48 protein-coding genes, 1 pseudogene and 1 riboswitch (1 of these 50 running past the window's edge) are annotated in these 56,516 nt (G+C 69.3%); of the genes and pseudogenes, 21 read left to right on the forward strand and 28 right to left on the reverse strand.

All coding sequences use genetic code 11. From position 1 onward, the window contains the following. The 3 genes from PKA16_RS00915 to dnaA form a co-directional block, all read right to left on the reverse strand. On the reverse strand, positions 1-1,472 hold a 1,472-nt coding region (locus PKA16_RS00915; RefSeq protein WP_324399463.1), incomplete at its 3' end, for a DNA gyrase subunit B. Positions 1,473-1,557: 85 nt separating this feature from the next. Continuing rightward, positions 1,558-2,688, reverse strand: a complete 1,131-nt coding sequence (dnaN, locus tag PKA16_RS00920) for a DNA polymerase III subunit beta (protein WP_324399465.1) — start codon at positions 2,686-2,688, stop codon at positions 1,558-1,560. Between the two features lie 171 nt (positions 2,689-2,859). Continuing rightward, positions 2,860-4,263, reverse strand: coding sequence for a chromosomal replication initiator protein DnaA (dnaA, locus tag PKA16_RS00925; RefSeq protein WP_324399467.1), 1,404 nt, complete (start codon positions 4,261-4,263; stop codon positions 2,860-2,862). Positions 4,264-4,645: 382 nt separating this feature from the next. Between dnaA and rpmH the strand changes: the two genes are divergently transcribed. From rpmH to PKA16_RS00960, 7 genes are all read left to right on the forward strand, one after another. Then, entirely contained in the window at positions 4,646-4,780 is a 135-nt protein-coding gene (gene rpmH / locus PKA16_RS00930; protein ID WP_028820859.1) for a 50S ribosomal protein L34, read from the forward strand. Between the two features lie 65 nt (positions 4,781-4,845). After that, positions 4,846-5,214, forward strand: a complete 369-nt coding sequence (locus PKA16_RS00935) for a ribonuclease P protein component (protein ID WP_324399473.1) — start codon at positions 4,846-4,848, stop codon at positions 5,212-5,214. Continuing rightward, positions 5,211-5,498, forward strand: a complete 288-nt coding sequence (yidD, locus tag PKA16_RS00940) for a membrane protein insertion efficiency factor YidD (RefSeq protein WP_324399475.1) — start codon at positions 5,211-5,213, stop codon at positions 5,496-5,498. Before PKA16_RS00935 ends, yidD begins: the two co-directional genes overlap by 4 nt. Next, positions 5,495-7,183, forward strand: a complete 1,689-nt coding sequence (gene yidC, locus PKA16_RS00945; RefSeq protein WP_324399477.1) for a membrane protein insertase YidC — start codon at positions 5,495-5,497, stop codon at positions 7,181-7,183. The genes yidD and yidC overlap by 4 nt, the downstream gene beginning before the upstream one ends. Positions 7,184-7,280: 97 nt before the next feature. Then, on the forward strand, positions 7,281-8,867 hold the full coding sequence (locus PKA16_RS00950; RefSeq protein ID WP_324399479.1) for an ABC transporter substrate-binding protein: 1,587 nt from the start codon (positions 7,281-7,283) through the stop codon (positions 8,865-8,867). Between the two features lie 497 nt (positions 8,868-9,364). Beyond that, positions 9,365-10,786: a tRNA uridine-5-carboxymethylaminomethyl(34) synthesis GTPase MnmE gene (gene mnmE / locus PKA16_RS00955; protein WP_324399481.1), complete on the forward strand. Its 1,422-nt coding sequence runs from the start codon at positions 9,365-9,367 to the stop codon at positions 10,784-10,786. A gap of 103 nt (positions 10,787-10,889) precedes the next feature. Next, a complete protein-coding gene (locus PKA16_RS00960) occupies positions 10,890-11,351 on the forward strand; it encodes a hemerythrin domain-containing protein (protein ID WP_324399483.1) in 462 nt (153 codons plus the stop codon). Between the two features lie 32 nt (positions 11,352-11,383). Here the strand turns inward: PKA16_RS00960 and PKA16_RS00965 are convergent, their stop codons facing one another. Beyond that, the gene (locus PKA16_RS00965) at positions 11,384-12,247 is read right to left on the reverse strand and encodes a DMT family transporter (RefSeq protein ID WP_324399485.1); all 864 of its coding nucleotides are present in this window, start codon (positions 12,245-12,247) and stop codon (positions 11,384-11,386) included. Positions 12,248-12,252: 5 nt separating this feature from the next. Beyond that, on the reverse strand, positions 12,253-13,527 hold the full coding sequence (gene lplT, locus PKA16_RS00970) for a lysophospholipid transporter LplT (RefSeq protein ID WP_324399487.1): 1,275 nt from the start codon (positions 13,525-13,527) through the stop codon (positions 12,253-12,255). Between the two features lie 145 nt (positions 13,528-13,672). Here lplT and alr point away from each other — a divergent pair, with 145 nt between their 5' ends. Further along, complete coding sequence (gene alr, locus PKA16_RS00975; protein ID WP_324399489.1) at positions 13,673-14,767, forward strand: alanine racemase; 1,095 nt, start codon at positions 13,673-13,675, stop codon at positions 14,765-14,767. Continuing rightward, positions 14,764-15,594, forward strand: coding sequence for a hypothetical protein (locus PKA16_RS00980; RefSeq protein WP_324399491.1), 831 nt, complete (start codon positions 14,764-14,766; stop codon positions 15,592-15,594). Before alr ends, PKA16_RS00980 begins: the two co-directional genes overlap by 4 nt. Positions 15,595-15,599: 5 nt before the next feature. On the opposite strand, the gene PKA16_RS00985 is transcribed toward PKA16_RS00980, so the two are convergent. The 3 genes from PKA16_RS00985 to metH form a co-directional block, all read right to left on the reverse strand. Next, positions 15,600-16,358 carry a TSUP family transporter gene (locus PKA16_RS00985; RefSeq protein ID WP_324399493.1) on the reverse strand — a complete coding sequence of 253 codons (759 nt, stop codon included), beginning with the start codon at positions 16,356-16,358 and terminating at the stop codon, positions 15,600-15,602. Positions 16,359-16,850: 492 nt separating this feature from the next. Then, positions 16,851-18,200 (reverse strand): argininosuccinate synthase, encoded by a 1,350-nt coding sequence (gene argG, locus PKA16_RS00990; RefSeq protein WP_324399495.1) that lies wholly within the window; start codon positions 18,198-18,200, stop codon positions 16,851-16,853. Positions 18,201-18,679: 479 nt separating this feature from the next. Beyond that, entirely contained in the window at positions 18,680-21,400 is a 2,721-nt protein-coding gene (gene metH, locus PKA16_RS00995) for a methionine synthase (protein WP_324399763.1), read from the reverse strand. A 47-nt stretch (positions 21,401-21,447) separates the two neighbouring features. Continuing rightward, positions 21,448-21,539: riboswitch (S-adenosyl-L-homocysteine riboswitch) on the reverse strand. A 198-nt stretch (positions 21,540-21,737) separates the two neighbouring features. Here metH and PKA16_RS01000 point away from each other — a divergent pair. Further along, positions 21,738-22,643, forward strand: a complete 906-nt coding sequence (locus PKA16_RS01000; RefSeq protein WP_324399497.1) for a hypothetical protein — start codon at positions 21,738-21,740, stop codon at positions 22,641-22,643. A 283-nt stretch (positions 22,644-22,926) separates the two neighbouring features. Here the strand turns inward: PKA16_RS01000 and PKA16_RS01005 are convergent, their stop codons facing one another. From PKA16_RS01005 to PKA16_RS01015, 3 genes are all read right to left on the reverse strand, one after another. Further along, complete coding sequence (locus tag PKA16_RS01005) at positions 22,927-24,129, reverse strand: threonine ammonia-lyase (protein ID WP_324399499.1); 1,203 nt, start codon at positions 24,127-24,129, stop codon at positions 22,927-22,929. A 49-nt stretch (positions 24,130-24,178) separates the two neighbouring features. After that, positions 24,179-25,168: a serine/threonine transporter SstT gene (gene sstT / locus PKA16_RS01010; protein ID WP_324399501.1), complete on the reverse strand. Its 990-nt coding sequence runs from the start codon at positions 25,166-25,168 to the stop codon at positions 24,179-24,181. Positions 25,169-25,370: 202 nt separating this feature from the next. Beyond that, positions 25,371-25,817: a PACE efflux transporter gene (locus PKA16_RS01015; RefSeq protein WP_324399503.1), complete on the reverse strand. Its 447-nt coding sequence runs from the start codon at positions 25,815-25,817 to the stop codon at positions 25,371-25,373. A 158-nt stretch (positions 25,818-25,975) separates the two neighbouring features. Here PKA16_RS01015 and PKA16_RS01020 point away from each other — a divergent pair, with 158 nt between their 5' ends. After that, the gene (locus tag PKA16_RS01020) at positions 25,976-27,229 is read left to right on the forward strand and encodes a phospholipase A (protein ID WP_324399505.1); all 1,254 of its coding nucleotides are present in this window, start codon (positions 25,976-25,978) and stop codon (positions 27,227-27,229) included. A gap of 426 nt (positions 27,230-27,655) precedes the next feature. Further along, positions 27,656-28,534 (forward strand): DMT family transporter, encoded by an 879-nt coding sequence (locus tag PKA16_RS01025; RefSeq protein ID WP_324399507.1) that lies wholly within the window; start codon positions 27,656-27,658, stop codon positions 28,532-28,534. Positions 28,535-28,601: 67 nt separating this feature from the next. Here the strand turns inward: PKA16_RS01025 and PKA16_RS01030 are convergent. Further along, a pseudogene (locus PKA16_RS01030) lies at positions 28,602-28,763 on the reverse strand (homocysteine S-methyltransferase family protein); the annotation flags it as partial. 266 nt (positions 28,764-29,029) lie between these two features. Here PKA16_RS01030 and PKA16_RS01035 point away from each other — a divergent pair. Further along, the gene (locus PKA16_RS01035; RefSeq protein ID WP_324399509.1) at positions 29,030-30,751 is read left to right on the forward strand and encodes a serine protease; all 1,722 of its coding nucleotides are present in this window, start codon (positions 29,030-29,032) and stop codon (positions 30,749-30,751) included. On the opposite strand, the gene PKA16_RS01040 is transcribed toward PKA16_RS01035, so the two are convergent. The 3 genes from PKA16_RS01040 to PKA16_RS01050 all read right to left on the reverse strand — a co-directional run bounded on the left by PKA16_RS01040 (position 30,740) and on the right by PKA16_RS01050 (position 33,979). After that, the gene (locus tag PKA16_RS01040) at positions 30,740-31,573 is read right to left on the reverse strand and encodes a hypothetical protein (RefSeq protein WP_324399511.1); all 834 of its coding nucleotides are present in this window, start codon (positions 31,571-31,573) and stop codon (positions 30,740-30,742) included. The genes PKA16_RS01035 and PKA16_RS01040 overlap by 12 nt on opposite strands. Before the next feature lie 204 nt (positions 31,574-31,777). Then, on the reverse strand, positions 31,778-32,548 hold the full coding sequence (locus PKA16_RS01045; RefSeq protein ID WP_324399513.1) for a hypothetical protein: 771 nt from the start codon (positions 32,546-32,548) through the stop codon (positions 31,778-31,780). A 375-nt stretch (positions 32,549-32,923) separates the two neighbouring features. Beyond that, entirely contained in the window at positions 32,924-33,979 is a 1,056-nt protein-coding gene (locus tag PKA16_RS01050) for a homocysteine S-methyltransferase family protein (RefSeq protein WP_324399515.1), read from the reverse strand. Positions 33,980-34,092: 113 nt separating this feature from the next. Here PKA16_RS01050 and PKA16_RS01055 point away from each other — a divergent pair, with 113 nt between their 5' ends. After that, entirely contained in the window at positions 34,093-36,009 is a 1,917-nt protein-coding gene (locus tag PKA16_RS01055; protein WP_324399517.1) for a RecQ family ATP-dependent DNA helicase, read from the forward strand. 161 nt (positions 36,010-36,170) lie between these two features. Beyond that, the gene (locus PKA16_RS01060; RefSeq protein WP_324399519.1) at positions 36,171-37,409 is read left to right on the forward strand and encodes a restriction endonuclease; all 1,239 of its coding nucleotides are present in this window, start codon (positions 36,171-36,173) and stop codon (positions 37,407-37,409) included. Between the two features lie 254 nt (positions 37,410-37,663). Here PKA16_RS01060 and PKA16_RS01065 read toward each other — a convergent pair whose 3' ends face one another. Then, a complete protein-coding gene (locus tag PKA16_RS01065) occupies positions 37,664-40,000 on the reverse strand; it encodes an AAA family ATPase (protein WP_324399521.1) in 2,337 nt (778 codons plus the stop codon). 341 nt (positions 40,001-40,341) lie between these two features. Here PKA16_RS01065 and PKA16_RS01070 point away from each other — a divergent pair, with 341 nt between their 5' ends. The 3 genes from PKA16_RS01070 (at position 40,342) to PKA16_RS01080 (ending at position 43,052) form a co-directional block, all read left to right on the forward strand. Next, complete coding sequence (locus tag PKA16_RS01070; protein WP_324399523.1) at positions 40,342-40,767, forward strand: PaaI family thioesterase; 426 nt, start codon at positions 40,342-40,344, stop codon at positions 40,765-40,767. A 74-nt stretch (positions 40,768-40,841) separates the two neighbouring features. Beyond that, positions 40,842-40,979 (forward strand): hypothetical protein, encoded by a 138-nt coding sequence (locus PKA16_RS01075; RefSeq protein ID WP_324399525.1) that lies wholly within the window; start codon positions 40,842-40,844, stop codon positions 40,977-40,979. 189 nt (positions 40,980-41,168) lie between these two features. Then, positions 41,169-43,052, forward strand: a complete 1,884-nt coding sequence (locus PKA16_RS01080) for a phosphoenolpyruvate carboxykinase (GTP) (protein ID WP_324399527.1) — start codon at positions 41,169-41,171, stop codon at positions 43,050-43,052. A 266-nt stretch (positions 43,053-43,318) separates the two neighbouring features. Here PKA16_RS01080 and PKA16_RS01085 read toward each other — a convergent pair whose 3' ends face one another. Both PKA16_RS01085 and PKA16_RS01090 read right to left on the reverse strand, forming a co-directional pair. Then, a complete protein-coding gene (locus PKA16_RS01085) occupies positions 43,319-43,726 on the reverse strand; it encodes a hypothetical protein (protein WP_324399529.1) in 408 nt (135 codons plus the stop codon). 42 nt (positions 43,727-43,768) lie between these two features. Then, entirely contained in the window at positions 43,769-43,942 is a 174-nt protein-coding gene (locus PKA16_RS01090; protein ID WP_324399531.1) for a hypothetical protein, read from the reverse strand. Between the two features lie 305 nt (positions 43,943-44,247). On the opposite strand from PKA16_RS01090, the gene PKA16_RS01095 reads away from it, so the two are divergent. Then, positions 44,248-44,673 carry a universal stress protein gene (locus tag PKA16_RS01095; protein ID WP_324399533.1) on the forward strand — a complete coding sequence of 142 codons (426 nt, stop codon included), beginning with the start codon at positions 44,248-44,250 and terminating at the stop codon, positions 44,671-44,673. A 494-nt stretch (positions 44,674-45,167) separates the two neighbouring features. Here PKA16_RS01095 and PKA16_RS01100 read toward each other — a convergent pair whose 3' ends face one another. The 5 genes from PKA16_RS01100 to PKA16_RS01120 all read right to left on the reverse strand — a co-directional run bounded on the left by PKA16_RS01100 (position 45,168) and on the right by PKA16_RS01120 (position 50,854). Next, a complete protein-coding gene (locus PKA16_RS01100) occupies positions 45,168-45,950 on the reverse strand; it encodes a 5'-methylthioadenosine/adenosylhomocysteine nucleosidase (RefSeq protein ID WP_324399534.1) in 783 nt (260 codons plus the stop codon). 5 nt (positions 45,951-45,955) lie between these two features. Continuing rightward, positions 45,956-47,644: a long-chain-fatty-acid--CoA ligase gene (locus PKA16_RS01105; RefSeq protein WP_324399536.1), complete on the reverse strand. Its 1,689-nt coding sequence runs from the start codon at positions 47,642-47,644 to the stop codon at positions 45,956-45,958. 237 nt (positions 47,645-47,881) lie between these two features. Continuing rightward, the gene (locus PKA16_RS01110) at positions 47,882-49,315 is read right to left on the reverse strand and encodes an NAD(P)(+) transhydrogenase (Re/Si-specific) subunit beta (RefSeq protein WP_324399538.1); all 1,434 of its coding nucleotides are present in this window, start codon (positions 49,313-49,315) and stop codon (positions 47,882-47,884) included. Positions 49,316-49,332: 17 nt separating this feature from the next. Then, positions 49,333-49,647 carry an NAD(P) transhydrogenase subunit alpha gene (locus tag PKA16_RS01115; RefSeq protein WP_324399540.1) on the reverse strand — a complete coding sequence of 105 codons (315 nt, stop codon included), beginning with the start codon at positions 49,645-49,647 and terminating at the stop codon, positions 49,333-49,335. 43 nt (positions 49,648-49,690) lie between these two features. Further along, entirely contained in the window at positions 49,691-50,854 is a 1,164-nt protein-coding gene (locus PKA16_RS01120; protein ID WP_324399542.1) for a Re/Si-specific NAD(P)(+) transhydrogenase subunit alpha, read from the reverse strand. 149 nt (positions 50,855-51,003) lie between these two features. Between PKA16_RS01120 and PKA16_RS01125 the strand changes: the two genes are divergently transcribed. Both PKA16_RS01125 and PKA16_RS01130 read left to right on the forward strand, forming a co-directional pair. Further along, positions 51,004-51,501, forward strand: a complete 498-nt coding sequence (locus PKA16_RS01125; protein ID WP_324399544.1) for an NUDIX hydrolase — start codon at positions 51,004-51,006, stop codon at positions 51,499-51,501. 82 nt (positions 51,502-51,583) lie between these two features. Continuing rightward, positions 51,584-52,339 (forward strand): sulfite exporter TauE/SafE family protein, encoded by a 756-nt coding sequence (locus PKA16_RS01130; protein ID WP_324399546.1) that lies wholly within the window; start codon positions 51,584-51,586, stop codon positions 52,337-52,339. Positions 52,340-52,401: 62 nt separating this feature from the next. Here the strand turns inward: PKA16_RS01130 and PKA16_RS01135 are convergent, their stop codons facing one another. From PKA16_RS01135 to PKA16_RS01155, 5 genes are all read right to left on the reverse strand, one after another. Next, a complete protein-coding gene (locus PKA16_RS01135; protein ID WP_324399548.1) occupies positions 52,402-53,559 on the reverse strand; it encodes a D-alanyl-D-alanine carboxypeptidase family protein in 1,158 nt (385 codons plus the stop codon). 58 nt (positions 53,560-53,617) lie between these two features. Next, positions 53,618-54,256 carry an alpha/beta fold hydrolase gene (locus PKA16_RS01140; protein ID WP_324399550.1) on the reverse strand — a complete coding sequence of 213 codons (639 nt, stop codon included), beginning with the start codon at positions 54,254-54,256 and terminating at the stop codon, positions 53,618-53,620. A gap of 84 nt (positions 54,257-54,340) precedes the next feature. Continuing rightward, a complete protein-coding gene (locus PKA16_RS01145; RefSeq protein ID WP_324399552.1) occupies positions 54,341-54,685 on the reverse strand; it encodes a (2Fe-2S) ferredoxin domain-containing protein in 345 nt (114 codons plus the stop codon). Continuing rightward, positions 54,682-55,797, reverse strand: coding sequence for a VanZ family protein (locus PKA16_RS01150; RefSeq protein WP_324399554.1), 1,116 nt, complete (start codon positions 55,795-55,797; stop codon positions 54,682-54,684). Before PKA16_RS01150 ends, PKA16_RS01145 begins: the two co-directional genes overlap by 4 nt. Positions 55,798-56,107: 310 nt before the next feature. Next, positions 56,108-56,516, reverse strand: partial view of a CopD family protein gene (locus tag PKA16_RS01155; protein WP_324399556.1) — the 3' portion only. It continues 20 nt past the right edge of the window; the window shows 409 of its 429 coding nt (coding positions 21-429); its start codon lies beyond the right edge, outside the window; it ends in the stop codon at positions 56,108-56,110.

Raw genomic sequence — 56,516 nt, forward strand, 5'->3', positions numbered from 1 at the left:
AGGATCTTGCCGCGCAGCGGCAGGATGGCCTGGAACTTGCGGTCGCGCCCCTGCTTGGCGCTGCCGCCGGCGGAGTCGCCCTCGACGATGTAGATCTCGCACAGGGCCGGGTCCTTTTCCTGGCAGTCGGCGAGCTTGCCGGGCAGGCCGAAGCCGTCCAGCACGCCCTTGCGCCGCGTCATCTCGCGCGCCTTGCGCGCGGCCTCGCGCGCGCGCGCGGCCTCGACGATCTTGCCGCAGATGATTTTGGCGTCGTTGGGCCGCTCCTCCAGGAACTCGGTCAGGGTGCGGGCCACGATGTCCTCGACCGGCGCGCGCACCTCGCTGGAGACCAGCTTGTCCTTGGTCTGGCTGCTGAACTTGGGCTCGGGCACCTTGACGCTGAGCACGCACACCAGGCCTTCGCGCAGGTCGTCGCCCGACACGTCGACCTTGGCCTTCTTGGCCAGCTCGTTGTCGGCGATGTACTTGCTGATGACGCGCGTCATGGCCGCGCGCAGGCCCGTCAGGTGGGTGCCGCCGTCGCGCTGCGGGATGTTGTTGGTGAAGCAGATCACCTGCTCGTTGTAGCCGTCGTTCCACTGCATCGCGACCTCGACGCCGATCTCGGTGCCGGGCAGGCCGCCATAGCTCTCGGCCGGGCGCGTACCGCTGGCGTGGAAGGCGTTGGGGTGCAGCACCCTCTTGCTGCCGTTGATGAAGTCGACGAAGCCCTTGACGCCGCCGGCGCCCGAGAAGTCGTCTTCCTTGCCGGTGCGCTCGTCCACCAGGCGGATGCGCACGCCCTTGTTCAGGAAGGACAGCTCGCGCAGGCGCTTGGCCAGGATTTCATAGTGGAAGTCCTGGTTTTCCTGGAAGATCTCGGTGTCGGGCAGGAAGCGCACCTCGGTGCCGCGCTGCGTGGTGTCGCCGGTGATGCGCATCGGCGAGACTTCGACGCCGTTCACGGTCTCGATCAGGCGATCCTGCACCACGCCGCGGCTGAAGTTCAGCTCGTGCTTCTTGCCGTCGCGCCGCACCACCAGGCGCAGCGAGGACGACAGCGCGTTGACGCAGGACACGCCCACGCCGTGCAGGCCGCCCGAAACCTTGTAGCTGTTCTGGTTGAACTTGCCGCCGGCGTGCAGTTCGGTGAGGGCGATCTCGGCCGCCGAGCGCTTGGGCTCGTGCTTGTCGTCCATCTTCACGCCGGTGGGGATGCCGCGGCCGTTGTCGGTGACGCTGATGGAGTTGTCGGAGTGGATGGTGACGACGATGTCGTCGCAGTAGCCGGCCAGCGCCTCGTCGATCGAGTTGTCGACCACCTCGAACACCAGGTGGTGCAGGCCGGTGCCATCGCTGGTGTCGCCGATGTACATGCCGGGCCGCTTGCGCACCGCCTCCAGGCCTTCGAGGATCTGGATCGCCCCCTCGCCGTAGCCGCCGGGAGCCCCGGCGCGCGGCGTTTCGGGAGTCGGATTGGGTTCGGTCATCGATTCACTTTCCATCTATTGAAGCTCAAAACCCGCCGTCAGGGGCGGGTTTGATGCATGGCACGCTCCTGGAACAGGGGCGATGTCAGATGCGCATCGGCATCACCACGTACTTGAAGTCGGGGTTTTCCGGGAGCGTCACCAGGGCCGAGCTGTTGCTGTCCTGCAGCTCGATGCGCACCATGTCGGCCTGGCTCATGTTGGACAGCGCGTCGATCAGGTAGGTGACGTTGAAGCCGATCTCGATCGCGTCGCCCTCGTAATCGATGTCGAGCTCGTCGACGGCTTCTTCCTGCTCGCTGTTGCTCGAGGCGATCTGCAGCGTGCCGGGCTCGAAGTTCAGGCGCACGCCCTTGAACTTCTCGCTCGTCAGGATGGCGGTGCGCTGCAGGCTGGCCAGCAGCGGCGCGCGTCCCAGGGTGAGCTGGTTGCGGTGGTTCTTCGGGATCACGCGGTTGTAGTCGGGGAACTTGCCCTCCACCAGCTTGGTGACGAACTCGATGCCGCCGAAGCTGAACTTGGCCTGGTTGCTGGCGAACTGCAACTCGATCATCGGCGCCGCCTGCCCCTCCGGCGCAGCCGCGTCCGACAGCAGGCGCTGCAACTCGAGCACCGTCTTGCGCGGCAGGATCACCTCCTGCTTGGGCACCTCGATGTCCAGCGTCGCGCTGGCGAAGGCCAGGCGGTGGCCGTCGGTGGCGACCAGCGAGAGCTGCCGGCCCTCGGCCACGAACAGGATGCCGTTCAGGTAATAACGGATGTCGTGCACCGCCATGGCGAAGGCGACCTGGTCGAGCAGCTGCTTGAGCGTGCGCTCGGGTACCTGGAAGGCCGGCCCGAAGCTGGGGGCCTCCTGCACCAGCGGGAAGTCCTCGGCCGGCAGGGTCTGCAGCGTGAACTTGCTCTTGCCGCTCTTGAGCACCAGCTTGGACTGCTGCGACTCCAGGCTGACGGTCTGCGTCGGCGCGATGGTGCGCAGGATGTCGATCAGCTTGCGCGCGCCCACCGTGGTGGCAAAGCTGCCGCTGTCGCCGCCCAGTTCGGCGCTGGTGCGGATCTGGATTTCCAGGTCGCTGGTGGTGAACTGCAGCGTGCTGCCGTTCTTCCTCAGCAGCACGTTGGCCAGCACCGGCAGGGTGTGGCGCCGCTCGACGATGCCCGACACGGACTGAAGCGCAGCCAGCAGCTTGTCTTGGGTGGTCTTCAGGACGATCATGTCTTCCTCTTGGTCTTCTGGGCCGAATGAATGGGGCGGCGGCGCGCACCGCGGACACCCGTTCCGCGCGCGCGGTCAGGGCGTGGCAAATCGCCTATTGTCGCTGCTTTTTCCAGCCGGTCGCCAGGCTGGCGGGGGACGCGTGCCATCCGCCTGGATCCGGATCCGGGATCAACCCTTGAGCGTCTGCTCCAGCAGGTGCAGCTGCTGGTTCAGCTCGGTCAGCTGCTGGCGCTCGCCGGCGATCTTGCGCACCGCGTGCAGCACGGTGGTGTGGTCGCGCCCGCCGAACAGCTCGCCGATCTCGGGCAGGCTCTTCTGCGTCAGCTCCTTGGCCAGGTACATGGCGATCTGGCGCGGGCGGGCGATGCTGGCCGGGCGCTTCTTGCTGTACATGTCGGCGACCTTGATCTTGTAGTAGTCGGCCACCGTCTTCTGGATGCTCTCGACGCTGATCTGGCGGTTCTGGATGGAGAGCAGGTCGCGCAGCGCCTCGCGCGCCAGCTGGATCGAGATCTCGCGCTGGTTGAAGCGCGAATAGGCCAGGATCTTGCGCAGCGCGCCCTCCAGCTCGCGCACGTTGGAGCGCACGTTCTTGGCGACGAAGAAGGCCACCTCCTCGGGCATGGTGCTGCCCTCGGCCTGCGCCTTGTTGATCAGGATCGCGACGCGCATCTCCAGCTCGGGCGGCTCGATCGCCACCGTCAGGCCCGAGTCGAAGCGCGACACCAGGCGCTCGTGGATGTCGGTCAGGCCCTTGGGATAGGTGTCGCTGGTCATCACGATGTGCGACTTCTTGGCCAGCAGCGCCTCGAAGGCATTGAAGAATTCCTCCTGCGTGCGGTCCTTGTTGGCGAAGAACTGCACGTCGTCGATCAGCAGCAGGTCGAGCGAGTGGTAGCGCTCCTTGAATTCGTCGAAGGTCTTGCGCTGGTAGGCCTTGACCACATCCGAGACGAACTGCTCGGCGTGGATGTAGAGAACCCGCGCGTCCGGGTGGTCCGCCAGCAGCCGGTTGCCCACGGCGTGCATCAGGTGCGTCTTGCCCAGGCCGACGCCGCCGTAGATGAACAGCGGGTTGTAGAGCTGGCCCGGCGCGCTCGCCACGTGCAGCGCGGCGGCGCGCGCCATGCGATTGGCCGAGCCCTCGACCAGAGTGTCGAAGGACAGGGCGCTGTTCAGTCGGTTGCGTGGCATGGCCGTCGGGGATGCGACCCGGGTGGGTGCCGGCGGGACCGGCGCGGCGCTGGCCGGGGCGGGTTCTGGCGCCGACTCTGCGACCGCCAAGGGCGGCCTGAATCCAGTGCTGGAGGGAGTTTCCCTGGGTGCGAGCACTAACTCCAGATGGACCGGCTCGCCGTGGATCTGCTCCAGCACGCGGGCAATGCGGTTGGCGTACTGCGCGCGCACCCAGTCCAGCTTGAACCGGTTGGCCACCGCCAGCGTCAGTTGCCCGGCAGGGTCATCGGCGTGCGCCGTGAGCGGCTTGATCCAGGTGTTGAACTGCTGTTCGGGCAATTCGCGCGCCAGCGATTCAAGGCAATTCGACCACAGGTTGGGATGGACTTCGGGCATCGGGAGGAAGGGCTGCACGGCTGCGGGTGGAACCCGGCGCGCGCTGTGGATAAATGGCAACGCCAGCGGCCGCCCATTGTAGTGAACCGGGGAGTTGTCCACAAGCGCAATCGCACGCGCGCGGACGCGCGCCGGAGCGGCGGATCGCGCCCGCCCGGGCCGTCATCCGGCAGCTTCTTGGCGCGGACGCCGCGATTTGCGATAATCGGGAGTTTTCCTTCTTTGGGCTGGGCCACGGCCGCCACGCGAGGACGCCGGGATTGCCGGCGCCGGGGTCTGGGTATCAGGCCGCGAGGAGGCCGCGACGCCGCGGCGCGGCGCCGGTGGCACGCCGGACCCGAAAGACCCCCCTTGATCCAGATTCACCGACGGGACCACGACCATGAAACGTACCTACCAGCCTTCCAAGACGCGCCGTGCTCGCACGCACGGGTTTCTGGTGCGCATGAAGACGCGCGGCGGCCGCGCCGTCATCAACGCACGCCGCGCCAAGGGCCGCAAGCGCCTGGCCGCCTGAACCCCGCCTGCGCGCAGCCGATGGCCGGGTGCCGGTGGCGACGCCGTGATGCCGCTTTGAGCGCCATGCAGCGCTTGCGCACGCGCGCGCAGTTCCAGGCCCTGCTGGCCGAGCGGCCGGTGGCGCGCACCCCGCACTTTGCCTGGCACCGGTTGCAGGAACCGGTGCCGGCGGACGGGTCGACGGCGTCGCAGGGCCCCTGGCTGGGCGCGCTGGTGCCCAAGCGCTGGGCGCGGCGCGCGGTGACGCGCAACGCCATCCGACGGCAAGTGCATGCGCTGGGGGCAGCCCGGCTGGCGGCGCTGCCGGGCGCCCACCTGATTCGCCTGCGCGCCGCCTTCCCGGTCGACGCCTTCCCGAGCGCCAGCTCGCGCGCGCTGAAGCGCGCCGTGCGCGCCGAGCTGGAGCAGCTGCTGGCGCAGGCCCGGCCATGATGCAGCGCCTGCTGATCACCCTGGTGCGCGGCTACCGGCTGCTGCTGTCGCCGTGGCTGGGCTCGGCCTGCCGCTTCGAGCCGACCTGCTCGCGCTACGCACTGGAGGCGCTGGAGCGCCACGGCGCGGCGGCGGGCAGCTATCTCGCCGTGCGCCGCCTGGCGCGCTGCCACCCCTGGTGCGCGGGCGGCCTCGATCCGGTGCCTGACGCGGCGCCTGGCCTGTTCTCCCGGCTGCCTGGCGTGAACCGCGTGCCCGGCCGCTCCCCCTCCGATCCGACATGAACGACATCCGCCGCACCATCCTCTGGGTGATCTTCGCCTTTTCCCTGATCATGCTCTGGGATCAGTGGCAGGTGCACAACGGGCGCTCGGCCACCTTCTTTCCGCGCTCCACCCCGGTCGCGACCGCCGAGGCGCCGGCAGGCGGCCAGGCTGCCGGCGCGCCGGCCACGACGGCGCCCAGCATGCCGACCGCCACGGCGGCAACCAGCCCGCAGGCGGTGCCCGAAGGCGCGCTCACCATGCCGCGCGAACGCATCGAGGTGCGCACCGACGTGCTCAAGCTGGTGTTCGACACCGAGGGTGGCGCGGTGATCCGCAGCGAGTTCCTGAAGTACCCCGAGCAGGGCCAGTCGGACCAGCCGGTGGTGCTGCTCGACACCAGTCCCGAGCACGTCTACCAGGCGCAGTCGGGCCTGATCGGCGGCGCGTTCCCGAACCACAAGACGCCCATGACGTTCCAGGGCGAGCGCCAGTTGCCCGACGGGGCCGACCAGCTGGTGCTGCGCTTCGAATCGGCCGACGTGGGTGGGCTGCGCCTGGTCAAGACCTATACGCTGCACCGCGGCTCCTACGTGATGGACGTCGCGCACGAGGTGATCAACGCCAGCGGCGCGCCGCTGCAGCCCAAGCTCTACCTGCAGCTGGTGCGCGACGACAGCAGCGCGCCCGGCGCCACCAGCTTCTATTCCACCTTCACCGGACCGGCTTTCTATACCGAGGAGAAGCGCTACCAGAAGGTGGACTTCAAGGACATCGCCAAGGACAAGGCCGAATTCGTGCGCGAGGCGCCGGACGGCTACGTGGCGATGGTGCAGCACTACTTCGCCAGCGCCTGGCTGCTGGGCTCGGGCATCGAGCGCGAGAACTTCGCGCGCAAGGCGGGCGGCAACCTGTACGCGGCCGGCATGATCACGTCGGTGGCCAGCCTGGCCCCGGGCGCCAGCGCCACGGTGGCGACGCGCCTGTTCGTCGGCCCGCAGGAGGAGAAGATGCTCGAGGGCATCGCGCCCGGGCTGGAACTGGTCAAGGACTACGGCTGGTTCACCATCCTCGCCAAGCCGCTGTACTGGCTGCTCGACCAGCTCGAGCACGTGATCGGCAACTGGGGCTGGTCGATCGTGGCCCTGGTGGTGCTGCTCAAGCTCGCCTTCTACTGGCTGAATGCCAAGGCCTACGCCAGCATGGCCAAGATGAAGGCGCTGAATCCCAAGATCACCGCCATGCGCGAGCGGCTGAAGGACAAGCCGCAGCAGATGCAGCAGGAGATGATGCGCATGTACCGCGAGGAGAAGGTCAACCCGATGGGGGGCTGCCTGCCGATCGCGGTCCAGATCCCGGTCTTCATCGCGCTCTACTGGGTGCTGCTGTCCAGCGTCGAGATGCGCGGCGCGCCCTGGATCGGCTGGATCCACGACCTGTCGGCGCGCGACCCCTATTTCATCCTGCCGATCGCGATGACGCTGACGACGCTGCTGCAGACCTCGCTCAACCCGCTGCCGCCGGACCCGATGCAGGCCAAGATGATGTGGCTGATGCCGCTGGTGTTCAGCGTCATGTTCTTCTTCTTCCCGGCCGGCCTGGTGCTCTACTGGATCACCAACAACATCCTGTCGATCGCCCAGCAGTGGGTGATCAACACGCGCATGGGCGTGCCGCCCAAGTTCCACTTGCCGAAGTTCTCCTGAGCCCCGGGCCTGCACCGGCGCCGCGGGCCGCCTCGGGGCGGCCCGCCTGCTTGTGTACCATGGTCGTTCTCGATCCATCCACAACCGAAGGAGACCCATGAGACACACGCTGCCCAAGCTGGGACTGATCGCCGCCTGCGCGCTGGCCCTGCTGCAACCGGTGGGGGCGGCCACGCTGCGCGTGGCCGGCGCCAACGACATCCTGACCTTCGATCCGCACGCGCAGAACCACCAGACCACGCTGACCTACCAGCAGATGGTGTACGAGGCGTTGGTGCGCTACAACGACAAGTACGACGTCGAGCCGGCGCTGGCCACCAAGTGGACCTTCATCTCGCCGACCCAGTTGCGCTTCGAGCTGCGCCCGGGAGTCAAGTTTCACGATGGCGCGCCGCTGACGGCGGACGACGTGGTGTTCTCCATCACCCGCGCCATGACGCCGCCGTCCAACATGACGGCCTACGTGCAGAGCGTCAAGGAAGCGCAGAAGGTCGACGACCACACGGTCGACCTGATCCTCAAGGGCCCCAGCCCGACGGTGCTGCGCGAGCTGACCGACGCGCGCATCATGAACAAGGCCTGGGCCGAGAAGAACAAGACCACCACGGCGCAGAACTTCGGCGCCAAGGAGGAGAACTACGCCTCGCGCAACGCCAACGGCACCGGCCCCTTCATGCTGGTGGCCTGGCAGCCCGACACCAAGACCACGCTGAAGGCAAACCCGACCTGGTGGGACCAGCCCAAGGGCAACGTCGACGAGGTGGTGTTCACGCCCATCACCAGCGCCGCCACGCGTTCGGCGGCACTGATCTCGGGCCAGGTCGACGTGGTGGTCGACCCGCCGGTGCAGGACCTCGAGCGCATCAAGCGCGATCCCAACATCACGGTGGTCGAGGGGCCGGAGAACCGCACCATCTTCCTGGGCTTCGACCAGGCGCGCGACCAGCTGCTGTACGGCAGCGTGAAGGACAAGAACCCGCTGAAGGACAAGCGCGTGCGCCAGGCGCTCTACCAGGCGGTGGATCTCGACACCATCGAGCGCAACGTGATGCGTGGCCTGGGCAAGCCCACCGGCACCATGATCGCCGACATGGTCAACGGCTGGACGCCGGAGCTGGGCGCGCGGGCATCCAAGTACGATCCCGAGGCGGCGAAGAAGCTGCTGGCCGAGGCCGGCTACCCGAACGGCTTCGAGGTCCAGCTCGACTGCCCGAATGATCGCTACGTCAACGACGAGCAGATCTGCCAGGCCATCACCGCGATGTGGACCAAGGTCGGCGTCAAGACCAAGCTGCAGCTCAACCCGATGTCGATCCACGCGCTCAAGTATCCCAAGCGCGACACCAGCATCTTCATGCTGGGCTGGGGCGTGGCGACCTTCGACGCGCTGTACTCGCTCGACTCGCTGATCAGCACGCCCGACCCGAAGGGGGGCGCGGCCGGCAACTTCAACGCCGGCGCCTACAGCAACCCCAAGGTGGACGCGCTGATCCAGCAGATCAAGACCGAGATGGATGACGCCAAGCGCACGGCCATGATCCACGAGGCGCTGCAGATCGTGAAGGACGACTACGGCTTCCTGCCGCTGCACGACCAGATCCGGCCCTGGGCCATGCGCAAGGGCGTGAGCACGCCGCATCGCGCCGACGACCGCCTGCAGGCGATCTGGACGACCATCAAGTGACACCCCCTGTGTCGCTGCGCTCCATCCCCCTGTAAGGGGGACGCACAAGGCCTGACCAAGCAGGGCAATCGACCGCGCGCCGCAGTCTGCGCCGGCGCAGGACAAGGCGCGTGCCGCAGCCAATGCTGGAGGCCTTGGCAAGGCGCGCAACGCCGTCATGCGTCGGCTCAGGCTGCGGCCCTTCGGGTGAGTGCCTGGCCCGGCCGCCCTCGTCGTTGCCGTGCTCGCCGGGTGTTCAACCCGGCTGCGCCCGCCGCCTCGATGACAGCCGGGCCAAGCGCTCACGCGCAGCCGATTGCCCTGCTTGGTCAGGCTCGGCCCAGGGGAACCCTGGTCACGGGTGCACTGGCATGGCCTGCTCCGCGGCCTTTGGAAGGGGTGTCGTTTCATGCGATTCGATTCGAGTGACGCGTAGCGACATCGACAACTGATGCCGGCGTGACGGAGCCCGTCCGGGCCAGGCCGCGCTGGCATCTGGCCGGGCTACCATTGCGCGCATGCTGCGCCCGCCTGCCACACCCGCGCGCGACCCCATCGTCGCCATTGCCACCGCGCCCGGTCGCGGCGCGGTCGGCATCGTGCGCGTCTCCGGCGCCGACCTGGCGCCGCTGGCGCATGCGCTCACGGGGCGCCTGCCGACGCCCCGCCAGGCCCACTACGGGCCGTTCCTGGAGGCCGACGGCAGCGCCATCGACCATGGGCTGCTGCTGTATTTCCCGGCGCCGCGCTCCTACACCGGCGAGGACGTGCTGGAACTGCAGGCGCACGGTGGTCCGGTGGTGCTGCAACTGCTGCTGGCGCGCTGCCTGCAGGCCGCGGGCGAAATCGACCCTGAGCGCGGCACGCCGCGCCTGCCGCGCCTGCGCCTGGCGCGGCCGGGCGAATTCACCGAACGCGCCTTCCTGAACGACAAGCTCGACCTGGCGCAGGCCGAGGCGGTGATGGACCTGATCGACGCCAGCACGGAAGCCGCCGCGCGTTCGGCCAGTCGCTCGCTGGCCGGCGCCTTCTCGCGCGAGATCCACGCCCTGCGCGACGCCCTGGTGGAGCTGCGCATGCTGGTGGAGGCCACGCTCGACTTTCCGGAGGAAGAGATCGACGTGCTGGCCGCGCACGACGTGCGCGGGCGCCTGGCCCGCCTGCAGCAGCAGCTCCAGGCACTGTGCGCGCGGGCACGTCAGGGCGCGCTGCTGCGCGAGGGCATCCAGGTCGTGATCGCCGGCCAGCCCAATGCCGGCAAGAGCAGCCTGCTGAATGCCCTGGCCGGGGCCGAACTGGCCATCGTCACGCCGGTGGCCGGCACCACGCGCGACGTCGTGCGCCAGACCATCCAGATCGAGGGCGTGCCGCTGCACGTGATCGACACCGCCGGCCTGCGCGAGGCCGGCGACGAGGTCGAGCGCATCGGCATCGAGCGCGCCTGGAGCCACATCGAGGACGCCGACGCCGTGCTCTGGCTGCACGACCTGACGCGCCAGGACGCGGCCGGCTACGCCCGCGCCGAGGAAGCGATCGCGCGCAGCCTGGCCGAGCGCCTGCCCGCCGGCGTGCCGGTGCTGCACCTCTGGAACAAGCACGATCTGGCGCCCGATGCCGTGGTGCCGCCCGATGGCCTGGCGCTGTCGGCGCGCACCGGCGCCGGCCTGGAGGCCCTGCGCCAGCGCCTGCTCGATCTGGCGGGCTGGCAGGGCGGCAGCGGCGAAGGCCTGTTCATCGCGCGCGCGCGCCATCTGCAGGCGCTGGCGCGCGCGGGCGCGCACCTGCAGGACGCCGCCGCGCACCTGCACGCCGAGCCGGCGCTCGACCTGCTGGCCGAGGAACTGCGCCTGGCGCAGCACGCGCTGGGCGAGATCACCGGCGAGTTCAGCGCCGACGACCTGCTGGGCGTGATCTTCGCGCGCTTCTGCATCGGGAAGTAGAGGCCGCGATCGCCCTGCTCGCGACCGGCCTTTGCACTCCTGTGCTACGTTGCGGCCAGCGCCCCGCTGGGAGGGCGCACCTGTTCTGCCTGGAGCCTGCCGGATGACCGACGCCACCCCCGCGCAATTGCTGGAAGACCAACACCGCCGCATCGACCGCGGCATCAAGGGCATCTTCGACGGCAGCGGCGGACTGGCCGAGCTGGCCGAGGCGCTGGAGCTGCTGCGGCTGCACATCCACACCGAGGAGGCGGTGCTGTTTCCGCCGCTGGAGGCGGAGGGCCTGACCATGCCGGTGTTCGTGATGCAGCGCGAGCACGGCCTGATGTGGCCGCTGCTGGAGCAGCTCAGGGCGGCCTGCGCCGCCAGCAGCGCGCCCGAGTCGCTGCAGGACGATTGCCGCGAGCTGTTCAAGCAGTTGCAGATCCACAACCCGAAGGAAGAGCAGATCCTCTACACCGCGGCCGACCGGCTGGCCGAGGAGCAGGGCAGCGACGCGCTGGCACGCGCGTTGGCGGCCGACCAGGTGCCACCTGGCTGGGCCTGCGCGCGCGCGCCGAAGTAGGGGGCGCGCGCAGCGCCATCGGGGGTCGATCTCTACCCGCGCCGCACCGCCAGCGCCGCCGCCAGCACGATCAGCCCGCCGCCCAGCCACACCACCGGCGTCGGGTGTGCGGCGCCGAGCAGCGACGACGAGAGGGTGGCGATCAGCACCTCGGTCAGCATGATGAGGGCGGTCACGGCGGCGCGCAGGCGCGCGGCGCCGTATTGCAGCGCCAGGTTGCCCGCGACGAAGGCCGCCCCGACGCCCAGCACCCAGGGCAGCCAGGCCGGCTGCAGGCCGGGCCAGGGGCCGCCGGCGCCGCTGAAGGCCAGCGCCGTGGCCACCGTCAGGCCGCCCAGGAACATCGACAGCACGCGGCCTTCCTCGGGCGTGTCGCGCCAGCGGCGCACCAGGATGTTGGTGACGGCGAAGCAGAAGCCTCCCGCGAGCGCAAGGAAGTCCGCGAGTTCGCGCGGCAGCGGCCAGGCCGTGCCCGGACGATGCAGCACCAGCAGCACGCCGCCCAAGGCCAGCACCACGCGCAGCAGTGCCATCGGCGTAGGCCGCTCGTTCAGCAGGGGCCAGGCCAGGGCGATCGACCACACCGGCATCATGTAGAAGAGCAGGGTCACGCGCACCACGTCGCCCGCCGTGATGGCCCAGTTGAAGCACACGTTGGTCAGGCCAGCGGCCAGCGCCAGGCCCAGCAGATGCGGCTGGCGCGCGAGGTGGCGCAGGCTGCGCGGGCGCCACAGCAGCAGGCCGGCGAGCGCGGCCAGGTAGATCAGCGCCGTCGCCCACAGCGGGTGCAGGCCGAGCTGCTGCAGCGCCTTGAACGGCAGCCACACCAGGCCCCAGACCGTGGCGTTGAACAGCAGGGCCAGCGCCGGCAGCGCTGGGCGGGCGGACGTGTCCATGGAAGTCAGCGGTGCAGTCGGTCGCTGCGCGCGATTTCCAGCAGGCGTTCGAGGTCGCCGGCGTAGCGCCGGTGGTTGCTGCGGTGCCACAGGGCGATCAGCGCCATCACGGCGACCACCACCGCGCCGAACAGGACGATGGCGCCGAACGCCGGCAGGCCCGCGCCGGTGGCGCCGCTGTAGAGCGCCCCCAGGGCCAGGATGCAGCTCTGCTCGTTGAAGTTCTGCACCGCGATCGAGCGGCCGGCGCCCATCAGGTTGTAGCCGCGGTGCTGCAGCAGCGCATTCATCGGCACCACGATGTAGCCGCCCAGGGCACCCAGCAGGATCAGGAACGGCACGGCCACCCACAACTCGCGCACCAGCACCATCGCCATCACCAGTGCGCCCATCAGCAGGCCGAGCGGGATGACCGCGGTGGCGCGATCCAGGCGCACCCGCATCGAGGCCGCCACTGCCCCGGCGGCCGTGCCCAGCGCCACCACGCCCACCAGGTTGGCGGCGTCGGTGGTGCCATAGCCCAGCGCCACCGCGGCCCAGGCGAGCACGATGTAGCGCATGTTGCCGGATACGCCCCAGAACAGCGTGGTGGTGGCCAGCGCGATCTGGCCCAGCAGATCCCGCCACAGGCGCCGGTTGCAGCGCCAGAAGTCGGGCAGCAGCAGCCACATGGCGCGCCGCGGCAGGCGCCGCATCTTCACCCCGGTGCGCGGGATCCACAGGTTGATGATGGCGGCGATGCCGTACACCAGCGCGACCGCCGCGATCGCCGCTTCGGCGGGCGTGCGGATGCCCGGCACGCCCAGGGCCAGCAGGCCGGGCGCCAGGTCGGGCCCCACCAGCTGGCCACCCAGCAGCACGCCCAGGATGATCGAGGCGATGGTCAGGCCCTCGATCCAGCCGTTGGCCTTGACCAGCATCGACGGCGGCAGCAGTTCGGTCAGGATGCCGTACTTGGCGGGCGAATAGGCCGCGGCTCCGAGGCCGACGATGGCGTAGGCGAGCAGCGGGTGGCCCCCGAACAGCATCAGGGCGCAGCCGGCGATCTTGATCGCGTTGCTGAGAAACATGACCCAGCCCTTGGGTCGCGAGTCGGCGAAGGCGCCGACCCAGGGCGCCAGCACGACGTAGAACAGCGCGAACATCGGCACCAGGGCGGCGTGTTGCCACTCCGCCGTGCCGCCGGCACGCAGCAACTCCACCGCAGCGACGAACAGGGCGTTGTCGGCCAGCGAGCTGAAGAACTGCGCGGCCATGATGGTATAGAAGCCGCGCTTCATGGAGCGTGAGCCAACGACGACTGCCGTGATGCAACAAGATGAGCGAAGTCGCAGGCGTTATAGCACGCAGCCCAGGGGCCGCCGCGGGTGCGTTGCCCTGTAGGGATGCCAGAATGGGCGCTCCCTTGCTCCTGCCCGTCCTGCCATGCCGCGCCCCATCCAGGCCACCATCCACACGGCCGCGTTGCGCCACAACCTGGCGCGCCTGTGCGCAGCGGCACCGGGCGCGCGCCTCTGGGCCGTGGTCAAGGCCAACGCCTACGGCCATGGCATCGAGCGCGCCTACGAGGGCCTGCGCGGGGCCGACGGCTTCGCCCTGCTCGACCTGGCCGAGGCGGAGCGGGTGCGCGCCCTCGGCTGGCGCGGGCCGATCCTGCTGCTGGAAGGCGCGTTCGAGCCGCGCGACCTGGAGACCTGCTCGCGCCTTGCGCTGTGGCACACGGTGCATTGCGACGCACAGGTCGACTGGCTCGCGCTGCACAAGACGCACGTGCCGCACCATGTGTTCCTCAAGCTCAATTCCGGCATGAACCGGCTCGGCTTCGCACCCGCGCGCTACCGCGCGGTCCATGCCCGCCTGCAGGCATTGCCGCAGGTGGCCGAGATCACCCACATGACGCACTTCGCCGACGCCGATGGCGCGCGCGGCATCGCGGCGCAATGGGCGGTGTTCCAGCGGGTCACCGAGGGCCTGGCGGGCGAGCGCAGCGTCTGCAACAGCGCGGCCACCCTGCGCCACGGCCAGGATGCGAGCGTGCGCGCCGACTGGGTGCGCCCCGGCGTCGCCGCCTATGGTGGATCGCCCGACCATCCACTGCACAGCGCGGCCGACTGGGGGCTGCAGCCGGCCATGAGCCTGAATGCCGGCTTGATCGCGCTGGGCACGCTGGACGCCGGGCAGAGCATCGGCTATGGCTCCACCTTCACGGCGGAGCGTCCGCTGCGCTATGGCGTCGTCGCCTGTGGCTACGCCGATGGCTATCCGCGCCACGCCGGCACCGGCACGCCGGTGCTGGTGGACGGCGTGCGCACGCGCACGCTCGGACGCGTCAGCATGGACATGCTGGCGGTCGACCTCGAGGCGCTGCCGCAGGCGCGGCTCGGCAGCGAGGTCACGCTGTGGGGGCACTCCAGCAGCGGCGCCGTGCTGCCGATCGACGAGGTGGCGCAGGCCGCGGGCACCATCGGCTACGAGCTGATGTGCGCTCTGGCGCCGCGCGTGCCGGTGGTCGTGGCGTGAACGGCAGCACCGAGGCGCGCGCGGCTCGGCGCCGGCGCGCGGCCCGCCGTTCCAGCTTCCGCAGCGTGCGCGTGCTGGAGGGCGAACTGGTGCGCCAGTTGCGCTCGCGCCGCAGCCTGTGGCTGCACGGCTGGCTCATGGGCCTGCTCACCCTGCTCGCGACCTGGGCCGTATCCACCCTGCTGATGCGCTGGGGCGTGTCCTCGCTGGCGCTGCGCTACGCCCTGGCCCTGGGTGCCGGCTATCTCGTCTACCTGGGCCTGCTGCGCCTGTGGGCCGGCGTGCTGCTGCAGCCGGACGAGCGGCGCGACGCTGCCAATCCCGACATCGATCCGGGCTGGAGCGGTGGCGGCGAACCGGGATGCGCGGACGATCTCCTTGCGAGCGGCGGCGGGGGCGACTTCGGCGGCGGCGGTGCCAGCGGCGCCTTCGAGGCCCTGGCCGACGGCGCCACGCTGGGCGACGCCGCCTCGGGCACGCTCGACGTGGCCGCCAGCGCCGACGAGGGCGCGGTGGTGGTGATCCCGGTGCTGGCCGTATTCGGGCTGGTGCTGGCGGCGCTGCTCGGTGCCGGCTCGCTGCTGCTGCTCTACTTCGGCTCCGAGGCCCTGTTGGCGGTGGCGCTGGAAGTGGCTTTCTCGTGGACCGCGGCGCGCACCGTGGTGCGGGTCGAGCGCGAGGGCTGGCTGGCCGCCGCCCTGCGCCTGACCTGGAAGCCCCTGCTCGGCGCGCTGCTGGCCGCCGTCGTGCTGGGCGGCCTGCTCGACCTGCTGCTGCCGCAGGCGCATTCGCTGCCGGCCGCCATCGCTGCCTGGCGCGCGCGCTGAAGCGCTCAGCGCAGGAAGGCGTCCCAGCCGGTCTTCAGGATCAGCGCACCGACGACCACGATGAACACCCCGCGCACGAAGCCCGCGCCGTGCTTGAGTGCCAGGCGCGTGCCGACCAGGCTGCCCGCCACGTTGGCGACGGCCAGCACGGCGCCGACCTGCCACCACACGTGGCCCTTGGCGGCGAACAGGGCGATCGCGGCGACATTGGTCGCCACGTTCAGCAGCTTGGCGGCGGCCGAGGCGTTGAGGAAGTCGTAGCCCAGCAGGCGCACGAACAGGAAGATGTAGAAACTGCCGGTGCCGGGGCCGAAGAAGCCGTCGTACCAGCCGATCACGCCGCCGATGGCGCAGGCCAGCCAGATCTCGCGCCGGCCGGTGTGGCGTGGCGCATGCACGCGCCCGAGGTCCTTGCGCGCCAGCGTGTAGAGCAGCACCGCCAGCAGGATCAGCGGCAGCAGCTTGCGCAGGAAGTCGGGGTCGATCACGGTGACGACCCAGGCACCGAAGAACGAGCCGACCAGCGCCGCCAGTGCCGCGGGGCCGAGCACGCGCCAGCGCAGCTGCACGCGCCGTGCGTACTGCACCGTGGCGATGCTGGTGCCCCAGACCGAGGCGCTCTTGTTGGTGCCGAACAGGGTGGCCGGCGCGGCGGCAGGGTAGGTCGCGAACAGGGCAGGCACCAGGATCAGGCCGCCGCCGCCGACGATCGAGTCCACCAGCCCGGCCAGCAGCGAAGCCGCGGCGACGATCAGCAGGTCCATGCGCGTTGTTGTTGTCGTTGTTGGTCCAGGGTGTCACGCTGCCAGCCACTGGTGGCGAGCCGCCAAGAAGCCATCGGCCTTGTTGCGCGGCCCCGGCGTGGGTCCACCGTACCGGTGAACTGCGCCTTGTCGCCAACCCTTGCCGGCTTCCATGAGTGCCTGGCAGCGCAAGACATTGCGCCAGGCGCTATGCGGATGATAGCGAAGAGCGCGATGTCCCGGATGCGCCGGGCGTAGCGCCGTTCGATGCGACGGGCAATGAAAAGGGCGCCTGCAGCAGGCGCCCCGGAACCATGTCTTGCATGGATGCGGATGGTGCTTGTGCCATCCGGTCTGGTGTCTTGTTGTCGATCGCAGCTTGCAGTCGGTCTCCTCGGCCCCTTGTGCGCGTCCATCTGCGCGGCACCGATGGGTGAAATGTAACCGCACACCACGGGTACGCCCATCGGGATTTGCCCGCAGGTCGTGGTAACGGATTGTTCGCGCCGACCCCTACCGCGCGTCGTCCGACGCGTGCCCGAGCTGCGGCAGCATGGAGCCGGTGCCGAGCTCGAGCAGGCCGCTGCGGGCGTACATCGCCAGCTTGCCACGCGTGTCGGTGATGTCCAGGTTGCGCATGGTGAGCTGGCCAATGCGGTCCAGCGGGCTGAAGGGCGCGTCCTCCACCTTTTCCATCGACAGGCGCTCGGGCGCGTAGGTCAGGTTGGGCGATTCGGTGTTCAGGATCAAGTAGTCGTTGCCGCGGCGCAGTTCCAGCGTGACCTCGCCCGTGACGGCGCGCGCCACCCAGCGCTGGCTGGATTCGCGCAGCATGATGGCCTGCGAGTCGAACCAGCGCCCCTGGTAGAGCAGGCGCCCGAGCTTCAGGCCGTTCATGCGGTACTGCTCGATCGTGTCCTCGTTGTGGATCCCGGTGACCAGCCGCTCGTAGGCGATGTGCAGCAGCGCCATGCCCGGGGCCTCGTAGATGCCGCGGCTCTTGGCCTCGATGATGCGGTTCTCGATCTGGTCGCTCATGCCCAGGCCGTGGCGCCCGCCGATGCGGTTGGCCTCCAGCATGAGTTCCACCGGGTCGGTGAATTCCTGGCCGTTCAGCGCGACCGGCTGGCCCTCGTCAAAGCGCACGCGCACTTCCTCGGGCCGGATCTCGACCTCGGGCTTCCAGAAGGCGACGCCCATGATCGGATTCACGATGCGGATGCTGCTGTCGAGAAACTCCAGGTCCTTTGCCTCGTGCGTCGCCCCCAGCATGTTGGAATCGGTCGAATAGGCCTTCTCGGTTGACATCTTGTAGTCAAAACCGGCGTTCTGCATGAATTCCGACATTTCCTTGCGGCCGCCCAGCTCGTCGATGAAACGCTGGTCGAGCCAGGGCTTGTAGATCTTCAGCGCGGGGTTCGCCAGAAGCCCGTAGCGGTAAAAGCGCTCGATGTCATTGCCCTTGAACGTGCTGCCATCACCCCAGATGTTGACGTCATCTTCCCGCATCGCGTTCACCAGCATGGTGCCGGTGACGGCTCGCCCGATGGGCGTGGTGTTGAAGTAGATGGCGCCGGCGGTCTGGATGTGGAAGGCGCCGCATTGCAGTGCCGCGATGCCCTCGTGTGCGAGCTGTGCGCGGCAGTCGACCAGGCGCGCGTGCTCGGCGCCGTACTCCAGCGCCTTGCGCGGGATGGCGTCGTAATCGTCCTCGTCCGGCTGGCCCAGGTTGGCGGTGTAGGCGTAGGGGATGGCGCCGCGCTGGCGCATCCAGAGCAGTGCGGCGCTGGTGTCCAGGCCGCCGGAAAAGGCGATGCCGACCTTCTGGCCGGCGGGAAGGGATTGCAGGATGGTGTTGGACATGCGGGTCGCGCAGGCGCGCATGGAAATGAAACGCCCTATTGTCGGTGCTTTTGTGCGCACGCCGGAGGGCGGTGCATGGCGTGGCCTTGGCGCGCACGGGGAACTGCCGGGCGCAACGGGCCCGAAAGCACGCGAAGTGCACGGGAGAAGCCCGGATGGCGGACAGCACGATCCGCGCAGGCGCGGGAATCCGGGACCGCCCTGGGTCTGGAGCGTGTCGTTCGCGCCGGCCTTGCACCCAGCCGCCGATGACCATCCGGTGCGCGCCCGGCGCTGGCGGAAGATGGGGTGCGTGGCAGGCGGCGCATGCCGCAGCCGCGCTTTCGCGCTCGCGCTCGCGTGCGCGAAGTGGACCCTCCGGGCGCGGAACGCCACGGGAGGCGGGGAGCACCCCGCGAACCGAATGCGCTTCTTCCATCGGCTTCACGTGCGCGTGACGCAGGCGGGGCGCCGCGTGGCGCGGGCTCGCCCCGATCGGCTCACAGGCTCAGGTTGGGCGCCAGCGCGCGCTGCACTTCGGCCAGGGCCACGCCGCTGCGCGTGGCCAGGTCCTGGGCCTGGCTGTCGTCGATCGCGCCAACGCGAAAGTAGGTGCTGTCCGGGTGGCTGAAGTAGAAGGCGCAGACGCTGGCGCCGGGCGACATGGCAAAGCTGTCGGTGACTTCCATGCCGATCTCGCGCGCGCCCAGCAGCTCGAACAGCGGCGCCTTGACGCGGTGGTCCGGGCAGGCGGGGTAGCCCGGCGCCGGGCGGATGCCCTGGTACTGCTCGGCGATCAGTTCCTCGCGCGTGAAGGCCTCGTGCGGCACGTAGCCCCACAGGTCGGTGCGCACGCGCTGGTGCAGCCATTCGGCGCAGGCTTCGGCCAGGCGGTCCGACAAGGCCTCGAGGATGATGGCGCTGTAATCGTCGTGCGCGGCGACGAAGGCGGCGATCCGCTCCTTCGCGCCGATGCCGGCGGTGCAGGCAAAGGCGCCGATGTAGTCGGCGCGCACGGGCGTCCCGTCCGCGCCGCGCGGGGCGATGAAGTCGGCCAGGCAGCGGCTCGGTCGGAGCTTCCCCTCGGCGTCTTCCTGCCTTTCGGTCTGCTGGCGCAGGCCATGCCAGGTCAGCACCACGTCGCGGCGCGCTTCGTCGGCGTAGAATTCGATGTCGTCGTCGCGCACGGTGTTGGCGGGCCAGAAGCCGACCACGGCGTTGGCGGTGAGCCAGCGCTGCTCGATGATGTCCTTGAGCATCTTCTGCGCGTCCTGGTACACCCGGGTCGCCGCCTCGCCCACCACGGGGTCGCTCAGGATCGCCGGGTAGTGGCCGGCCAGGTCCCAGGTCTGGAAGAAGGGGGTCCAGTCCATCACGCGCGCGAGCTCGGCCAGGTCGATGTGCTCGAACACCCGCCGGCCGATGAACTTCGGCACCGGCGGCGTGTAGTGCGTCCAGTCGATGCGCGTCTTGTTGGCGCGCGCCTGCGCCAGCGTCCACATCGGCTGCTTCTTCTTGCGCGCGTGCAGCTCGCGCAGGTGCGCGTAGTCGGCGCGCGTCTCGGCGATGAAGCTCTCGCGCTGTTCGCCCAGCAGGCTTTGCGCCACCGGCACGCTGCGCGAGGCGTCGGGCACGTAGATCACCGGGCCGTCGTACTTCGGTTCGATCTTCACGGCCGTGTGCACGCGGCTGGTAGTCGCGCCGCCGATCAGCAGCGGGATCTGCCGCTCGCGGAACCACGGATCCTTCTGCATCTCGCTGGCCACGTGCTGCATCTCTTCCAGGCTGGGCGTGATCAGGCCGCTCACGCCCACCGCGTCGGCGTCGATTTCCTTGGCCTTGGCCAGCAGCTCGTGCGCCGGCACCATCACGCCCATGTTGGTGACCTCGAAGTTGTTGCACTGCAGCACCACGGTGACGATGTTCTTGCCGATGTCGTGCACGTCGCCCTTGACGGTGCAGACCACCAGCTTGCCGCGCGACCGGACTTCGCCGCCCGCAGCCAGCAGCGCCGCCTTCTCGGCCTCGATGTAGGGCAGCAGGTGCGCCACGGCCTGCTTCATCACGCGCGCGCTCTTCACCACCTGCGGCAGGAACATCTTGCCGGCGCCGAACAGGTCGCCGACCACGTTCATGCCCTCCATCAGCGGCCCCTCGATCACGCCGAGCGGCCGGCCCCCCTGGGCGATGATCTGCCGGTAGGCCTCCTCGGTGTCCTCGACCACGAAGTCGGTGATGCCATGCACCAGCGCGTGCGTGATGCGCTCCTGCACGCTGCCGCCGCGCCACTCCAGCCGCTTGCTGTCGTCGCGTGCCGCGCCCCTGGCGTTCTCGGCGATCTCCAGCAGGCGCTCGGTGGCGTCGGCGCGGCGGTTCAGCACCACGTCCTCGACGCGCTCGCGCAACTCGGGGTCGAGTTCGTCGTAGACGCCGATCTGCCCGGCGTTGACGATCGCCATGTCCAGCCCGGCCCGGATCGCGTGGTACAGGAACACCGTGTGAATGGCCTCGCGCACCGGGTCGTTGCCACGGAAGCTGAACGACACGTTGCTGACCCCGCCCGACACCTTGGCGCCCGGCAGGTTGGCCTTGATCCAGCGCGTCGCCTCGATGAAGTCGACGCCGTAGTTCGCGTGCTCCTCGATGCCGGTGCCGATCGGGAAGATGTTGGGGTCGAAGATGATGTCCTCGGGCGGGAAGCCCACTTCGTCCACCAGGATGCGGTAGGCGCGCTGGCAGATTTCGATGCGCCGCTCGAAGGTGTCGCCCTGGCCCTTTTCATCGAACGCCATCACCACGGCGGCGGCGCCGTAGCGCTTGAGCAGGCGCGCGTGGTGCTTGAACTCCTCCTCGCCCTCCTTCATCGAGATCGAGTTGACGATGCCCTTGCCCTGCAGGCAGCGCAGCCCGGCCTCGATCACGCTCCACTTGGAACTGTCGATCATCACCGGCACGCGCGCGATGTCGGGCTCGCTGGCGATCAGCTTGAGGAAGGTGACCATCGCGGCTTCGCCGTCCAGCATCGCCTCGTCCATGTTGACGTCGATGATCTGGGCGCCGTTCTCGACCTGCTGGCGCGCCACGGCCAGTGCCTCGCCGTACTGGCCGGCCAGGATCAGGCGCTTGAACGCGGCCGAGCCAGTGACGTTGGTGCGCTCGCCGATGTTGACGAACAGCGACCCCTCGCCAATCGTCAGCGGCTCCAGGCCGGCAAGGCGCATCGGGGGAATGGCGGTGGCGGGACTCATGCTCTCACCTGGGTACAGGAATCAGGTGAGCGCCGTTGACCAATGTCTGGATGGAGCCCCAAGCCTGACGCGCTGGTCACCGCACCAGCCCGCTGCAACGCTCCTTGGGGAATGGCGGGGATTGTAGGTCGTCGCGGCAAAAGACGTGCGGCGTGACGCCCATGCGCAGCACGCCGGCCTGGGCTTGCCGCCCTGTCCAGCGCTGCACACAATGGCAGCCGGAACATGCGGCACGCAATTGCGAGCGGGATGCTGGCATGCGACATGCGCGCGGCCACACATTCCCGCAGGAAATCAGGGAGGGTTCAGGATGGAATGGCTCCAGACGCTTGATCCCGGCGCGCTGCTGCAAACCGTTGTCGCCTGGGTGCGCGGCTTCGACCACGATCTGTATGTCATTGTGCTGGCGGTCGCGATCATCATGGGAGCGGTGTTCGCGCTGATGGCCGCGGGTGCGTTCTGGATCTCCCGACCGCTGCGGCACCAGCAACCGGTGGCCATGGCGAACCTGACGCCCGGCTACCATCTGGTGCAGGGCAAGGCCCGGGGCCCCATGCTGGAGTCGCCGTTTACGGGTCGGCCTTGCGTATGGTGGCGGATCCGCATCTGGGAAGCCGGCATCGAGTTCACCGAGCGGCGTGACAGTGATGGCGAGCGGGAAGTCCGTCAGGAGGCAGTCTGGCGCGAGCAGCGCCATGAGGTATCCGATCAGCCCATCCAGTGCGCGGAGGGCCTGCTCTGCTGCTCCGTTCAGCCCACGGGAATCTCGCTGGTGGTGCCGAGCGAGGTACGCGAATGGGAAGGCCCGGGCCCCGAACCCCAGGAACGCAATCCACCGATGCGCCGCGGGGAGCTGCTGTCACGGCGCAGCAGCAAGGTCCGCAACTACAGCATCCGCAACGGTGAACTGCACTGCGAGAACCCTTACCGCTATGCAGAGGAGATCATCGTGCCGGGCAGCGACCTGTTCGTGCTGGGCCAGGTCGATCGGGCCGACGGGACGCCAGTCGCGGCGAGCGAGGTGACGGTGGCGCCGTGGCGCATTGGTCTCGCGCCCGGCGGTTCACTGCTGCGTCAGCCCTGCATGCTGTCGGTGCTGCCCCCCTCGCAGGTCGAGGGCACCTTCAGCCGGGCAGCGCGGGGGGCAGCAATCGTCGCCATGATTTTTCTGATGCTCGGCGCGTTCACGATCTGGGCGCGCCTGGGCGGCAGCTGAGCGACGTCTCCTCAGGCCGCGACGCTCCTGCGGGCCGGGCATGCCCAGGGCGGTGTTGTCGTGTGGTGCCAGGTACCGGATCCGGGGTCAAGGGCTCCGGGGGCGGTCAGGGGCCGCGCGATCGGCCGCCTGCCGAGCCTTGGGCGCCCGCCAGGCCTGGCCGTGCAGTTCGCTGCGCCCGCGCGGGTTCGCGTCCCGGGACTTGTCCCACTGGCCAGGCGCCTCCCGCGCCGCGCATCCCATCGTCGGGCAGGGCATGCGCCGTCACGGCGACAGCGTTGCCTCAAGTCACCTGCCGAACCTCCAGGCCCGCCGCGCGCAGCCTGTCCAGCAGCTCCTGCACGTGTTCGTGGCCGCGCGTCTGCAGCACCATTTCGATCTCGACATTCTGCGCGGCCAGCAGGGTGAAGGCGCGCTGGTGGTGCACTTCGTCGACGTTGGCGCCGGCCTCGGCCACCAGGGCGGTGATGCGGGCCAGCGAACCCGGCACGTCGCGCGCGCTGACGACGATGCGGATGAGCCGCCCCGAGCGCACCAGGCCGCGACCGATGATCTGCGCCAGCAGTTGCGGGTCGATGTTGCCGCCCGACAGCACCATGCCGACCTTGCGGCCCGCGAAGCTTTCCTTGTAGCGCATCAGGGCCGCCAGCGCTGCGGCACCGGCGCCCTCGGCGAGCGTCTTCTCGATTTCCAGCAGCAGCACGATGGCCTGCTCGATGTCGCCCTCGTCGACCAGCAGCAGCTCGTCCACGCGCGCGCGAATCACCTCGGTGCACAGCGGCCCCGGTGCGCCGACGGCGATGCCCTCGGCAATCGTGCTGCCGCCCTGTGGGTGATGCGTGCCCTGCACCGCGTTCACCATTGCGGGGAAGCGCCAGGTCTGCACGCCGACGACACGCAGCTCGGGCTTGAGGGCCTTGGCGGCCGTCGCGATGCCGGCGATCAGGCCGCCGCCGCCCACCGGCACCACCAGCGTGTCGAGATTCGGCTGCGCCGCCAGCATCTCCAGCGCCAGCGTGCCCTGCCCCGCCATGATGGCGGGATCGTTGTAGGGGTGGACGAACACCAGGTTGTCGCGTTCGGCCAGTGCGCGGGCATGGCTGGAGGCTGCCTCGAGCGAGTCACCGTGCAGGATCACGCGCGCGCCGAAGCCGCGCGTGCGCGCCACCTTCACGCCCGGCGTGAAGCTGGGCATGACGATGGTGGCGGGGATGCCGAGCCGCTCGGCGTGGTAGGCCACGCCCTGGGCATGGTTGCCGGCGCTCATGGCGATGACGCCGCGCCGGCGTTCGTCCGCCGACAGTTGCACCAGCTTGTTGAAGGCGCCGCGCTCCTTGAAGGAGGCGGTGAACTGCAGGTTCTCCATCTTCAGGAAGAGCTGCGTGCCGGTGAGCTGCGACAGCGTGCGCGATTCGACGCAGGGCGTGGTCAGGATCTGTCCCTGCAGGCGCTCGGCGGCGGCACGGATGTCGTTCAGTTCAAGCATGGCGCGATGATAGTGAGGCAGGCGTTTCCGCGCGCGGCCAGGGCCGGGGTCAGGCGCCCGCCACCTCGGCGGCCGGCAGGCGGCGCATGGCGTCGCAGGCGGCGGCGGTGAACAGCACGTCGGTGGACGAGTTGAGCGCGGTTTCGGTCGAGTCCTGCAACACGCCGATGATGAAGCCCACGCCCACTACCTTCATGGCCACGTCGTTGGAGGTGCCGAACAGGCTCGCCGCCAGCGGGATCAGCAGCAGCGAGCCGCCGGCCACGCCCGAGGCGCCGCAGGCCGCGATCGAGGCCATGACGCTCAGCAGGAAGGCGGTCGGCAGGTCGACCGGAATCTGCAGGGCCTGCACCGCCGCCATGGTGAGCACGGTGATGGTGGCCGCCGCGCCCGCCATGTTGATGGTGGCGCCCAGCGGGAACGAGACCGAATAGGTGTCCTCGCGCAGGCCCAGCCGCTCGCACAGCGCCAGGTTCACCGGGATGTTGGCGGCCGAGCTGCGCGTGAAGAAGGCGGTGATCCCGCTCTCGCGCGGGCAGGTGAACACCAGCGGGAACGGGTTGCGGCGCATGATGAGAAACACGATCAGCGGATTTACCACCAGCGCGACGAACACCATGCAGCCCAGCAGCACGGCGATCAGGCGCGCATGTTCGGCCAGCGCCGACAGGCCGGTGCTGGCGATGGTCGCCGCCATGAGCCCGAACAGGCCGAGCGGCGCGGTGCGGATCACCGCATGCACCAGCTTCACCAGTCCGTCGGCCCGCTCGCTCAGCACCGCGCGCGTGCCCGCGCTGGCCCGCCGCAGACACAGTCCCAGGCACACGCCCCAGACCAGGATGCCGATGTCATTGGCGTTCAGCGGCGCCGACGCCGGGTTGTCGGCCGCGCTCAGCAGCAGCTTGCGCAGCACCTCCCCGATGTGGCCCGGCGGCGCCAGCACCAGGCCCGCCAGCAGGCCGATGGCGATCTGCAGCACCAGGCTGCCGCGCAGGAGCCAGCCCGGCACGCCGCCCCTGGGCGCGTCGATCCGTCGCATGCCGCGCTCCTTGTCCGTCCGCCAGCCGGTCAAGCGTGGCGCGGGTCCGGCGGCCGGTTCGCCGCGTGCCCGCGGCGGTGCTCCCGGCATGAAGCCCTCGCGCTGCACTGCGCCCGGAGAAGGTCCTGGGACCGCCCGGCGGCCGCACCGTGCCGAGGGGGCGCGACTCCGCACGGCGGGTTCCGCCGCGGAGGGCTCCGCTTCACGCCGCAGCGGCGGGCAGGCCGAACAGGCGGTCGAACATCCAGGTGAAGACGTAGGTGTAGACGAGGAAGAACAGCAGCAGGCCCAGGTCCATCAGCAGGGCCTGCCACAGGCTCACGCCCAGCCACCAGGCAAAGAACGGCACCAGCCAAAGCAGCAGCCCGCCCTCGAAGCCGATCGCGTGCGCCACGCGCCGGGCCGGGCTGCGCCCACGCACGCGCTGGCGCGCCTCCCAGTGCTCGAACAGGGCGTTGAACACCAGGTTCCAGGCGACCGCAATGGCCGAACTTCCGGCGGCCAGGCCGCCCGCGCTGGTCGCAGCTTCGCCCGCGACCATCAGCACTGCGGTGACGAAGGCGATTGCCAGCAGCTCGTACAGCGTGACGTAGCACACGCGCCGCCACGGGCCCTGGAACGAGAACAGCAAGGGGGACGGGCTCGCCATGGTGCAGCACTGTAACCAAGCCTCGCGCTGCGTCGGCGTCGGACACATCCGGATGCAGGCCAGTGGTGGCAAGCCCCACAATTCCGTTCGTGTTCCTTGTCCGTCGGTTGCCGCACCCCACGCCGCCCAGCGGCGCCCGCCTGGTTCGCTCTCATCCCATGCATCCTCTCCGCCGTCCCCGCCTGATCTCCCTGGCCGCGCTCGGCCTCGTCGCCCTGCCGATCCTGTCCGCCGCCCAGGCGGCCGATCCGGCGCGCCGGATCGAGCGCGAGGTCGAATCCACCACCGCCTGGCAGGCCTGCATGGCGCAGCCCGACGCGACACGCCTGGCCTGCTTCGACGACTGGGCGCGCCAGCAACAGGCACTGATCAGCGCGATCGAGGAGAAGGCGCGCTCGGTGGAGAACTCGCCCACGCGCAACGAAGCGGCGAGCGCGCAGGCTGCCGCCGTGCGCGGCGAGGTGGCGCAGGCGCTGGCCACGGCGCAGCCCGAGCCCGAGCAAGGCGGCACGCTCTCGGGCTCGGCCGGCATCGTCGGCGTCGGCCTCGAGCAGGGTTGCCGCGACCGGCAGTTCTCCGAGCTGTCGCGCTTCTGGGAGCTGGAGTCGGGCTCGAGCTGCCCGACCTTCGGCCTGCGCGCTTTCCGCCCGACCACGGCGTCGGTGGCGTTTGCCGACCACGTCAACCGCATGCCGACCTCGCCCAATCCGGCCAACAGCGCCACCACGCCGATCGAGTATGGCCAGCGCGAGATGCGGCTGTCGCTCTCGGTGCGCACCAAGCTGGCCTCCGGCCTGCTGACGCCGGCGGGCGGCACGCTGCGCGACTCGCTCTGGGCCGCCTACACCCAGCAGTCGAACTGGCAGGTGTTCAACAGCGGGCTGTCGCGACCGTTTCGCAACACCGACCACCTGCCCGAGCTGATCTACATCTACCCGACCACGCTCAAGTTGCCGGGCGGCTGGCTCTGGCGCTTTTCGGGCCTGGGGCTGGCACACCAGTCGAACGGGCAGAGCGATCCGCTGTCGCGCAGCTGGAACCGCGCTTACCTGATGGCCGGCTTTGAGCACGGCGACCGCCTCGACCTGCAGCTGCGGCTGTGGCAGCGCCTGCATGAGCGTCGCGACAAGGACAACAATCCCGACATCACGCGCTACCTGGGTCGCGGCGACCTGACGCTGGGCTGGAACATCGACGCGCGCAACAATCTGCGCGTCACCTACAGCGGCCTCGGCGGGCGCCGCGGCTCGGGCCGGGTCGAATGGACGCGTTCGATCGGCGACGGCTGGGGCAACAGCTTCTCCAGCCTGCGCCTCTACACCGCCCTGTTCCATGGCTACGGCGACAGCCTGCTCGACTACAACTTCCGCAGCACGGTGTTCTCGGTCGGCCTGAGCCTGGGGGATTTCTGACTCGGCACCTTGAACCGGGCCGGTGTTCGAATCATGAAAGCTGGCGCCGGCTGACCGCCGGGCGCCGCCGGCATGACGACACCCGATCCGCGTCCGGCCTGGGCGCGTCGAGGGCGGCGCGGCCATCGGGCCGGGCAGTCGGGAGCGAAACGGCGCCGTGAGAGCAGGCGCCCCTGCTGGATCGCCCCGCCGCCGCGCAGCGCGCGCTGGCGCCGCGGCTGGCTTGTGCTGGCCCAGCGCGGCAAACCGAAGCCACCGGGTTTCGTTGCGCATCAGGTGACGAAATGACCTCGATCCCTCATCCGCCGCCAGGCGCGTCATCGAGGCGCAGCGCGGTCATTTCGTCATTCGAGCGCGCGTCCGCACGGGTGTCGGCCCCATCGCCGGCCCACGTGGCTTCGCCGGCCTTGCCGTAAGCTCGCGCCGATGACCACCGTGACCCGGCGCCAGCTCATCGGCCTGGTGCTGCTGACCCTGATGTGGGGCCTGAACTGGCCGATCATGAAGCTGGCGCTGCGCGAGCTCGAGCCGCTGCATTTTCGCGCCCTCACCATGGGGCTGGGCGCGCTGGCGCTGGCGCTGTGGTTCGGCGCGCTCGGCCTGCGCCTGTGGCCGCGCGGCGTTGCCGAGTGGCGCGACGTGCTGGTGCTTGGCCTGCCCAACATCCTGGGCTGGCACGCGCTGTCGATCGTCGGCGTGGCGCACCTGCCGGCCGGGCGCGCCGCCATCCTGGGCTTCACCATGCCGGTGTGGACGGTGCTGCTGTCGGTGCTGTTCTATCGCGAACGCCTCACCGGCCGCCTGCTGCTGGCGGTCTGCGCCGTGCTGCTGGGCATCACCCTGCTGCTGTGGAACGAGCTCGCGCAACTGGCCGGCCGGCCCGCCGGCATCGCCTGGATGCAGGGCGCCGCCTTCTGCTGGGCCCTGGGCACGATCTGGATGCGCCGCGCCCGCCTGACGCTGCCGGCCGAGACCCTGGTGATCTGGATGATGCTGTGGTCGGCGCTGGCGATCCAGGGCCTGGCCGTCTGGCTCGAGCCGCCGCAGGCCTGGTCGTTCAGCCTGCCGGTCTGGGCCAGCCTGGTCTGGTCGGTGCTGATCAACTACGGCGCGGCGCAGGTGATCTGGTTTGCCCTGGCACGCCAGTTGCCCGCATCGACCAGCGCCATGAGCGTGATGGCCGTGCCGCTGGTGGGCGTGCTGAGCGCGCCGCTGATCGTCGGCGAATGGCCGAGCTGGCAGGACCTTGCGGCCATGCTGAGCGTGGTGGTGGCGATCGGCGCGGTGCTGCTGCGGCGCGATTGAATACTATGAATTAGAGAGCTGTTGGCGCTTGTGCAGTGAGCGCCAGAGACCGATTTGACCTTTAATTTCAGGCCGCTTCGCGATAAAACCCCGCCGCCTTGACGCCCCGTGGCGCCAGCGGCGCCACGCTTTGCGCGATGGCGCCAATGTGCGCGGGCGTGGTGCTGCAGCAGCCGCCGACGAAGTTGACCAGGCCCTCGGCGGCGAACTTGTGCAGCAGGCGGCTGGTCCCCTATGGCCTGATCTCGGTCGACAAGGCGCAGCGCTGGCCGGCGCCGCTCCAGTCATCATTGACCCTCTGGTGTCCTGCCCGATGGCTGGCGAGGTGCGGACGCCCGAACCAGTCGAAATTGATTACGGGTGGGGCAGCGCGCCTACAGGTCAGCAAGGCCATTCCACTGTGTCAGCATGCTGGGTTCCGAGGTAACTTGCCGCGCTTGCCGAGCGATCACGGCACCCCTATCATGCGTCTCTGTCGGCGACTGGAAGTTCCTCATGCACTTGCGCGTTTTCCTGTTTGGGCTTGCGCTCGGTGTCCTGACCATGCAATCTGGTCTTGCGCAGAATCAGGGCGTCGATCCGGCGCGGCTGGTCGTAATGATTGAAGGGCGCACGCCGTCGGGAGCCGCCGTAAAGGGCGCGGGACTCGTCGTCGGCCGGCTGCGTACCGGCGAGCCGCTGGTCGTGACGGCGAAGCACGTGACACACACCGATACGGTTGGCGTCAACAAGCTCGAACTGCGGTTCTTCGATTCCCCCGATGTCTTGGCTCCTGGCCGTGTCTTGCCAAATAACTTCGGCAAGGATCTCGATCTTGCCGTCATTGCGGTAGACCCGCGACAGCCACATGATGAACTCGACCTCGCAACCAAAATTCCCGTCGGTCGCCTTGATGACCCCGTCAGACTCGAAGAGCGGGTGGCCTTGATCGGGCAGACTGCAGGTGGCAAGTGGAGCACGACGTCGCGCAACCAGATGGTCACCGCAGACCAGGGAAACAGCGTTCGCATCAACTCGCCCGAGGCGGGCCCAGGCGTATCCGGCGGCGTAGCTGTGGACGCCAGCGACCGCATCATCGGCATTGCACTGAACGATGATCGCTATGTGATCACGGTGCTGAAGCTGTCCGTCATCGCGACCCAGTTGCGCAGCGCGGGTTTGCCGTTTTCGATCACGCATGGCGAGACAAGGATTGCTTCACCGCAGGACTTCGAGGCCGGACTGCGGGCCGCGCTGAGGTCAAGAGATGATCAGGCCGTCACACGATTCGCGCCGGACAAATCGGCCGTGGCGATCGTCGGCATGCTCCTGGACGAGCCCGAGACGTTGAAGGCGTTTTCGTCGAATCTCCGAAGCGACGTCGCCCTGGCTTGGCTGGACAAACTGGTCGCGAGCGGTTTCGATCCGAACCGCTTGGTCACTGTTGACGGCCGTCAGCGCCCACTGCTGCGTGCCGCTATCGGCCAGAACAACAGCGCCCTTGCGGTGGCGCTGCTGAACGCGGGAGCGACGCCCTACATGTACGACGAGCTGTGGGGCCAAGAATTCAGCATGCCGTATTTTCTGTTCCCACTGGGGGCACTGAGTCGGATCTCGGTTTCCGAGGCAGAGAAAAAGGCGCTCGTGACGGGCATGGTGCGTGCAGGTCTCACCACGACGGAGCTCGTTCCTCCCGGCACCTACAAGGCCAGCGAGCAGATGCAGGAGGTGCACGAGATGCAGCGCGAGTTGGCGTCACGATTCGGGCTATCCATACCCAGCCAGAACGGCCTCGACAGAAGTGCCAGGGCGACGCCGTGCGCGCCCGTGCGCTCGACCGACTACGACTGGTGCAAGCTGATCGCCAACCTTCCCTCTCGACTCGTGATCAAATCGGCGGGGTGGTACATGCAGTTTCAGGAGGCCACGATCGTGAAGCCGCTAGCCGTGAACGACGATCATCTGTACGTGATGACGTTTTCCGTGGCAGGTGACAACGCCCCGACCGGCTACGGCCTGATGCGCGTCTCCAAGGATGCGGACGAACTGGTGTGGTACCGCTTCATGGGATCCGGCTTCGGTCTCGGCCACTGCGAGGAATTGCGTGGCGTTGCTAACTGGAAGCCGGACGGCGGTTATCGCCAATGCTGGCGGCGCCAGGTCATGCAGCGCGTTCCGTCGCGGGGCGTCTACACCGTGCAGGGCTACCGAAACGTAGAGTACGAATCAATCCGGTGAACGAGGGCGGGAGCCGAGTCCAGCGAGCACCCCGAACCAGGCCAGCGCCAGCCCGGTCATCGTTCCCAGTGTTGGTCCCAGCCAAGGTTGCGCCGCCAGTCCATCGAACAGGCTCGGATGAATGGATGAGACGGCAGCGCCGGACCCGAACTTCACGTCACGCGCGGTGCCAAAGATGCGCAGCGCGAGCGCATCACCGTCGATCTCTAGCGCCGTGAGTTCCGCGTCAAGCCCCTCAAAGCGCAGGAAATCTCCATGGCCGAGGGTCTGGGAGCCCACCGGCCGGTTCATGTAGATGAACTGAACAGTGCCCCCCTTGATGCGGCTAACCGCATAGGACGCATTCACGACAGGTACCTGGGCCGTCAGACCCACGCCGGCGATGCGTAGCGGAACCGTTGAATCCGCCATTAATTCTGGCTCAAAGAATCGATACTTCGGCACCCCAGAGGCGAATCCCGGACGGGTACCGACTGCATCCGCTGGACCAACGAGCACCATCGTCGACGGTTTATCCGGTGGCGCTTCGATCTCGAGATCCAGAAATTGCCTGCGCAACCGATCGGTGGAGAGTTGAATTTCAAGTCGTGATCGATCTGGCACGGCGAGTTCGGCGAGTTCCACGACATCGCCCGCAGGCGCATCGACCGCTTCGGTCACATGCTCCTCCTCGCCGGCGCTCGGAGAAAGCACGTCATTCGACGACGCCTTCTGCCTCGCCGACTGTTCCCACGACACCTTGCGCGCCAGCAGGCCGCGGATGCGGCCGGTGTCCCCATTGGCCCCGATACGGACCTCGAAGCCCGTCGTCCTGACGGTCATCGAGAACTGGACTCCAGGGCAGGGTACAAAGGCGGCCGAGGAAGCCAGAACAACCCCCACCCCCAGCAGCGCCACAATCTCGACGGCACGGCGAGAGTCGAGAAGAAAGCCAGGCGCCGGTGGCGCCGCTCCGCTGTAGCGGAGGCTGCGAAGCCGCTTGCGCAGGCGGCGCGGTGTGGGTGATGGCGATCGCACGCGCACGCCCTATCGGGCCGACGAAAGGAGCGTGGCGGCGACCGCGTCGACTTGTCCCAGGCCACGACCCCGCGCGGTAACCCGCAGCGTCAGCTGAGGTGCTTGAGCGAAAAAGTCAGCCAACGGAATCACCGCAGGCCTCCAAGCGGGCCAGTTGCGGTCCTGAAGCACGTCTTTGCTGAGCAGAACGGCGCCGTTCGAAGCCCTGATCTCGACGCGCATCATCGTCAGATCTTCGGTCGCTTGCAGCGTGATGAAAGGTTGATCGGGACGACTACCGCCAGGGATCGAAAACGACACCGGAGCGAGGACGGGCTCCATGGTTTCGCAACGTTCCAGGCAGACTCGCGCCGCGATCTCGTCCGGTTCAAGCTTGATTGCCGGATGGTTCACCAGATCGAAGGCGTAGTAGTAGTCCTTCTCCGGCAGATTCTTGTCGAAACGGTAGTACTGTCGGCGCCGAAGTGACTCGATGGTCAACCTCTTCAGCCCCGGTGCTTCGACATGAATGCCGATCCCATTGGCATTTGTGCTTTGAATCCTGTTGGCCTGAAAGCCGATGATGCGAAGTCCCGTCGTCGCGACCGGTTGCCGGTACAGACCATCACAATGATCGCCGCGATCACGATAGGCCAGGGCCATCGGGTGCTCAATCGGCTGCAATCGTGTGTCGCATTCTGCGGCGCCAACGATGCCCGGCATCGTGCACGACAAGGACAACAACAAGATGCCCGTGAATCGCGGTGGTGTCTTGCGAAATCGGCAGTAGATTTGTCTCATGATGCAGCGTCGCCGGTTGACGAAGATCGCCTCACGCTGCTCCGGATCGCGGATCGGCGTGGTATGGCTTATTCGAGACTCGACGCAGTATCGTTTACCGGCGGACGGCTTTCAAGTGGGGCGTCGCGTGGAGGCAGTCGCGCACGAAAAAATGGTCCCGCCGCATCGCGGGCGGGTTACAGGCGGGCGCATCAACATCGACCGGCGCGTCAACCACTCATGCCGAACAAGACTCCCGCGTCGTTGATTCTCGGGTGAATGAACGTGTTTTCTCAAGAGAGCCGGGCGCCAACTGGTATCTGAGAGGCCCCCAAGAAGACGCTTCGTAAGTCGTTAGTTTCTTGGGGCGTACTTGGCGCCGCGAACGGGGCCTGGTCAGGCTTCGGCCGCCGCTTTGCGATAAAACCCCGCCGCCTTGACGCCCCGTGGCGCCAGCGGCCCGACGCTGCGCGCGATGGCACCGATGTGCTCCGGCGTCGTGCCGCAGCAGCCGCCGACGATGTTGACCAGGCCTTCGGCGGCAAAGCCGTGCAGCAGGCGGCTGGTGACCTCGGGCGTTTCGTCGAAGCCAGTGTCGCTCATCGGGTTGGGCAGGCCGGCGTTGGGGTAGCAGCTGATGAAGGTGTCGGGGGCCACCTTGGCCAACTCCTGGATGTAGGGGCGCATCAGCGCCGCGCCCAGGGCGCAGTTCAGGCCGACGGCCAGCGGCTGGGCGTGGCGCACGCTGTACCAGAAGGCGGTCACGGTCTGGCCCGACAGCACGCGGCCCGAGGCGTCGGTGACCGTGCCGCTGATGATGATCGGCAGACGCTCGCCGCTGGCCTCGAAGAACTCGTCGATGGCGAACAGCGCGGCCTTGGCGTTCAGGGTGTCGAAGATGGTTTCCACCAGCAGCAGGTCGGCGCCGCCCTCGACCAGGCCCTCGACTTGCTCCAGGTAGGCCGCGCGCAGTTGCTCGAAGTCGACGTTACGCGCGCCCGGGTCGTTGACGTCGGGGCTGATGCTGGCGGTCTTGGGCGTCGGGCCCAGGGCGCCGGCGACGAAGCGCGGCCGCTCGGGCGTGCTGAACTTGTCGCAGGCGGCGCGCGCCAGGCGCGCGGCGGCCACGTTCATCTCGCGCGCCAAATCCTGCATGCCGTAGTCGGCCTGGGCGATGGAGGTGGCGCCGAAGGTATTGGTTTCGACGATGTCGGCGCCGGCGGCCAGGTACTTTTCGTGGATGTCGCCGATCAGCCCGGGTTGGGTCAGGTTGAGCAGCTCGTTGTTGCCCTTGACGTCGCGCCCGAAATCCTGGAAGCGCGTGCCGCGAAACTGAGCTTCCGACAGCTTGAGCTGCTGGATCATGGTGCCCATGGCGCCGTCCAGGATGACCAGGCGCTGGCGCAGGATCTCGGGCAGTTCGCGGGCACGGGTGTAGGCGGGCAGGGGCATGCGACCGAGTGTAGTGTTTCACGCCATCGGGTACCTGTCGGTCGCCCCGTGGCGTTCGGGGACAATGGTCGCTTTTGTCACCGTCTTCCGTGTCTGGTCCCCCCGCTCCGCCCGTGCAACCCTTGGCCATCCTGCGCGAGGTCTTCGGCTACGAGGCCTTCCGTGGCCAGCAGGCCGCCATCATCGACCGGGTGAGCGCTGGTGGCGACGCCCTGGTGCTGATGCCCACCGGCGGCGGCAAGAGCCTGTGCTACCAGGTTCCGGCCATCGTGCGCCAGCGCCAGGGCCGCGGCGTGACGCTGGTGATCTCGCCGCTGATCGCGCTCATGCACGACCAGGTGGGCGCGCTGCGCGAGCTCGGCGTGGCGGCCGCGTTTCTCAATTCCACACAGGACTGGGAGCAGGCCGAGGACATCGAGCAGCGTCTGCTGGCCGGCCAGCTCACGCTGCTGTATGCCGCGCCCGAGCGCGTCACCACGCCGCACTTCCTGGGCCTGCTGGACACGCTCGCGGCGCATGGCCAGCTCGGCCTGTTCGCCATCGACGAGGCGCATTGCGTGAGCCAGTGGGGGCACGACTTCCGGCCCGAATATCGCCAGCTCACGATCCTGCACGAGCGCTGGCCCCAGGTCCCGCGCATCGCCCTCACGGCGACGGCCGATGCCGTCACGCGCGCCGACATCGTGGAGCGCCTGCAGCTTCAGGACGCGCGGCCCTTCGTCAGCAGCTTCGATCGGCCCAACATCCGCTACGGCCTGGTCGAGAAGAAGGACGCCACGCGCCAGCTGCTGCAGTTCATCGAGCAGCAGCACATGGGCGAGGCCGGCATCGTCTATTGCCAGTCGCGCCGGCGCGTGGAGGAACTCGCGACGACGCTGCGTGGTCACGGCATCGAGGCCCTGCCCTACCACGCCGGCCTGCCGGCCGATGAACGCCAGCGCAACCAGGACCGTTTCCTGCGCGAGGACGGCGTCGTGATGTGCGCCACCATCGCCTTCGGCATGGGCATCGACAAGCCCGACGTGCGTTTTGTCGCCCATGTCGACCTGCCCAAGAACATCGAGGGCTACTACCAGGAAACGGGCCGCGCCGGACGCGATGGCGCACCGGCCGACGCCTGGATGGCCTACGGCCTGCAGGACGTGGTGAACCAGCGCCGCATGATCGACGACAGCCCGGCCGAGGAGGCGTTCAAGCAGGTCATGCGCGGCAAGCTCGATGCCCTGCTGGCGCTGGCCGAGGCCACCGACTGCCGGCGCGCGCGCCTGCTGGCCTACTTCGGCGAGACCATGGTGTCGCGGCCCCGTCCCGCCACCGATGCGGCGGCGGACGCCGCTGGCACGCCGCCGCGCCTGGCACCCTATTGCGGCAACTGCGACAACTGCCTGCAGCCGCCCGAGACCTGGGACGCCACCGACTGTGCGCGCAAGCTGCTGTCGACCGTGTTTCGCGTGCGCGAGATGAGCGGCATCGGCTTTGGCGCCGGCCACGTCATCGACATCCTGCGTGGCAAGGCAACCGACAAGGTGCGGCAGTTCGGCCACGAGGGCCTGAGCACCTTCGGCCTGGGGCGCGACTACAGCGAGGTGCAGCTGCGCGGCGTGCTGCGCCAGTTGATCGCGCAGGACGCCCTGGGCGTCGATGCCGAGGCCTACAACACCTTGCGCCTGCAGCCGGCCGCGCGACCCATCCTGCGCGGCGAGCAGCCGGTGCATCTGCGCGCCGGCCGCGCCGCCACGCCGGCGGCGCGGCGCCCGCGCAAGCCGCGCGCGACTGCCGCGCCAGCGGCCGACGGCCTGGATGCCGCCGCGCAGCAGCGCCTGCAGGCGCTGCGCGTCTGGCGCACCGAGGTGGCGCGGACACAGGACCTGCCACCCTACGTCATCTTCCACGATGCCGTGCTGGCGGCGATCGCCCGGCAGGCACCGCGGACCCCGGAGGAACTGCTGGCCATCAGCGGCATCGGCGCCGCCAAGCTGGAGAGGTACGGCGACGAGGTACTGCGCCTGCTGCGCCAGGACGCCGGGTGACGTCGCGCGGCGCGCAGCGACCGTGACATATGCCGCGGCCCACCCCAGGCGGCGCGCACGGATCGGCGCGGCGCGCGCGATGGCGTGAAAAGCGCCACAGACAGGCAGCCATCCCGACGCCGACAATGGCTTCGGGCACTCACTGCCCCAGGGGATGAGACATGAGAACCAACAAGTTCGTGATCCAGGTGCCGGGCCGCAAGGCCGGGCTGATGGTGCTGGCGCTCGCCGGCGTGCCCGCGCGCGCCGCCGCCGACGCCACGCCCGCCGCGTCGCTGCTGCCCTTGCTGCTGCTGCTCGTGCCGCTGCTGCTGGCCGTGGCCTTCGCGCTGCGGGCCTGGTTCCCGCGGCTGTGGGGCACGTCTTCGGGCGGTGGACAGGCGCGGACCATAGACTGGCCCCGGATGGCCCGCCTGTCGGGCCAGTTCTTCGAGGCACACGGCCTCGCCGGTTTCGATCCGCAAGCGCCGTGGGAGCCAGCACGCGACCTCGTGTTGCACCGCGATCGCCATGCCTGCGTGGTGCGGGCCCGGCTGTGGCGTGCGCGTCAGGTGGATGCCGCGGCCGTGCAGCAACTGGTGCGTGACGTGGCCGGCGCCGGCGCCAGCCGGGGCATCCTGCTGTGTGCCCACGACGTCTTCACCCCCGCGGCGCGGCAACTCGCACGCCAGCAGGGCATCCTGCTGCTGGACGCGACGCACATGCCGACCCGGGCGACCCCGCGCACTGCGCCGGCCCAGGCTCCGGTCCGCCCGTCGGCGCCGGGTGAATCGGCGGGCTCCGCCCCGGCCGCACCGGCCACGGCACCGCTGCTGCGCTCGGCTCATGCAGTTCGCGGCCGCCGTCAATTCCAGCCCACCGAACCCCTGGAGACCCAGTCCGGTGATCTGTCGGCTCTGGCACCGGCGGAACAGCACACCCTGGTGCTGCCGCGCAAGGCGCCCCTGCTGGCCGATCCCCCGCTGACTGCGGCCCGCCGGCAGTTCCAGCCCACCGAGCCGCTGGAGACCCAGCCTGGCGATCTGCCGACTCTGGCACCGGCGGAACAACCCACCCTGGTGCTGCCGCGCCGGGCGCCCCTGCTGGCCGATCCGTCGTTGACTGCGGCCCGCCGGCAGTTCCAGCCTACCGAGCCGCTGGAGACCCAGCCCGGCGATCTGCCGACTCTGGCACCGGCGGAGCAACCCACCCTGGTGCTGCCGCGTCGGGCGCACCGGGTGGCCGATCGGCCGCACGCCGTGGCGCCGCGTGAGTTCCAGGGCGCCCGGCCGCAGCGGGACGAGACGGCCGCCGTGCCGAACCCGTGCACGTCGTCCCGGCGTGGCGAACGGCCGATCCCATCGCGCCGTGACTTCCTGCCGACCGCGCCAATGCCGGTCAGCGGCCTGGCCGCGCTGTAGCAGCGAGCATCCTCCCGGCATCCCTGAGCTGGCCGCCCGTGGATGCGCGTGCCCGAGCGGCTGCGCAGCCATCCGTGCAGGGCCGGGGCCTGCGCGGCCGGTGGCACGCGGTGCCAGGGTGGCGCCGGTGCGGCTGTGCCGGCTCGCAACACGACCCATGAGGCCAGCGGGCTCGGCGTGCCGCACGACGCCGGGCCGCGGCTTCACCCATCACGCGCCAGTCGAGCGCGAGCACGAACCGGGGGGATCTCCCGTCACCCGAAGAATCCGATCGAGCGTTGCTCGCGCACCTCGGGCTTGATGCGATGTTCGGCTTCGAGCTGCTCCAGGAACTCCTCCGCCGTGAACTCGGCAGCCAGAATGTCGGCCTGTCGCTTGACGGCGGCGAAATCGCCCGGGCAAAGCTGATCCAGTCGCGCCAGGCGCCGGCGCGCGTCGTCGCTGAGCTGCGCGGCCTTGCCGCCCAGCGCCTCGGCGGCGAACATCTGCTCGCGCTGCGTGCCCGTCAGCGGCTTGAAGCGGATCTTGAAGGCAAAGCGCCGCAGCGCCGCCTGGTCGATGCGCTCCATCAGGTTGGTGGTGCAGATGAACACGCCGTCGTGGCGCTCCATCTGCTGCAGCATCTCGTTCACCTCGGTGACCTCGTAGCTGCGCTGGGCGCCGCGCCGGTCCAGCAGGAAGCTGTCGGCCTCGTCGAGCAGTAGCACGGCCTTCTCTTCGCTCGCCTGCCGGAACATGGCGGCCATGTTCTGCTCGGTCTCGCCGACGAACTTGCTCACCAGGTCGCTTGCCTGGCGCACGATCAGTGGTTTCTCCATCTGCTCGGCGATGTATTCGGCCAGCGCCGTCTTGCCGGTGCCCGGCGCCCCGTGGAAGCACAGCGTGCCGTGGCCGCGCGCCTGCAGCGCCGCCACGATGCGCGGAACCTCGAACCGGCTCTCGGTGTTCAGCATGGCCAGGTCGTAGGTGGTGACGGGGCGCCGCCCCCTGCGCGCGGCGCCGCCGTCGCTGCGCCCAAGCGCCGCGTCGGCGTTCTTCAGTTGCCGTTCGATCAGCGCCTCGAAGGCCGCGCCGCCCCGTGTGTCCTCCACGTGCGCCAGTTCGGCAAAGCGCACGGCGGTGCGGATCTGCGCCGGCGTCAGGCCCTGGCGCTCGGTCAGGCGCGCCACCAGCGCATCGCTCACCGCCACCCCGTCCAGGGCGCGGCGCACCAGTTGCTCGCGCGCGCCCGGCGGCGGTGACTTCAGCTCCAGGTGGTAGGCAAAGCGGCGCCGGAATGCCGGGTCGATCTGCTCGATGCGATTGGTGACCCAGATCGTCGGCACCGGGTTGCTCTCCAGCACCTGGTTGACCCAGGCCTTGCCGCTCACGCTGTGGCCGGCGGCACCGGCAAAGGCCTGCTGCTCGGCACGCGCCATCAGGCCGGCGGCATCCACGCTGATGGGCGGAAACACGTCTTCCACCTCGTCGAACAGCAGCGCCGCCTCGTGCGAGCCCTTCAGGAATACCTGGGCGATCTGCATCGAGCGGTAGCGGTCGCGCCCCGACAGGCTGTTGCCGTCGCGGTCGGCGTACTCGACCTCGAACAGCGCGAGCCCGGCCTCGCGCGCCACCACCTTGGCCAGCTCGGTCTTGCCGGTGCCGGGCGGGCCGTAAAGCAGCACGTTCACGCCCAGGGCCTGCGTCCGCTGCGCCTTGCGCAGCAGACCCACCAGCACCTGCACCTCGTCGCCGACGAAGGCGAAATCGCCGGCTTTCAGGGTACTCTTGCTGGCCGGGCGCGTGAACACCGCCATCAGTTCGGCGCGGTTGCGGTATTCGCGCATCAGCACTGGCGGCAGCTTCTCGCTCACCTTCATCAGGTCGGCGAGATCCGTGATGCTGTGCTCGGAGATCAGGTTCTCCACCAGGCCGATGCGCTCCAGCCGGCTGCCGGCGCGCAGCGCCTCGCCGACCTCGGTGGCGCTGACGCCGGCCAACTCGGCGATCGCCGCATAGGCCTCGGGCGCGTTGCTGACCTTGAACTCCACCAGCAGGCTGCGCAGCTCGCGCTGGTAGCGCGCCAGCGTGCCGTAGAGCAGCAGGGCGCGCTCGGCCTGGTTGAGCTGAAGCAGTTTGGCCAGGGCGTCGATGTTCTTCTCGACCAGGGTCGACTGCTTCTTCAGCGCATGGCGCAGCCATTGGCCCGTGGCCGTCAGCAGGGCCAGCACGTCCTTGGGCGCGTCCTTCGCGTATTCGTCCAGGTAGAAGAACAGCGTGCCTTCCTCGTAGGGGCCGCGCCAGGTGCCGTGGCGCTCCAGGAATTCGGCATCGCCCAGCCGCTCGTGGCCGCGCCACAGTTCGTTGTCGCGGCAGCGGCGCGACAGGAATTCGCGCAGCCGCAGCAGCACCGCGCGCGGCCACACCAGGTGGCGGCCGGACAGCGCCATCAGGCCGTTGACGTCGCGCCGCACGTTGAAGCTGCTGCCGCGCTGGGCCGCCAGGGTGAGCACGAAGTGCGAGCACATCAGGTCCAGCACCGGGGCGCGCTCCAGCCCGGGCGAAGGCAGCAGGCTTGCCTTGTCCGGCGACTGAGTCGTGCGTCTTGTCATGCCAGTCTCCCGCCAGCGCCACGGGCCCCGTCAGGGTGCGCGCCGATGTTCACGATAACGCAAGCACCGCGCTGCGGGAAGTCCCTTGCGGGCGCATCCGCAGCACCAATGTGGCTTGCAGTACACATGCCTGTGTGCGCCAGCCAGGCCTGCAAGTTCCCGTGCCGGCTCGAAGCCGGTCGCCCGCGCGCCAAGGTACGCTAAGGTGCCCGACTCGACAATGCAGCCAGGAGTCAACGCATGGATGGTCTGAACACACGGTGGAGTCCACGGCAGGAGGCCCTCGGGGCCAGTCTGCCCCAGGTGCCGGGGGCGCCGGCCATCGACGCACGGGGCGAGCCGTGAACGCGCCCGCGGCGGAGATCGGGGTCGACGCCCTGCAGGCTGCGCTGGGCGAGTTGTTCGCGCCCTGGGTGCAGGCGCTGTCCTTGCGTGCCGAGTCGGCCGCGCGCGGCCGGGTGCGGCTGCACCTGCCGGTGACGCCCGCCCTGGTGCGCGCGGGCGGAGTCCTGTGCGGCCAGGCCATGATGGCGGCCGCCGACACTGCCATGGTGCTGGCGCTGATGACGCATTTCGGCGCGTTCCGTCCCTGCACCACGGTGCAGCTTTCAACCAGCTTCCTGCGCCCGCTGGCCGGGCAGGATGCCTGGGTCGACGCCGTGGTGCTGCGCGCCGGCAAGACGCTGGCGTTTGGCGAGATCGAGTTGATCGGCGCCCGGGACGGCCGCAGCGCGTGCCGGGCCAGCACCACCTATGCCCTGCTGTGAGCGCGCGGTGCCGGGGCGACCCGGTAGAATCGGTCCAGCATGCCCCCATCCAACTCCATTCCGAGGTGCCCCCCATGACCGCGCCCACCCACGAGGAAGACCACCCCATCGATCCGGTCGAGGCCGTGACCAGCAAGATTCCGCTGGCGATTCCGCTGGCCGGTGCCATCGTCATGTTCCTGCTCGCCTTGGCCGCGGTCACCATGGCCTGAGCGCAGCGCGCCGGTCGCCGACACGGCGCCGGCCTGTTCTCGCGGCCGCGCGCATTCGCACGGCCCGCCCGCGTTCCCGTTCTCCCGACGAGGTTGCATTGCCCTGACGCCGGCCGGCGTTCGGGCCAAGTCCTCTTTCCCAAGGCGGCGAGCCTTCGGAAAGATGATTTGCAAACCTGGAGCCCTTCGATGAATGCACCCCTGCCTGCGGGACAGATCACTGATCTGAGCGTCCCCGACCACGTCCAGAACGCCAAGCTGATCGAGTGGGTCGGCCAGATGGTGGCGCTGTGCCAGCCCGACCGGGTGCACTGGTGCGACGGCAGCCCGCAGGAGTACGACCAGCTCTGCGAACAGCTGGTGCAGGCCGGCACCTTCAGGCGCCTGAATCCGGCCCTGCGCCCCAACTCCTACCTCGCCTGGTCCGACCCTTCGGACGTCGCACGCGTCGAGGACCGCACCTTCATCTGCAGCGAACACAGGGACGACGCCGGGCCCACCAACAACTGGATGGCCCCGGGCGAGATGCGCGCCACCCTGCAGCCGCTGTTTGCCGGCTGCATGCGCGGGCGCACCATGTACGTGATCCCGTTTTCCATGGGCCCGCTGGGCAGCCCGATCGCCCACATCGGTGTCGAGCTGTCGGACAGCGCCTACGTTGCCGTCAACATGAAGCTGATGACGCGCATGGGCCGCGGCGCGCTCGACGTGCTCGGCGCGGACGGCGCGTTCGTGCCCTGCGTGCACAGCGTTGGCGCGCCGCTGGCGCCGGGCCAGAAGGATGAGACCAGCTGGCCCTGCAACCCCGACGTCAAGTACATCGTCCACTATCCCGAGACGCGCGAAATCTGGAGCTACGGCTCGGGTTACGGTGGCAACGCCCTGCTCGGCAAGAAGTGCTTCGCGCTGCGCATCGCGTCCACCATGGGGCGCGACCAGGGCTGGCTCGCCGAGCACATGCTGATCCTGGGCGTGCAGAACCCCGAGGGCAGGAAGTACCACGTCGCCGCCGCCTTCCCCAGCGCCTGCGGCAAGACCAACTTCTCGATGCTGGTGCCGCCCGCCGGCTTCGAGGGCTGGAAGGTGACGACGATCGGCGACGACATCGCCTGGATCAAGCCGCAGGCCGACGGCAGCCTGCGCGCCATCAACCCGGAGGCCGGCTACTTCGGCGTCGCTCCCGGCACCAACCTGCACACCAACCCCAACTGCATGCACAGCCTGGAGCGCGACGTGATCTTCACCAACGTCGCGCTCACCGACGATGGCGATGTCTGGTGGGAAGGCATGGAGAAGGACCACGGCGGCGCACTGCCGGCGCACCTGATCGACTGGAAGGGCCAGGACTGGACCCCCGCGGACGGCCAGGCCGGCCGCAAGGCGGCGCATCCGAACGCCCGCTTCACGGTGGCCGCCACCAACAACCCGGTGCTGGATCCGGCCTGGGACGACCCCGACGGCGTGCCGATCGACGCCTTCATCTTCGGCGGCCGGCGCTCGACCACGGTGCCGCTGGTGACCGAGGCGCGCAACTGGACCGAGGGCGTCTACATGGCCGCCACCATGGGCAGCGAGACCACCGCCGCCGCCTTTGGCGCGCAGGGCGTGGTGCGGCGGGATCCGTTCGCCATGCTGCCGTTTGCCGGCTACCACATGGGCGACTACTTCAACCACTGGCTGAAGCTCGGCGAGCGCCTGCAGGCCCGGGGCGCGCAGCTGCCGCGCATCTACTGCGTCAACTGGTTCCGCAAGGACGCCGAGGGCAAGTTCGTCTGGCCCGGCTATGGCGAGAACATGCGCGTGCTCAAGTGGATCATCGACCGCGCCGAAGGCCAGGCGGGCGGCGAATCGACGCTGTTCGGCATTGCGCCGCGCTACGAGGAGCTCAACTGGCAGGGGCTGGCGTTCAGCCCGGCACAGTTCGCCATCGTCACCCGGCTGGAGCGTGCGCACTGGGAGGCCGAGTTCAAGCTGCACGACGAGCTGTTCGCGCGTCTCGCCGATCGGCTGCCCGCGGCGCTGGCCGAGACACGCACGGCGCTCGCGCAGCGGCTCGATGACGTGCAGGACTGACGGACGGGGGGCTGATCGCGCTGCGCATTCGAAAGGATGACGGATGCCGCGGGTCGGCTGCGGCATGGCGAATGCGGGCTGCGTCACCGAAGCGCAGCAAGGCCATCTGTCATCTGCGATGCCGTGAGCGCGGGCGGCGGGTGTACCGTGGCCCGGCGGCCGGCGGCTTCCGAATCGGCGACGAAAAAGCCGTCGCGTTGGCGACGGCTTTCATGCTGGACGGCACGCCGGCGGGGGCGTGCGTCGACCGGGACGCTGGCGCCGGCTTACTTCCACTCCGCCAGGTCGCGGGCGACCTGAAGGTCGCGCAGCACGCGCGGGTCGATGGCGGCCAGCGCACGGATCTCGGCCTCGACGCGTTGCTGTGCCCGACGCTCGCGCCAGGCCGACCAGCGCGCGCGCAGCGTGCGGCCCAGTGATTGCTCGTCGGCGACGACGCGGTAGTGGGCATGGCCGAGGCTGAGCCAGGGGTCGCCCAGCGGCTGGGGCGCGGCCGTGGCGGCGGCCGCCGGCGTCGCCTGGGCGGCCCAGTGTTCGATGCGCAGGCTGTCGTCGGATGCGGTGCGCGTCGCGCGCGTGGCACGCTCGCGCGGTGCCCAGTGATCGGCTCGCGCGGTATCGATGCGGGGCGTGCGCGCCGCGCCGGGCGCCAGGGGCAGGGTCAGGGTGGACATGGGAGACTTCCTTTCGTCGATGTTGATACGGTGGGTGCCAGTTCAGCGCACCACGCCCAGGTAGGCGAGCGCGGCACCGCGCAGTTCGGCCGCACACCGGGGGTCGCGGCCGGCGCAGGCGTCGGCGCGCTCCAGCAACTCGCCAGCCAGGCTGGCCTGGCTCAAGCGGGCGTCGAGACCGGCCCGGCAGAGGCGGATGAATGACTGGATCAACACGTTCAACATGGTGTGCGCCGCACGGGTTGCGATTGGCGTCCTCAATGGGTGGCTTGTGACCAATGGGCGAAGTATAGCAGGTCACTAGGGTTAACCCTAGGAAAACCCTAGAGGATCGGGTCTATTGCGCGGCACGACTGCGCGGGTCGATCGGCATCGTGCCGCTGTCGGAGTGCAGGTTCTCTGCATTGCGGGGCGCAAGCGCGCGCGCCGATGGCCGATAATTCTTGATGGAAGTCAGGTCAGCCCCGGCGGAGTGGCGTTAGAGTCTGCTTCATCTTCTGAAAATCGATTGGAGAGGCCGCATGAAGATCCTGCTTGCCGTGGACGGTAGTTCCTACACGAAGAAGATGCTGGCCTATCTGGCTGCGCATCCGGAGTTCCTGGTGGACGCGACGTCCATCACGGCGTTCACGGTGCAGCCGGCGCTGCCGCCGCGCGCCCGAGCGGCGCTGGGCAAGACCCAGGCCGACGCGTTCCACGCCGAAGAGGCTGCCAAGGTGCTGGACCCGGTGATCCGCTTCCTGAAGCGCAAGGGCTTCAACAAGCCGGCTGCGGGCTGGAAGGTCGGCCAGGCGGGCGAAACCATCGCCAAGTTCGCCGAGACCGGCAAGTTCGACCTGATCATCATGGGCTCGCATGGCAACAGTGCCCTGCGCAACCTGGTGATGGGCTCGGTGGCCACCAAGGTGCTGGCCAACTGCAAGGTTCCGGTGCTGCTGGTGCGCTGACCAGGCTTGGGCGCATCGCGCACGCTCGCCCTGAGCGCCGAGTTCCGCCCGCCCTGTGTTGCAGCGGCTGGCCGTGGCCCGCGCTGCGGCCGTGTCTTGCGCCTTGACCGAAGGGGTTTGACGGCCGGCCCTTCCGGCCCCGCGGGATGCCTGCGCCCCGGAAGCCGCGGTTGAACCCGAATCCGGCAATGGGATGCGCCCGTCAGTGCCGTGGTGGGCGTGTCAGGCAAGAGCGCGCGCCGCGGCTCCGAGGGAGCCTGCGCGGCTTCCCTGGCGCGCATACCTTCGAGCCCATGCGCCTGGCTGGCAAGGCGTGCCCGCGGGGTGACCCTCTGGCCCCTTCATGCTCGTTCCCGCGGAAGCATTGGGATTCGGGATGGACCGCACCCCGGTCTCTCGGGATTTGCTTCGCGTGAGCACCCGGCCGAGCGATCCCGTCCAGATGCACACCTCCCGCGCACTCGCAGCCCCGTCGGGGCAGCCTGTCGGTCCCGTCAGGCTGGCGTCGGTGCGTCGTCCGCCAGCACCTGCTGGAGGTAGGCTTCCAGCATGGCGGCGCTGTAGCGGCTCGCCACCTGCGCCGCGAAGCGGCTGAAGTCGACGTGCGCCGAATCGTCGGCGCGATCGGATACGGTGCGCAACGCGGCAAAGCGCACGCCATAGTCGAGGCACACCTGGGCCATGGCGGCGCCCTCCATCTCGACCGCCAGCGCCTGCGGCAACTCCTGGCGCAGCGCCGTGCTTTCGCCGGCCGTGGCGACGAAGCGGTCGCCACTGACCACCAGGCCGGTGTGCACGCGCGGTCGCGCCAGTGCAAAGTCACGCACGGCGTCGGGTCCGAGCGTGCGTTCGGGCCGGGCCAGCACGTGGCGCGCCGCGTGCGCGAGCCGGGCCGCCAGCGCGGGGTCGGCGGGAAAGCGCGAACGTCCGTAGAGCGGCACCTCGTGGCGCGGAAACAGCGGCGAAGCGTCGATGTCGTGCTGCAGGAAGGCATCGGCCACCACCACGTCACCCACGGCCACGCCTTCGCCCAGGCCGCCGGCGGTGCCGGTGAAGACGATCTGCTCGACGCCGAAGCGCTCGATCAGCACGGTGGCCGTGGTGGCCGCGGCCACCTTGCCGACGCGCGAGAGCACGGTGACCAGTTCCTGGCCGTGCCAGTGACCGCGCCGGAACTCGCGCCCGGCGATGGTCTGCACCTGGTCATCCGGCAGCAGCGCCAGCACCGCCGCCAGCTCCTCGTGCAGGGCGCTGACGATGCCGATGCGGCGTGGCATGGGGGTCACCCGGCTCGTGCCCCTTCGTCGCGCAGCGCGCGGCGCAGCACCTTGCCGACCGGCGTCTTGGGCAATTCGTTGCGAAATTCGATGTGATGCGGCTGCTTGTAGCCGGTCAGCCGCTCCTTGCACCAGGCCCGCACGGCGGCCTCGGTCACGCTTTCGTCCTTGCGCACCACCACCAGCTTGACGCTCTCGCCGGACTTCTCGTCGGGCACGCCGACGGCGGCGACCTCGAGCACGCCCGGCATGGCCGCGACGGTGTCCTCGATCTCGTTCGGGTAGACGTTGAAGCCGCTCACCAGGATCATGTCCTTCTTGCGATCGATGATCCGGGTGTAGCCGCGCTCATCCATGATGCCGACGTCGCCGGACTTGAAGTAGCCGTCCGGCGTCATGACCCTGGCCGTCTCGTCGGGACGCTGCCAGTAGCCCGCCATCACCTGCGGCCCCCTGATCGCGATCTCGCCCGGCTGGCCCAGCGGCACCTCGGCGCCGTTGTCGTCCAGGATCTTGATCCAGGTGCTGGGCAGCGGCAGGCCGATGGTGCCGCTGAACTCCTTCGAGGTCACCGGGTTGCAGGTCGCGGATGGGCTGGTCTCGGACAGCCCGTAGCCCTCGACGATGGGGCAGCCGGTCTTCTCCAGCCAGAGCTTGGCGACGGCGCCCTGGACCGCCATGCCGCCGCCGACCGAGACGCGCAGGTTGCTCCAGTCGACGGTGCCGAAATCGGGGTGGTGCGCCAGCCCGTTGAACAGCGTGTTGACCGCCGGGAAGGTGTGGATGGTCTCCTTCGACAGGTCCTTCAGCGTGGCCTTCAGGTCGCGCGGATTCGGGATCAGGACCAGCTTGCCGCCCGTGCGCATGCTGAGCATCATGCTGACGGTGAAGGCGAAGATGTGGTAGAGGGGCAGCGCGCACGCGGCGGTGGACTGCTCGCCCGCCGGGATGGTCTTCATCACCGGCTCGTTCCAGGCCTCGGACTGCAGCACGTTGGCGATCAGGTTGCGGTGCAGCAGCATGGCGCCCTTGGCCACGCCCGTGGTGCCGCCGGTGTACTGCAGCACCGCGATGTCGTCCGGACCGACGCTGGCCGGCGTGAAGGCGGCGCCGCGGCCCCGGTTCACGGCGTCGTTGTAGCGCACGGCACCGGGCAGGTGGAACGCCGGCACCAGCTTCTTGACCTTGCGCACGACGTAGTTGACGAGCGCCCCCTTGAGCAGGCCGAGGCGGTCGCCCATGGCCGTCAGCACGACATGCTGGACGGGCGTGTTGGCGATGCACTTCTGCAGCGTGGCCGCGAAGTTCTCGATGATGATGATGGCCCGGGCGCCCGAATCCTGCAGCTGGTGCTGCAGCTCGTGCGCGGTGTAGAGCGGGTTGACATTGACCACCACGAAGCCGGCGCGCAGCACCGCCGCGACGGCGGCCGGGTATTGCGGCATGTTCGGCATCATCAGCGCCACGCGGTCGCCGCGCGCCAGCCCCAGGCCCTGCAGGTAGGCCGCCAGCGCCCGGCTCTGCGCATCGGTGTCGGCGTAGCTGATGCTCTGCCCCATGAAGCGGTAGGCCGTGCGGTCGGCGTACTTCCGGAAGGCCTCGTCCATCAGCGCCACCAGCGACGGGTACTGCGACGCGTCGATGTCGGCCGGCACGCCTTCGGGGTAGCTGGAGAGCCAGATGCGCTCGGTCATGTCGAAAATCCTCCTTGGATGCGGCCAATGCGGCCTTGCAACCTATTGTCACCGCGACGACGCACCGCGACCTCGGAACTCGTCAAACAGCCCCGCCGGGAGCGACGCGCAGCAGCCACGCCGAGTCAAGGACCAAACGGCCGCGGAGCAGGCCAGCCCAGGCACCCGCGCCCAGGGGCCCCCTGGCCGCCAGGTGCGTCCCCTCCGGGGATGGCGCGCAGCGCCTCAGGGGGAGCGTCATTCAATCGCCTTGGCGATTTCCTCGACCACCTTCTTGGCGTCGCCGAACACCATCATGGTCTTGTCCATGTAGAACAGCTCGTTGTCCAGGCCCGCATAGCCCGCGGCCATGGAACGCTTGTTGACGATCACGGTCTTGGCCTTGTAGGCCTCCAGGATCGGCATGCCGTAGATCGGGCTGCCCTTCTCCAGCGCGGCGGGATTGACCACGTCGTTCGCGCCCAGGATCATCGCCACGTCGGCCTGGCCGAACTCGCCGTTGATGTCCTCCATCTCGAACACCTGGTCGTAGGGCACCTCGGCCTCGGCCAGCAGCACGTTCATGTGGCCGGGCATGCGGCCGGCCACCGGGTGGATGGCGTACTTGACGTCGATGCCCTTGTCGGTGAGCTTGTCGACCATCTCCTTGACGGCGTGCTGCGCGCGTGCCACCGCCAGGCCGTAGCCCGGCACGATGATCACGCTGTCGGCGTTGCCGAGCATGAAGGCGACGTCGTCCGGGCTGCCGCTCTTGACCGGGCGCTGCTCCTTCTGGCCGCCCGCGCTCGCGGTCTCGCCGCCGAAGCCGCCCAGCAGCACGCTGAGGAAGGCGCGGTTCATTGCCTTGCACATGATGTAGGAGAGGATCGCGCCCGAGGAGCCGACCAGGCTGCCCGCGATGATCAGCATGCTGTTGCCGAGCGAGAAGCCGATGCCCGCCGCGGCCCAGCCGGAGTAGCTGTTCAGCATCGAGATCACCACCGGCATGTCGGCGCCGCCGATCGGGATGATCAGTGTCACGCCGATCACGAAGCCGAGCAGGCACACCAGCGCGAAATCGAAGCCGCTTTGCGAATGCCAGAAGCCGAAGATGAAGAACAGCGTGACGATGCCCAGGATCAGGTTCAGCCAGTGCTGGCCGGCAAACACCACTGGCGCGCCCTGGAACAGGCGGAACTTGCTGGTGCCCGAGAGCTTGCCCCAGGCGATCACGGAGCCGCTGAAGGTGACCGCGCCGATGAAGGCGCCGAGCGCCAGTTCGACGCGGTTGCCGCGCGGGATCAGGCCGTCGCCGCCGTCGGCCACGCTCTGCGCCAGGCCAAAGGCCCAGGGCTCGGACACGGTGGCGGCGGCGATACAGACGGCCGCCATGCCGATCATGCTGTGGAAGAACGCGATCAGCTCCGGCATCTTGGTCATTTCGACCGTGTTGGCGCGCCAGGTGCCGTAGCCGCCGCCGATGGCCAGGCCCAGCAGCACCCAGACCAGGCCGGTGGCCGTGCCTTCGAGCTGGACGATCAGGGCCGCCGTGGTCAGCACGGCGATCGCCATGCCGGCCATGCCGAACTGGTTGCCGCGGATGGCGCTGGTCGGGTGCGACAGGCCCTTGAGGGCCTGGATGAAGCAGACGCTGGCGATCAGGTACAGCAGGGTGACGAGGTTCATGCTCATGGTGGTCGTGCTCCTGCTTACTTGGCCTCGGCCTTGGCCGGCCGTTCCTTCTTCTTGAACATCTCGAGCATGCGGCGCGTCACCAGGAAGCCGCCGAAGATGTTGACGCCGGCCAGCGCCATCGCGGCCACGCCCATCAGCTTGCCGAAGCTTCCCTCGGTGTGGGCTGCAGCGAGCATGGCGCCGACCACCACGATGGCCGAAATGGCGTTGGTCACGGCCATCAGCGGCGTGTGCAGCGCCGGCGTCACGGTCCAGACCACGTGGTAGCCCACGTAGATGGCGAGCACGAAGATGCTCAGGTTGATGATGAAGGGGGATACGGCATCCATGGGAGGTCTCCTGGAAAGGCTGGGAGCGCGGGCAACGCCGGGCTCAGGACTGGCGGGTCACGGCGCCGTCCTGCGCCATCCGGCAGGCGGCGACGATGTCGTCTTCCAGATCGATGCTGAGCGTGGCCGGCGGCTCGCCCTTGGCGGCGGGCGGCAGGATCAGCTTGAGGAAGTCGAGCACGTTGCGCGCGTACAGCTGGGAGGCGTCGGCCGCCACCCGCGAGGCCAGGTTGGTCTCGCCCACGATCACCACGCCGTGGCGCGTGACGGTCTGGTCGGCCACGGTGAGCGGGCAGTTGCCGCCGACGCTGCCGTCGGGATTGGGCGCGCCGCGGCCGGCCGCCATGTCGACGATGACCGAGCCCGGCTTCATGCTCTGCACCATGGCCTCGGTGATCAGGGTGGGCGCGGCGCGTCCCGGGATCAGGGCGGTGGAGATCACCACGTCGGCCAGCGCCACGCGCTTGGCCACCTCGGCCTGCTGGCGGTCGAGCCAGCTTCTGGGCATCGGACGCGCATAGCCGCCGACGCCTTCGGCGGCCTCGCGCTCCTCGTCGGTCTCATAGGGCACGTCGATGAACTTGCCGCCCAGCGACTCGATCTGCTCCTTCACGCTGGGGCGCACGTCGCTCGCCTCGATCACCGCGCCCAGGCGCTTGGCGGTGGCGATGGCCTGCAGGCCGGCGACGCCCACGCCCAGGATGACGACGCGCGCCGCCTTCACGGTGCCGGCCGCCGTCATCAGCATCGGGAAGAACTTCTGGTAGTGGTCGGCCGCCATGATCACCGCCTTGTAGCCGGCGATGTTGGCCTGACTGGAGAGCACGTCCATGCTCTGCGCGCGCGTGGTGCGCGGCGCGGCCTCGAGCGCAAAGGCGGTGAGCCCGGCCGCGGCCAGCCGCTCCAGGCCCTCGGCGTTGAAGGGCTCGAGCATGCCGACCAGCACCGTGCCGGGCTTCATCAGGGCGATTTCTCCGGGCGAGGGGTTGCGCACCTTGAGCACCAGCTCGGCGCCGAAGGCACTGGCCGCATCGACGAGCTCGGCGCCGGCAGCGACGAAGGCCTCGTCGGTGACGCTGGCGCCCCCGCCCGCGCCGGCCTGCACGCGCACCGAATGGCCTTGCGCGACCAGCTTCTTGACGGTTTCTGGGGTTGCGGCAACCCGGTTTTCACCGGTGGCGGTTTCGGCAGGAACGCCAATCAGCATGAATCGTTCTCCTCTGGCGAGCAGGCCGCCCGCGGATGCATGGGCAGTCAGCCCAGGCTCCTGATCTCGGGTCGGGCGGGCGGCAATGAGCCCTGATTGTGCGTTATTTCCGGTTTCGGCCGATCGGTCCGGGTCTGCATAATCGGCGCATGAGCAAACCGAGGTGGAAACCCAGCGTGACGGTGGCGGCCGTGATCGAGCAGGACGGTCGCTATCTGCTGGTGGAGGAACAGACCAGCCTGGGCCTGCGGCTGAACACGCCGGCCGGGCACCTGGAGCCGGGCGAGTCGCCCCTGGATGGGGCGGTGCGCGAGGCATTGGAAGAGACGGCGCGGCCCTTTCGTCCGCAGGCGCTGCTGGGGGTCTACCTGGCCGGCTCGCTGGACGCGGAGGGCACGTCCGCGACCTGGCTGCGCATCGCCTACTGCGGTGCGGCGGGAGCGCCGGAGCCCGGCCGCGCCCTGGATCGCGGCATCGTCCGCACGCTCTGGATGACGCTCGGAGAAGTGCGCGCCAGCCAGTCGCGTCATCGCAGCCCGCTGGTGCTGCGTTGCGTGGAAGACCATGCGCGCGGCCGCCGCTTTGCGCTGGACGTCGTGTACACCGACGCTTCCATCCAGATCGCGGGCGACGACGCGCTGGCCTGATCCGGGGCCAGAATCACGGCCGACGCACCGCGGCGCGCCCTGCAGCGCCGGACTGCCAACCTGTCTTCGACCATCCCACACCATGGACATCGCAACCTGGGCGCTGCTCGCCGTCGCCGCTTTCGCCGCCGGCGTGCTCAATGCCATCGCCGGGGGCGGCACCTTCCTCACCTTTCCGGCCCTGGTCTGGGCCGGAGTGCCCCCGATTCCGGCGAATGCCACCAGCGCGCTTGCGGTGTGTCCCGGCTATTTCGGCAGCGTGGCGGGCTTTCGTCGCGAGTTGGCCGCGCTGCCGCGCGCCCTGCTGTGGCGCGAGGTGGCGATCAGCGCGGTGGGCGGCGTGGCCGGCGCGCTGCTGCTGCTGGTGACGCCGCCCCAGGTGTTCGCCGGAGTGGTGCCCTGGCTGCTGTTGCTGGCCACCGTGCTGTTTGCCGTCGGCCCGCGGCTGGCGCGCTGGAGCGCCGGCGAAGGCGGCGCACGGCTGGCGCGCTGGCGCGGTCCGGGCCTGCTCGCGGCCACCGCGTACGGCGGCTACTTCAATGGCGGGGTCGGCATCCTGCTGCTGGCGCTGTACCTGCTGGTGGGTGAGACGCGGCTGAACACGGCGAACGCGCTGAAGAACCTGAATTCATCCGTGCTCTCGGTGGTCTCGGTGGTGGCCTATGCGCTGGGTGGGGCCATCGTCTGGGCGCCGGCGTTGCTGATGGCGGTGTTCGCCACGCTGGGCGGGCTGGCCGGGGCCCGCCTGGCGCGCCGCCTGCCGGCGTTCTGGGTGCGCCTGATCGTGATCACCACCGGGCTGGTGATGAGCGTGCTGTTTTTCGCGCGCTCGGGGTGAGATGGAATGCCCCCTGCGGCACTGCGCGCCACGTGCTCACCGCCAGATCCGTCGCGGGCCGCTCACTGGATCCACAGGCGGATGGCGTCCCAGGCGCGGCCCAGCAGGCCCGCCTCGGGCATGTTCTCGAGGGCGATCAGCGGCACCTCGACCAGTTGCTGTTCGTCCAGTGTCACCTTCAGCGTTGCCACCGCCTGGCCTTTCTTGAAGGGCGCCACCAGCGGCTCGGGCCGCACCACCTCGGTCTTCACGCGCGCCGCCGCGCCGCTCGGCACGGTCACCACGATGGCGTGCTCGGAGCCGAGCGGGAGCGTCGGACCCTGGCCTTTCCAGACGCGCGGCGTGGCCGCCGCCTGGCCGGCATCGAACAGCTGGATGTCTTCCCACGCGGTGTAGCCCCAGTTGAGAAGCTTTTGCGATTCGTTGACGCGCGCGCTCTCGCTGTCCGCGCCCAGCAGCACCGACAGCACGCGCCGGCCCTTCAGGTTGGGGAAGTCGCGCCTGGCCGTCGCCACCAGGCAGTAGCCGGCGGCCTTGGTGTGGCCGGTCTTCAGGCCGTCGACCGTGGGGTCGCGAAACAGCAGGGTGTTGCGATTCGTGTCGTTGCTGGCGGGCGTGCCGGGGTAGCGGTACTTCTGGATCGAGTAGTACTTGGCCTCCTCGGGGAAGTCCGTGATCAGCCGTGCCGACAGCATGGCCAGGTCGCGCGCGGTGGTGGTGTGGCCAGGCTCGGTCAGGCCTTCGGGATTCCTGAAGGTGGTGTTCTTCAGCCCCATGGCCTTGGCCTGGTCGTTCATCAGTTCGACGAAACGCTCGACCGATCCGGCCACGCCCTCGGCCAGCGCCACCGTGGCGTCATTGCCCGATTGCACGATCATGCCCTTGATCAGGTCGTCCACCGGTACCTGCATCTTGGGATCGATGAACATGCGCGAGCCGGGCGTCTTCCAGGCGCGCTCGCTCACCGGGAACGTCTGGTCCAGCGTGATCTTGCGGGCGCGCAGCGCGTCGAAGACCAGGTAGGCGGTCATCAGCTTGGTCAGCGAGGCCGGTTCGACCGCGTCGTCGATGTCCTTGCCGGCGAGGATCTGGCCCGAAGTCACGTCCATCACCAGGAAGGAGCGCGCCGCCACCTCGGGCGGCTGGGGCGCCTGCGCGAAGGCAGACAGGGAGGCGGCGGCAAGGGTGAACGTGGCGAGGAGCTGGGTGAGACGATGCATGGCGAGCGGGGATGGGAGAGGAATGACCACGGGGCCCGGTGCGGCCCCGGCGCCCGGGTCAGGCGCCGAGGTGGCGCATCACGAGGGTCTTGAGCAGCGGCAGTTGTCCATGGAAGAAATGGCCGCCCCCGGGCACCACGGTGACCGGCAGCACCTGGGGCCTGGCCCAGTCGAACACCGAGGCGAGCGGCACCGTGTCGTCCTGCTCGCCGTGGATCACCAGGGTGGCCGGATGCAGGGCCTCGGGCACCGGCGCGACGTCGAAGCGCGAGGCCGCCGTGCCCACCAGCACCGCGCGCGCGATCGGGCGCTGGCCGTGCAGGGCGGCGATGGCGTGGCTGGCGACGAAGGCGCCGAAGGAAAAGCCACCGATCACCAGCGGCGCATCGCCGGGCGCAACCTGCTCGATCACCGCCAGCATGTCCTGCAACTCGCCGCGGCCGTCATCGTGCGTGCCGGCGGTGCGGCCGACGCCGCGGAAGTTGAAGCGCAGCGCGCGCCAGCCGCACTGCACGCAGGCGCGCGCCAGGGTTTGCACCACCTTGTTGCTCATGGTGCCGCCGAACAGCGGGTGCGGGTGCGCGAGCACCGCCGTGCCGTGGGGCGTCGCCATGCGCTCGGGCGCCGGTGCGTCCAACTGCGCCTCGATCGCGCCGACCGGGCCCTGCAACATCAAGGATTGGGTCAAGGCATTCATTAGCTATTCAAATTATAGCGGCGGCAGCTTCGGCCGGTCGCCCGCAAACTGCAAGGGCTTGTAAATGCGCGGGTGGCGCGGCGCTCAGCGCCCGATCTCGGGCGGCAGCAGCAGGCGTTCGACCACGCGCCCACCCCGCAGGTGGGCGTCGACGATCTCGTCGATGTCGCTCAGGTCGACGTAGGAGTACCACACGCCTTCCGGGTAGACCACCGCCACCGGCGCGCCGGCGCAGCGGTTCAGGCAGCCGGCCTTGTTCACGCGGACCCGGCCGACCCCGGCCAGGCCCGCGGCCTTGACGCGTGCCTTGCAGTGCTCGAACGCGGCTTGCGCGCCGTGGTCGGCGCAGCAGTTTTCGCCGCCCGTGCGCTGGTTCAGGCAGAAGAAGATGTGGCGCTGGTAGTACGGCGCTGCCGGGGGTGCGGTCATGGCCGGATTCTAGGCATCACGGGCGCTGGCCGCAGCCGGGCCACGAGATGGACCAGGGCCGCGAAGGGCCAGAGCCAGCCCACCCACTGGGCCAGCCCGAAGAAATGGATGAAGCGGCCTTGCTCCCAGGTTTGTAGCGCGCTGGCGTAGTAGGGATTCTGCGGCGCGACGTTGAGCAGCAGCAGTTGTCCGAGCAGGACGAGGACCAGCAGCGCCACGCAGGCACGGCGTGGCAGGCGCGCCGCGGCCAGCACGGCCAGCGCCGCCAGCGGCAAGCCCCAGCGCACGGATGCCGTGACCCAGGCCCAGGCGTGGGCCGGTCCGTAGGTGAGCGCGGTCGAGAGCGCCGATACCGCCACGCCCGCACCGAGTGCCAGCGCCGCGAACAGGACGCGCCGGCGTCCCGGCTCGATCACCGTGTAGCCCAGCACGCAGGGCACGATGGCGCCGAGCGCGACGCAGGCGATCTCGGCGCTCGGCAGCAGCGGTTCGAACTCGATCTCGCGCAGCGGCAGCCATTCGAGAAACGGCGTGCCCTGCAGCAGGCGCGCCAGGCCCTCTTCCAGGCGCTCGTAGACCTGGCCCATGCCGAAGGCGATCGGCGGCGGGAACAGCAGCCCCACCGGCCACAGCGCCAGCAGCACCAGGCTGCCCTGCGCGTCGCGCACGAACCAGCGCTGCTGCAGGCGCCGCAGGCGCTCGACCAGGCCGAGACGTGCCGGCAACGCGGCGGCCAGCGCGCCAATCAGGCCGCCGGCGGCGTTCAGGCCGAGGTCGACGTTGGAGGCGACGCGCTGCGGCAGCCAGGATTGCAGGCTCTCCATGCTGAACGACAGCAGCGCCGCGGCCAGGCTGGCCAGCGCGACCGCGCGCCAGCGGCCCCAGCGGCGTTCGAACAGCAGCGCCAGCAGCAGGCCGAGCGGCAGGTAGCCGACCAGGTTGGTCGCCAGGTCGAAGCCGGTCCAGTAGCGCGGCCAGGGGGCCCGCAGGTAGGCCCAGGGCACGATGCCCTGGTCGCGCCAGCCACTGAAGGGGAACAGGCTGGCGTAGATGATCAGCGCCGTGTACAGCAGCGCCAGCGGCAGGGCGACGGAGCGGGGTCGGCGCGTCATCGGTTCGCCGGGCGTGGTCGGTTCAAGCCGGGGCCGGCCGTCGGAGGCGCCCGATCGGTGCGTGCGATCGAGACGTTCGCGAGCGGCCAAGTGCCGGCCCGGGGCTCCGGGCGACGCTGGGCCAGCCGGTCGCGCGCCGCGCGCCCCGGCCAGGGCCGCGCCTTGCGCTTGCAGGGCGCGGGCCGGCCGCAGGCTGGCCCTCGTCGTGCCGTCCGGGGGTGCGCGGCCACCGCTGGAGCCGCGGCACGCAGCCTCGCATCCCATCCCCATGCAGGGCGCGCGTCATCATCGAAACTGGTCGGGCGTTGTCTCAGAACGGCTTGACGGTCACCAGGATCACGGTGGCCAGCAGCAGCAGCACGGGCAGTTCGTTGAACCAGCGAAACCAGACGTGCCCATGCACCGACGCCTGGCGCTCGAAGCGCGCCAGCAGGCGGCCGCACAGTGCGTGGTAGGCGATCAGCACCAGCACCAGCCCCAGCTTGGCGTGCAACCAACCGTTGCCCGGGCCGCGTCCGATGCCGTAGCCCAGCCACAGCACCAGGCCGAAGGCGATCGCCGGCACGGCCAGCAGGCTCATGAAGCGATACAGCTTGCGCGCCATCAGCAGCAGCCGCGCACGCTCGGCCAGCGATTCGGGGGGCACCAGCGCCAGGTTGACGAAGATGCGCGGCAGGTAGAACAGGCCGGCAAACCAGCTCACCACGAAGACGATGTGC

It is taken from the genome of Ottowia sp., assembly GCF_035325765.1.
Lineage (GTDB): Bacteria > Pseudomonadota > Gammaproteobacteria > Burkholderiales > Burkholderiaceae_C > Ottowia.

Excerpts from the sequence above, each read along its gene's own strand:
- PKA16_RS01140 (WP_324399550.1), bottom strand. The coding sequence starts at position 54,256 with ATGAATGCCTTGACCCAATCCTTGATGTTGCAGGGCCCGGTCGGCGCG.
- lplT (WP_324399487.1), bottom strand. The coding sequence starts at position 13,527 with ATGAAGCGCGGCTTCTATACCATCATGGCCGCGCAGTTCTTCAGCTCG.
- PKA16_RS01000 (WP_324399497.1), top strand. The coding sequence starts at position 21,738 with ATGGAATGGCTCCAGACGCTTGATCCCGGCGCGCTGCTGCAAACCGTT.
- PKA16_RS01135 (WP_324399548.1), bottom strand. The coding sequence starts at position 53,559 with ATGCATCGTCTCACCCAGCTCCTCGCCACGTTCACCCTTGCCGCCGCC.
- PKA16_RS01110 (WP_324399538.1), bottom strand. The coding sequence starts at position 49,315 with ATGAGCATGAACCTCGTCACCCTGCTGTACCTGATCGCCAGCGTCTGC.
- PKA16_RS01080 (WP_324399527.1), top strand. The coding sequence starts at position 41,169 with ATGAATGCACCCCTGCCTGCGGGACAGATCACTGATCTGAGCGTCCCC.
- PKA16_RS01035 (WP_324399509.1), top strand. The coding sequence starts at position 29,030 with ATGCACTTGCGCGTTTTCCTGTTTGGGCTTGCGCTCGGTGTCCTGACC.
- argG (WP_324399495.1), bottom strand. The coding sequence starts at position 18,200 with ATGTCCAACACCATCCTGCAATCCCTTCCCGCCGGCCAGAAGGTCGGC.
- PKA16_RS01065 (WP_324399521.1), bottom strand. The coding sequence starts at position 40,000 with ATGACAAGACGCACGACTCAGTCGCCGGACAAGGCAAGCCTGCTGCCT.
- PKA16_RS01020 (WP_324399505.1), top strand. The coding sequence starts at position 25,976 with ATGCATCCTCTCCGCCGTCCCCGCCTGATCTCCCTGGCCGCGCTCGGC.
- PKA16_RS01095 (WP_324399533.1), top strand. The coding sequence starts at position 44,248 with ATGAAGATCCTGCTTGCCGTGGACGGTAGTTCCTACACGAAGAAGATG.
- PKA16_RS01005 (WP_324399499.1), bottom strand. The coding sequence starts at position 24,129 with ATGCTTGAACTGAACGACATCCGTGCCGCCGCCGAGCGCCTGCAGGGA.
- PKA16_RS01040 (WP_324399511.1), bottom strand. The coding sequence starts at position 31,573 with ATGACCGTCAGGACGACGGGCTTCGAGGTCCGTATCGGGGCCAATGGG.
- PKA16_RS01120 (WP_324399542.1), bottom strand. The coding sequence starts at position 50,854 with ATGCTGATTGGCGTTCCTGCCGAAACCGCCACCGGTGAAAACCGGGTT.
- rpmH (WP_028820859.1), top strand. The coding sequence starts at position 4,646 with ATGAAACGTACCTACCAGCCTTCCAAGACGCGCCGTGCTCGCACGCAC.
- alr (WP_324399489.1), top strand. The coding sequence starts at position 13,673 with ATGCCGCGCCCCATCCAGGCCACCATCCACACGGCCGCGTTGCGCCAC.
- PKA16_RS00950 (WP_324399479.1), top strand. The coding sequence starts at position 7,281 with ATGAGACACACGCTGCCCAAGCTGGGACTGATCGCCGCCTGCGCGCTG.
- PKA16_RS00960 (WP_324399483.1), top strand. The coding sequence starts at position 10,890 with ATGACCGACGCCACCCCCGCGCAATTGCTGGAAGACCAACACCGCCGC.
- metH (WP_324399763.1), bottom strand. The coding sequence starts at position 21,400 with ATGCGCCTTGCCGGCCTGGAGCCGCTGACGATTGGCGAGGGGTCGCTG.
- PKA16_RS01130 (WP_324399546.1), top strand. The coding sequence starts at position 51,584 with ATGGACATCGCAACCTGGGCGCTGCTCGCCGTCGCCGCTTTCGCCGCC.
- PKA16_RS01125 (WP_324399544.1), top strand. The coding sequence starts at position 51,004 with ATGAGCAAACCGAGGTGGAAACCCAGCGTGACGGTGGCGGCCGTGATC.
- yidC (WP_324399477.1), top strand. The coding sequence starts at position 5,495 with ATGAACGACATCCGCCGCACCATCCTCTGGGTGATCTTCGCCTTTTCC.
- mnmE (WP_324399481.1), top strand. The coding sequence starts at position 9,365 with ATGCTGCGCCCGCCTGCCACACCCGCGCGCGACCCCATCGTCGCCATT.
- PKA16_RS01015 (WP_324399503.1), bottom strand. The coding sequence starts at position 25,817 with ATGGCGAGCCCGTCCCCCTTGCTGTTCTCGTTCCAGGGCCCGTGGCGG.
- PKA16_RS00935 (WP_324399473.1), top strand. The coding sequence starts at position 4,846 with ATGCAGCGCTTGCGCACGCGCGCGCAGTTCCAGGCCCTGCTGGCCGAG.
- yidD (WP_324399475.1), top strand. The coding sequence starts at position 5,211 with ATGATGCAGCGCCTGCTGATCACCCTGGTGCGCGGCTACCGGCTGCTG.
- dnaN (WP_324399465.1), bottom strand. The coding sequence starts at position 2,688 with ATGATCGTCCTGAAGACCACCCAAGACAAGCTGCTGGCTGCGCTTCAG.
- PKA16_RS01145 (WP_324399552.1), bottom strand. The coding sequence starts at position 54,685 with ATGACCGCACCCCCGGCAGCGCCGTACTACCAGCGCCACATCTTCTTC.
- PKA16_RS01045 (WP_324399513.1), bottom strand. The coding sequence starts at position 32,548 with ATGAGACAAATCTACTGCCGATTTCGCAAGACACCACCGCGATTCACG.
- PKA16_RS00965 (WP_324399485.1), bottom strand. The coding sequence starts at position 12,247 with ATGGACACGTCCGCCCGCCCAGCGCTGCCGGCGCTGGCCCTGCTGTTC.
- PKA16_RS01115 (WP_324399540.1), bottom strand. The coding sequence starts at position 49,647 with ATGGATGCCGTATCCCCCTTCATCATCAACCTGAGCATCTTCGTGCTC.
- PKA16_RS01150 (WP_324399554.1), bottom strand. The coding sequence starts at position 55,797 with ATGACGCGCCGACCCCGCTCCGTCGCCCTGCCGCTGGCGCTGCTGTAC.
- sstT (WP_324399501.1), bottom strand. The coding sequence starts at position 25,168 with ATGCGACGGATCGACGCGCCCAGGGGCGGCGTGCCGGGCTGGCTCCTG.
- PKA16_RS01100 (WP_324399534.1), bottom strand. The coding sequence starts at position 45,950 with ATGCCACGCCGCATCGGCATCGTCAGCGCCCTGCACGAGGAGCTGGCG.
- PKA16_RS01050 (WP_324399515.1), bottom strand. The coding sequence starts at position 33,979 with ATGCCCCTGCCCGCCTACACCCGTGCCCGCGAACTGCCCGAGATCCTG.
- PKA16_RS00985 (WP_324399493.1), bottom strand. The coding sequence starts at position 16,358 with ATGGACCTGCTGATCGTCGCCGCGGCTTCGCTGCTGGCCGGGCTGGTG.
- PKA16_RS01075 (WP_324399525.1), top strand. The coding sequence starts at position 40,842 with ATGACCGCGCCCACCCACGAGGAAGACCACCCCATCGATCCGGTCGAG.
- PKA16_RS01025 (WP_324399507.1), top strand. The coding sequence starts at position 27,656 with ATGACCACCGTGACCCGGCGCCAGCTCATCGGCCTGGTGCTGCTGACC.
- dnaA (WP_324399467.1), bottom strand. The coding sequence starts at position 4,263 with ATGCCCGAAGTCCATCCCAACCTGTGGTCGAATTGCCTTGAATCGCTG.
- PKA16_RS01085 (WP_324399529.1), bottom strand. The coding sequence starts at position 43,726 with ATGTCCACCCTGACCCTGCCCCTGGCGCCCGGCGCGGCGCGCACGCCC.
- PKA16_RS01105 (WP_324399536.1), bottom strand. The coding sequence starts at position 47,644 with ATGACCGAGCGCATCTGGCTCTCCAGCTACCCCGAAGGCGTGCCGGCC.
- PKA16_RS01060 (WP_324399519.1), top strand. The coding sequence starts at position 36,171 with ATGAGAACCAACAAGTTCGTGATCCAGGTGCCGGGCCGCAAGGCCGGG.